The 55,045-nt window shown below is 66.3% G+C and carries 54 protein-coding genes and 1 tRNA gene (2 of these 55 cut by a window edge); 26 read left to right on the forward strand and 29 right to left on the reverse strand.

The window, feature by feature from the left end; all coding sequences use genetic code 11:
- On the forward strand, positions 1 to 409 hold the final stretch of the coding sequence (locus GGR33_RS04580; RefSeq protein ID WP_183502414.1) for a DUF4167 domain-containing protein. It extends 731 nt beyond the left edge of the window; only the last 409 of its 1,140 coding nucleotides appear in the window; its start codon lies off the left edge, out of view; it ends in the stop codon at positions 407 to 409.
- A gap of 79 nt (positions 410 to 488) precedes the next feature.
- Here the strand turns inward: GGR33_RS04580 and GGR33_RS04585 are convergent, their stop codons facing one another.
- From GGR33_RS04585 to GGR33_RS04595, 3 genes are all read right to left on the reverse strand, one after another.
- A complete protein-coding gene (locus GGR33_RS04585) occupies positions 489 to 2,285 on the reverse strand; it encodes a flagellin (RefSeq protein ID WP_183502416.1) in 1,797 nt (598 codons plus the stop codon).
- An 11-nt stretch (positions 2,286 to 2,296) separates the two neighbouring features.
- A complete protein-coding gene (gene flgK, locus GGR33_RS04590; protein ID WP_183502418.1) occupies positions 2,297 to 4,165 on the reverse strand; it encodes a flagellar hook-associated protein FlgK in 1,869 nt (622 codons plus the stop codon).
- A gap of 91 nt (positions 4,166 to 4,256) precedes the next feature.
- A complete protein-coding gene (locus GGR33_RS04595; RefSeq protein WP_183502420.1) occupies positions 4,257 to 5,648 on the reverse strand; it encodes a flagellar hook protein FlgE in 1,392 nt (463 codons plus the stop codon).
- 239 nt (positions 5,649 to 5,887) lie between these two features.
- Between GGR33_RS04595 and GGR33_RS04600 the strand changes: the two genes are divergently transcribed.
- From GGR33_RS04600 to GGR33_RS04610, 3 genes are all read left to right on the forward strand, one after another.
- The gene (locus GGR33_RS04600) at positions 5,888 to 6,358 is read left to right on the forward strand and encodes a BLUF domain-containing protein (RefSeq protein WP_183502422.1); all 471 of its coding nucleotides are present in this window, start codon (positions 5,888 to 5,890) and stop codon (positions 6,356 to 6,358) included.
- Between the two features lie 31 nt (positions 6,359 to 6,389).
- A complete protein-coding gene (locus GGR33_RS04605) occupies positions 6,390 to 6,842 on the forward strand; it encodes a response regulator (protein WP_147047440.1) in 453 nt (150 codons plus the stop codon).
- A 105-nt stretch (positions 6,843 to 6,947) separates the two neighbouring features.
- Entirely contained in the window at positions 6,948 to 7,460 is a 513-nt protein-coding gene (locus GGR33_RS04610; protein ID WP_183502423.1) for a DUF1697 domain-containing protein, read from the forward strand.
- Between the two features lie 92 nt (positions 7,461 to 7,552).
- Here the strand turns inward: GGR33_RS04610 and rpsI are convergent, their stop codons facing one another.
- On the reverse strand, positions 7,553 to 8,038 hold the full coding sequence (gene rpsI, locus GGR33_RS04615) for a 30S ribosomal protein S9 (RefSeq protein ID WP_183502425.1): 486 nt from the start codon (positions 8,036 to 8,038) through the stop codon (positions 7,553 to 7,555).
- A gap of 2 nt (positions 8,039 to 8,040) precedes the next feature.
- Positions 8,041 to 8,502 (reverse strand): 50S ribosomal protein L13, encoded by a 462-nt coding sequence (rplM, locus tag GGR33_RS04620; RefSeq protein WP_183502427.1) that lies wholly within the window; start codon positions 8,500 to 8,502, stop codon positions 8,041 to 8,043.
- 568 nt (positions 8,503 to 9,070) lie between these two features.
- Here rplM and GGR33_RS26200 point away from each other — a divergent pair.
- The 4 genes from GGR33_RS26200 to GGR33_RS04635 all read left to right on the forward strand — a co-directional run bounded on the left by GGR33_RS26200 (position 9,071) and on the right by GGR33_RS04635 (position 11,855).
- Positions 9,071 to 9,202, forward strand: a complete 132-nt coding sequence (locus tag GGR33_RS26200; RefSeq protein WP_281381103.1) for a hypothetical protein — start codon at positions 9,071 to 9,073, stop codon at positions 9,200 to 9,202.
- Between the two features lie 136 nt (positions 9,203 to 9,338).
- On the forward strand, positions 9,339 to 9,983 hold the full coding sequence (locus GGR33_RS04625; protein WP_183502429.1) for a hypothetical protein: 645 nt from the start codon (positions 9,339 to 9,341) through the stop codon (positions 9,981 to 9,983).
- A gap of 13 nt (positions 9,984 to 9,996) precedes the next feature.
- Positions 9,997 to 11,217 (forward strand): hypothetical protein, encoded by a 1,221-nt coding sequence (locus GGR33_RS04630; RefSeq protein ID WP_183502431.1) that lies wholly within the window; start codon positions 9,997 to 9,999, stop codon positions 11,215 to 11,217.
- Between the two features lie 35 nt (positions 11,218 to 11,252).
- On the forward strand, positions 11,253 to 11,855 hold the full coding sequence (locus GGR33_RS04635; protein WP_183502433.1) for a protein-S-isoprenylcysteine O-methyltransferase: 603 nt from the start codon (positions 11,253 to 11,255) through the stop codon (positions 11,853 to 11,855).
- On the opposite strand, the gene GGR33_RS04640 is transcribed toward GGR33_RS04635, so the two are convergent.
- Positions 11,856 to 12,278: a PaaI family thioesterase gene (locus GGR33_RS04640; protein ID WP_246412850.1), complete on the reverse strand. Its 423-nt coding sequence runs from the start codon at positions 12,276 to 12,278 to the stop codon at positions 11,856 to 11,858. It lies immediately after the preceding gene.
- Between the two features lie 40 nt (positions 12,279 to 12,318).
- On the opposite strand from GGR33_RS04640, the gene GGR33_RS04645 reads away from it, so the two are divergent.
- Positions 12,319 to 12,858 (forward strand): CoA-binding protein, encoded by a 540-nt coding sequence (locus GGR33_RS04645; RefSeq protein WP_183502435.1) that lies wholly within the window; start codon positions 12,319 to 12,321, stop codon positions 12,856 to 12,858.
- A gap of 16 nt (positions 12,859 to 12,874) precedes the next feature.
- Here GGR33_RS04645 and GGR33_RS04650 read toward each other — a convergent pair whose 3' ends face one another.
- A complete protein-coding gene (locus tag GGR33_RS04650) occupies positions 12,875 to 13,540 on the reverse strand; it encodes a hypothetical protein (RefSeq protein WP_183502436.1) in 666 nt (221 codons plus the stop codon).
- Between the two features lie 177 nt (positions 13,541 to 13,717).
- Entirely contained in the window at positions 13,718 to 14,980 is a 1,263-nt protein-coding gene (locus tag GGR33_RS04655; protein ID WP_183502438.1) for an MFS transporter, read from the reverse strand.
- 93 nt (positions 14,981 to 15,073) lie between these two features.
- Here GGR33_RS04655 and GGR33_RS04660 point away from each other — a divergent pair, with 93 nt between their 5' ends.
- From GGR33_RS04660 to GGR33_RS04675, 4 genes are all read left to right on the forward strand, one after another.
- Positions 15,074 to 16,354 carry an O-acetylhomoserine aminocarboxypropyltransferase gene (locus GGR33_RS04660; RefSeq protein ID WP_183502440.1) on the forward strand — a complete coding sequence of 427 codons (1,281 nt, stop codon included), beginning with the start codon at positions 15,074 to 15,076 and terminating at the stop codon, positions 16,352 to 16,354.
- A gap of 531 nt (positions 16,355 to 16,885) precedes the next feature.
- On the forward strand, positions 16,886 to 17,389 hold the full coding sequence (locus GGR33_RS04665) for a Ros/MucR family transcriptional regulator (protein ID WP_183502442.1): 504 nt from the start codon (positions 16,886 to 16,888) through the stop codon (positions 17,387 to 17,389).
- Positions 17,390 to 17,696: 307 nt separating this feature from the next.
- The gene (locus GGR33_RS04670) at positions 17,697 to 18,080 is read left to right on the forward strand and encodes a response regulator (protein ID WP_183502444.1); all 384 of its coding nucleotides are present in this window, start codon (positions 17,697 to 17,699) and stop codon (positions 18,078 to 18,080) included.
- 176 nt (positions 18,081 to 18,256) lie between these two features.
- Positions 18,257 to 18,802: a L,D-transpeptidase family protein gene (locus GGR33_RS04675; protein ID WP_183502446.1), complete on the forward strand. Its 546-nt coding sequence runs from the start codon at positions 18,257 to 18,259 to the stop codon at positions 18,800 to 18,802.
- 54 nt (positions 18,803 to 18,856) lie between these two features.
- Here GGR33_RS04675 and GGR33_RS04680 read toward each other — a convergent pair whose 3' ends face one another.
- Positions 18,857 to 19,708: a hypothetical protein gene (locus tag GGR33_RS04680; RefSeq protein WP_183502448.1), complete on the reverse strand. Its 852-nt coding sequence runs from the start codon at positions 19,706 to 19,708 to the stop codon at positions 18,857 to 18,859.
- Between the two features lie 234 nt (positions 19,709 to 19,942).
- Here GGR33_RS04680 and GGR33_RS04685 point away from each other — a divergent pair, with 234 nt between their 5' ends.
- Positions 19,943 to 20,956 carry a zinc-dependent alcohol dehydrogenase family protein gene (locus tag GGR33_RS04685; protein ID WP_183502451.1) on the forward strand — a complete coding sequence of 338 codons (1,014 nt, stop codon included), beginning with the start codon at positions 19,943 to 19,945 and terminating at the stop codon, positions 20,954 to 20,956.
- On the opposite strand, the gene GGR33_RS04690 is transcribed toward GGR33_RS04685, so the two are convergent.
- Positions 20,953 to 21,750, reverse strand: a complete 798-nt coding sequence (locus GGR33_RS04690; RefSeq protein ID WP_183502453.1) for an RNA methyltransferase — start codon at positions 21,748 to 21,750, stop codon at positions 20,953 to 20,955. The two genes, GGR33_RS04685 and GGR33_RS04690, sit on opposite strands and share 4 nt — an antisense overlap.
- A gap of 14 nt (positions 21,751 to 21,764) precedes the next feature.
- Here GGR33_RS04690 and GGR33_RS04695 point away from each other — a divergent pair, with 14 nt between their 5' ends.
- Positions 21,765 to 22,169 (forward strand): hypothetical protein, encoded by a 405-nt coding sequence (locus GGR33_RS04695; protein ID WP_183502455.1) that lies wholly within the window; start codon positions 21,765 to 21,767, stop codon positions 22,167 to 22,169.
- Between the two features lie 43 nt (positions 22,170 to 22,212).
- Here the strand turns inward: GGR33_RS04695 and GGR33_RS04700 are convergent, their stop codons facing one another.
- Entirely contained in the window at positions 22,213 to 22,761 is a 549-nt protein-coding gene (locus GGR33_RS04700; RefSeq protein ID WP_183502457.1) for a formaldehyde-activating enzyme, read from the reverse strand.
- A gap of 116 nt (positions 22,762 to 22,877) precedes the next feature.
- Between GGR33_RS04700 and GGR33_RS04705 the strand changes: the two genes are divergently transcribed.
- From GGR33_RS04705 to GGR33_RS04715, 3 genes are all read left to right on the forward strand, one after another.
- Positions 22,878 to 23,366, forward strand: a complete 489-nt coding sequence (locus tag GGR33_RS04705) for a hypothetical protein (RefSeq protein WP_183502458.1) — start codon at positions 22,878 to 22,880, stop codon at positions 23,364 to 23,366.
- 123 nt (positions 23,367 to 23,489) lie between these two features.
- Positions 23,490 to 24,704, forward strand: a complete 1,215-nt coding sequence (locus GGR33_RS04710) for an NADP-dependent isocitrate dehydrogenase (RefSeq protein ID WP_183502460.1) — start codon at positions 23,490 to 23,492, stop codon at positions 24,702 to 24,704.
- 250 nt (positions 24,705 to 24,954) lie between these two features.
- On the forward strand, positions 24,955 to 26,064 hold the full coding sequence (locus GGR33_RS04715) for a helix-turn-helix transcriptional regulator (protein WP_183502462.1): 1,110 nt from the start codon (positions 24,955 to 24,957) through the stop codon (positions 26,062 to 26,064).
- Positions 26,065 to 26,076: 12 nt separating this feature from the next.
- Here the strand turns inward: GGR33_RS04715 and GGR33_RS04720 are convergent, their stop codons facing one another.
- From GGR33_RS04720 to glgX, 3 genes are all read right to left on the reverse strand, one after another.
- On the reverse strand, positions 26,077 to 26,394 hold the full coding sequence (locus GGR33_RS04720; RefSeq protein ID WP_183502464.1) for a plasmid stabilization protein: 318 nt from the start codon (positions 26,392 to 26,394) through the stop codon (positions 26,077 to 26,079).
- A 32-nt stretch (positions 26,395 to 26,426) separates the two neighbouring features.
- Complete coding sequence (locus GGR33_RS04725; RefSeq protein ID WP_183502466.1) at positions 26,427 to 28,031, reverse strand: histidine kinase famiy protein; 1,605 nt, start codon at positions 28,029 to 28,031, stop codon at positions 26,427 to 26,429.
- A 150-nt stretch (positions 28,032 to 28,181) separates the two neighbouring features.
- On the reverse strand, positions 28,182 to 30,467 hold the full coding sequence (gene glgX, locus GGR33_RS04730) for a glycogen debranching protein GlgX (protein ID WP_183503502.1): 2,286 nt from the start codon (positions 30,465 to 30,467) through the stop codon (positions 28,182 to 28,184).
- A 341-nt stretch (positions 30,468 to 30,808) separates the two neighbouring features.
- Here glgX and GGR33_RS04735 point away from each other — a divergent pair, with 341 nt between their 5' ends.
- Positions 30,809 to 31,531 carry a hypothetical protein gene (locus GGR33_RS04735; RefSeq protein WP_183502468.1) on the forward strand — a complete coding sequence of 241 codons (723 nt, stop codon included), beginning with the start codon at positions 30,809 to 30,811 and terminating at the stop codon, positions 31,529 to 31,531.
- 28 nt (positions 31,532 to 31,559) lie between these two features.
- Complete coding sequence (locus GGR33_RS04740) at positions 31,560 to 32,627, forward strand: spore photoproduct lyase family protein (protein WP_183502470.1); 1,068 nt, start codon at positions 31,560 to 31,562, stop codon at positions 32,625 to 32,627.
- A 6-nt stretch (positions 32,628 to 32,633) separates the two neighbouring features.
- On the opposite strand, the gene GGR33_RS04745 is transcribed toward GGR33_RS04740, so the two are convergent.
- The 9 genes from GGR33_RS04745 to GGR33_RS04785 form a co-directional block, all read right to left on the reverse strand.
- Positions 32,634 to 32,945, reverse strand: a complete 312-nt coding sequence (locus GGR33_RS04745; RefSeq protein WP_183502472.1) for an ETC complex I subunit — start codon at positions 32,943 to 32,945, stop codon at positions 32,634 to 32,636.
- Between the two features lie 29 nt (positions 32,946 to 32,974).
- Positions 32,975 to 33,051, reverse strand: a tRNA-Pro gene (locus GGR33_RS04750).
- A 280-nt stretch (positions 33,052 to 33,331) separates the two neighbouring features.
- A complete protein-coding gene (minE, locus tag GGR33_RS04755; protein ID WP_183502473.1) occupies positions 33,332 to 33,601 on the reverse strand; it encodes a cell division topological specificity factor MinE in 270 nt (89 codons plus the stop codon).
- Positions 33,598 to 34,413 (reverse strand): septum site-determining protein MinD, encoded by an 816-nt coding sequence (minD, locus tag GGR33_RS04760; RefSeq protein WP_183502475.1) that lies wholly within the window; start codon positions 34,411 to 34,413, stop codon positions 33,598 to 33,600. The genes minE and minD overlap by 4 nt, the downstream gene beginning before the upstream one ends.
- Before the next feature lie 47 nt (positions 34,414 to 34,460).
- Positions 34,461 to 35,186 (reverse strand): septum site-determining protein MinC, encoded by a 726-nt coding sequence (gene minC, locus GGR33_RS04765; protein ID WP_183502477.1) that lies wholly within the window; start codon positions 35,184 to 35,186, stop codon positions 34,461 to 34,463.
- Between the two features lie 346 nt (positions 35,187 to 35,532).
- Positions 35,533 to 37,077: an exopolyphosphatase gene (gene ppx, locus GGR33_RS04770; protein WP_183502479.1), complete on the reverse strand. Its 1,545-nt coding sequence runs from the start codon at positions 37,075 to 37,077 to the stop codon at positions 35,533 to 35,535.
- An 11-nt stretch (positions 37,078 to 37,088) separates the two neighbouring features.
- The gene (locus GGR33_RS04775) at positions 37,089 to 39,458 is read right to left on the reverse strand and encodes an RNA degradosome polyphosphate kinase (RefSeq protein ID WP_183502480.1); all 2,370 of its coding nucleotides are present in this window, start codon (positions 39,456 to 39,458) and stop codon (positions 37,089 to 37,091) included.
- A gap of 108 nt (positions 39,459 to 39,566) precedes the next feature.
- Entirely contained in the window at positions 39,567 to 39,722 is a 156-nt protein-coding gene (locus GGR33_RS04780) for a hypothetical protein (protein ID WP_183502482.1), read from the reverse strand.
- 7 nt (positions 39,723 to 39,729) lie between these two features.
- Complete coding sequence (locus GGR33_RS04785; RefSeq protein ID WP_183502484.1) at positions 39,730 to 40,461, reverse strand: P-loop NTPase family protein; 732 nt, start codon at positions 40,459 to 40,461, stop codon at positions 39,730 to 39,732.
- A 235-nt stretch (positions 40,462 to 40,696) separates the two neighbouring features.
- Between GGR33_RS04785 and GGR33_RS04790 the strand changes: the two genes are divergently transcribed.
- The gene (locus GGR33_RS04790) at positions 40,697 to 42,220 is read left to right on the forward strand and encodes a hypothetical protein (RefSeq protein ID WP_183502486.1); all 1,524 of its coding nucleotides are present in this window, start codon (positions 40,697 to 40,699) and stop codon (positions 42,218 to 42,220) included.
- 27 nt (positions 42,221 to 42,247) lie between these two features.
- Here GGR33_RS04790 and GGR33_RS04795 read toward each other — a convergent pair whose 3' ends face one another.
- Positions 42,248 to 43,339 (reverse strand): AI-2E family transporter, encoded by a 1,092-nt coding sequence (locus GGR33_RS04795; RefSeq protein WP_183502488.1) that lies wholly within the window; start codon positions 43,337 to 43,339, stop codon positions 42,248 to 42,250.
- Positions 43,340 to 43,427: 88 nt separating this feature from the next.
- Here GGR33_RS04795 and GGR33_RS04800 point away from each other — a divergent pair, with 88 nt between their 5' ends.
- The 3 genes from GGR33_RS04800 to purN all read left to right on the forward strand — a co-directional run bounded on the left by GGR33_RS04800 (position 43,428) and on the right by purN (position 45,839).
- Positions 43,428 to 44,021, forward strand: a complete 594-nt coding sequence (locus tag GGR33_RS04800) for a DUF4865 family protein (protein ID WP_183502490.1) — start codon at positions 43,428 to 43,430, stop codon at positions 44,019 to 44,021.
- A gap of 100 nt (positions 44,022 to 44,121) precedes the next feature.
- A complete protein-coding gene (purM, locus tag GGR33_RS04805; protein ID WP_183502492.1) occupies positions 44,122 to 45,189 on the forward strand; it encodes a phosphoribosylformylglycinamidine cyclo-ligase in 1,068 nt (355 codons plus the stop codon).
- On the forward strand, positions 45,186 to 45,839 hold the full coding sequence (gene purN / locus GGR33_RS04810) for a phosphoribosylglycinamide formyltransferase (RefSeq protein WP_183502494.1): 654 nt from the start codon (positions 45,186 to 45,188) through the stop codon (positions 45,837 to 45,839). Before purM ends, purN begins: the two co-directional genes overlap by 4 nt.
- A gap of 42 nt (positions 45,840 to 45,881) precedes the next feature.
- On the opposite strand, the gene GGR33_RS04815 is transcribed toward purN, so the two are convergent.
- Positions 45,882 to 46,256 (reverse strand): hypothetical protein, encoded by a 375-nt coding sequence (locus tag GGR33_RS04815; RefSeq protein ID WP_183502495.1) that lies wholly within the window; start codon positions 46,254 to 46,256, stop codon positions 45,882 to 45,884.
- Between the two features lie 138 nt (positions 46,257 to 46,394).
- The gene (gene ndk, locus GGR33_RS04820) at positions 46,395 to 46,817 is read right to left on the reverse strand and encodes a nucleoside-diphosphate kinase (protein WP_183502497.1); all 423 of its coding nucleotides are present in this window, start codon (positions 46,815 to 46,817) and stop codon (positions 46,395 to 46,397) included.
- Positions 46,818 to 47,033: 216 nt separating this feature from the next.
- Here ndk and GGR33_RS04825 point away from each other — a divergent pair, with 216 nt between their 5' ends.
- Both GGR33_RS04825 and GGR33_RS04830 read left to right on the forward strand, forming a co-directional pair.
- Complete coding sequence (locus GGR33_RS04825) at positions 47,034 to 47,567, forward strand: DUF2147 domain-containing protein (RefSeq protein WP_183502499.1); 534 nt, start codon at positions 47,034 to 47,036, stop codon at positions 47,565 to 47,567.
- Between the two features lie 437 nt (positions 47,568 to 48,004).
- Positions 48,005 to 50,041 carry a carbohydrate porin gene (locus GGR33_RS04830; RefSeq protein WP_183503504.1) on the forward strand — a complete coding sequence of 679 codons (2,037 nt, stop codon included), beginning with the start codon at positions 48,005 to 48,007 and terminating at the stop codon, positions 50,039 to 50,041.
- Positions 50,042 to 50,146: 105 nt separating this feature from the next.
- On the opposite strand, the gene GGR33_RS04835 is transcribed toward GGR33_RS04830, so the two are convergent.
- The 3 genes from GGR33_RS04835 to GGR33_RS04845 all read right to left on the reverse strand — a co-directional run.
- Positions 50,147 to 50,626 (reverse strand): Ros/MucR family transcriptional regulator, encoded by a 480-nt coding sequence (locus GGR33_RS04835; protein WP_183502501.1) that lies wholly within the window; start codon positions 50,624 to 50,626, stop codon positions 50,147 to 50,149.
- A 381-nt stretch (positions 50,627 to 51,007) separates the two neighbouring features.
- Complete coding sequence (locus tag GGR33_RS04840) at positions 51,008 to 54,133, reverse strand: efflux RND transporter permease subunit (protein WP_284211020.1); 3,126 nt, start codon at positions 54,131 to 54,133, stop codon at positions 51,008 to 51,010.
- A 2-nt stretch (positions 54,134 to 54,135) separates the two neighbouring features.
- On the reverse strand, positions 54,136 to 55,045 hold the 3' portion of the coding sequence (locus GGR33_RS04845) for an efflux RND transporter periplasmic adaptor subunit (RefSeq protein ID WP_183502503.1). 197 nt of this gene lie beyond the right edge of the window; the window shows 910 of its 1,107 coding nt (coding positions 198–1,107); the start codon falls outside the window, past its right edge; the stop codon is at positions 54,136 to 54,138.

Consider the following 55,045-nt stretch of genomic DNA (forward strand, 5'->3'; position numbering starts at 1 on the left):
CGGCCGCCCCGAACGCAATCGCCAAGATGCGGGGCGCCAGGATGCAGGGCGCCAGGACGGACGTCAGGACGCGCCGCGTCAGGAGCAGAGCCGCGACGAGGCTCCGCCGCCCCGGAACGAGTCGCCGCGCCGCGAGCGTCACCGCGACGAAAGCCATCGCCCGGCCGCAGACGAGACGTCGGCTCTGCCCGCGTTCCTGATGACGGCGACGCGCAACCCTGCACCGGCTCCCGAGCCGACGGCCGAACCGACACGCTCTGCGCCGGAGCCCGTCGCGGCACCCCAGCACGAGGCGGTCTCGGATGAGGCGGCTCCCGCGCCGAAGCCCCGTCGCCGCCGGACGCGTTACAAGGCCGGCGAAGAGGGCGCAGCGCCCGAGAAGCCCGAAGTGGCCGACGCAGGCGAGTGATCGCCAACTCCCGACCGATGACAAAAGAGCCGCCCTCGCTGGGCGGCTCTTTTCGTTTCGGGCAATGCGGGCCGCGCGACTACGAGAGGTAGTTCACCAGCGAGAGCTTCGAGAGCATAGAGGTGACCTGGTAGCTGGCCTGGAGCTGGGTCTGCAGCGTCATGAGCTTGGCCGCCACCTCCTCGGTCGAGACCTGCTCGACGCCTTGGATCGAATCCAGCAGCGTGTTCTTGGTCGATTGCGCCTGCGTCTTGGCGTCGGCCATGGTGCTCGACGCGATCCCGAACTCGCCCACCATGTCGGCGACGCTGGTCTTGGTGTCGCCCGGCTCCACCAGCCCCTGTACCCGGCTGGCCGTCGCCTGGTAGCGTGCCGCGTCCTGCGTCCCCGTCGCATCCGTGAAGCTGTCAGCGGCAAGCACCGCGAAGCCGGCGAGCGTATCGCGCAAGGGCTGCTCGTTCGCCCTCGCGCCGATGGCGACGGTGCGGTCGGCACCGATCTGAACGCTGGTCGTGGCACGCGGATCGGTGGCCGCGTCGTCGCCCGTGTACCAGATCACCGTGCTCTTGCTGGCGGTCTCCGCATAGCCGTTGCCGTCCGCGGAGACGCGGCGCGGAGCGAGGCCGGCCGAGGATGAGCCGTCGAAGAAATTGTCGGCGGCGCGCACGGCGGAACTCGCCGAGAGCGCCGTCTTGCCAGTCTGTTGAAGCGCATTCGACAGCGCGGCCGAGACGTTTGCGGCGGTCTGTGCGGGCGTCGCACCGATGGTGAAGCTGCTCGTCGAGGTCGGGTCCGCCGTTGCGGCGGCAGTGAGGGTGATGCTTTGGGTCGTGCCGTCGCGCAGGCCTACCGTCAGAGTGATCGTATCACCGGCAGCCGGAGTGCCTGCCGAGAGCTGCAGCGAAGCGGGGCTGCCACCTGAGAAGGCGGCCGACACGCCGGGCGGGCTGGCGCTCTGCACGCTGGCGATCGATGCGCCGCCGAGAAGCGTCTTCAGGTTCGCGGCCGTGTCGGCCGGGGTCGCACCGATGGCGAAGCTGTCCGTCGAACCGGCCGCGACGCTGCTTCTCGCCGTCAGGTCGAGGATCTTCTGGCTTCCATCGGGCTGCAGCACGGCCACGCGCACGCGGTCGCCATCGCTCGGTTGACTGGCAAAGGACAGGTCGACCGCCGCCGCGGTGCCGGGGGTGAGGTTTGCCGCGATGCCGCTGGTGTTCGAGCTCGTGGCGGAGAGCAGCGAGAAACCGAAATTCGCCCGCGCCTCGGCGTTGGCATCTTCGGTGAGGCTCACCGTCGTGCCGCTCTGCGTCTGGGTCAGCCGGCCATTGTTGCCGGGGCCGAGGTCCGCTTTCCGCTGTTCGGCGATCAGATCCTTCAGGCCTGCAAGCCCGGAAAGGGAGTCGCCATTCAACATGAGGTCCGACGACACCACCGGCGGCTTGTCGGTCGTGCGTCCGCCGAAGATGTATTTGCCGGCCGCACTCTGGTTGAGCGCGTCGATCGCGCCGTCGAGACCCGACTTGGCCAGCGCCACGCTGGTGGTGATGCCGGTGCTGGTGCTCGACTGCAGATTGGTAGTCAGGCTGGTGCCCAGGGTGTCGGCGAGCTTCTTGACCTGCGTCAGGCTGGTCGCGGCCAGGTTCACCTGCGTCGACCCGCCGTTGATCGAGGCGACGTAACCGTCGAGCGCGCTGATCGTGGCATGCGCGCTGAGGCTGGCCGTGCGGGCCGAGCCGAGGCCCCCATAGGTGTCGGCGACCCGGCCGGTGGAGAGCTGGTTCGTCAGCCCGTCGAGGCGGCTCTTGAGCGTGAGCAGGCTGGCGGCGGTGCGGTCGGCGGCGTAGCTGCCGGCTGCGAAGGAGTTGATCGTCGTCATGGCGCGCCCCGTCAGATGCGCAGCAGCGCGTCGAGCATGTCGCGGGCGGCGGTGAGCACGCGCGCGTTGGCGGTGTAGGCGGTCTGAAGCTCGATGAGCTTCGACATCTCCTCGTCGATGTTCACGCCGGACTGGCTCGAGAACCGGCCCTGTGCCGTGGCGAGCGCGATGCCCTGGCCCTCGTCGAGATCCTGGGCGGAGGCCGCCGCCGCGCCCTGGGAGGCGATGACCGAACGGGCGAACCCGCTCACACTCGACGTCGTAGGCGCGTTGACGCCGCCGATTCCGCTCGCCGCCGAGAAGGTCCGCTGCGTGGTGTTCAGTGCGTTGTAGAGCGCCTGCGGCCGCGAGGAATCGCTGACCTCGGTGGAGGTCTGCGTCACCAGCATCGCGGTGTTGGTGACGACGGCCGGGTTGACGGCGATCCGCTGCGCGAAGCCGGTGAGTTGCGATCCGCCGTCGAACGAGCCGGTATAGAGCCCGTTCTTGTTGCCGGAATCGACGAAGAGCGCGAGCTGCGTGCCGGTGCCCTTGTCGGTCGGCGAGGCCGGCTGGGTCACGCTGGCATTGGCCGCGAGCAGGGTCGGTGTGCCGTTCGAGAGGATGCGCACCGTGCCCGAGGGTCCGCTCGCGCTCACGTCGTAGCTCGAACCGAGCTTGGCTGAGATCGCGGAGGCGATGTCGGAGGCACTGGGCGTCGCGGGCGGCGCCGGGATGGTGAACGGAACGACCGTCGCGTTGGGGTCGTCCGTCAGGGACGCATCGGGACTGGCCGGCGGCGTCGTGTAGGACGGCATCAGGATCAGGTTGCGCGTCCCCGAGCCGTCCTTAACGGTCAGGGTGATCGCATTGCCCGCCTTGAGATTCGACAGGTCGATGTCGAAGCCGGACTTTCCGCCCGCGGTCACGGCCGTGCCGACCGCCTGATTGTCCGACATCGAGCGCGACAGGCCGGCGGCGAGGTCGTCGAGCTGGCGCTGCGCCTGCGGCAGCACCGTGTCGCGCATCTCAAGCTCGGCCGCGATCGAGCCGGACCGAATCGCTCCGGCCGCGACGAGGTCGATCGTGGCGCCGCCGGGCGTCTTCGCCGTGATCGTGCCGACGCCGCGCTTCGAGGGATCGGTCGAGTACTGCGAGTCCGGCGAGAGCGTGCCGCGGGAATCGAAGGACAGGACGGTCGGATTGCCGCGGTCGACGAGGGTGACGCCCGTCGTGGTGATCAGCGAGACGGTGCCGTCGGATTGCGGGACGCTCTGAACGTCCATCAGCGCGGAGAGCGAGTTGACCGCCTGGTCGCGCTGGTCGAGCAGGTCGGCCTTGTTGGCGCCGTCGCTCGCCTGCGACACACGGGTGTTGAGGTCGGCGATCGACTTCAGCAGCCGGTTCGCCTGCGTGGTGTCCTGCGAGAGCTGCGACTCCATCGCGCTGCGCAGATCCTGCACGCTTCCCGCGATCCCACCGATCTGGGAGGCGAGGCTCGATGCGCTCGTCACCACGGCCGAGCGGGCCGCGGCCGAGGTCGGATCGGAGGCCAGGGTCTGCAGGGCCGAGGAGAAGCCGTTGACCAGGCCATCGAGCGAGGTCGAGGAGCCGGGGGTGCCGTAGAGCTTGTCGATCTGCGAGAGAACGCTCGACAGCACCGTCGTGTAACCGGCGCCGGAGGTCTCAAGCCGGAGTTGCTTCAGCGCGGCCGCGTCGAGGCTCCGGTTGATCGTGCCGCTCGCCACGCCGGAATTGCCCGGTCCCGTCGTGACGGGATCGAGCGTACGGCGGACGTAGCCCACCGTGCCGGCATTGGCGATGTTCTGGGAAACGATCCCGAGCTGCGCCTGCGTCAGCTTGAGACCGGCCGTCGACGTGTTCAGGGCATTGAGGGACACCTGACACCTCCTCTCGAACGGGCTGCGACGCGCCCGGCAGATCGTTTCGTTTCGGAGCGCGTCATCAGACCGATGCCAATCTCAGCCTCGTTCAGCGGATGATGTTGATCAGATCGGACATCATCGTCTGGGCGGTCGAGATGACGCGCGTATTCGCAGAATAGGCCTGTTGCGTTACGATCATCTTAGAGAACTCGCCGGCAATGTCGGTATTGGATTGCTCGACGTTGCCTCCGACGATGGTCGTGCCTTTGAGGCCGGTGATCGGCACACCCGAGTCCTGCGTCTGCTGGTAGTTCCCCAGGGAATCCGGCTTGAGCCCGTCGTCGTTGGTGAAGTGGACGACGTTGATGGTGGCGAGCGTCAGGGAGGCACCGTTCGAATAGGTGCCGGTGATCTTGCCGTCGTCGGAGACGTCCACCGAGTTCAGTGTGCCGGACGAATAACCGTTCTGCTGGAGGGCGTTCGTCGTGGCGCCGCCGGTGCTCGACGCATATTCGGTGAGCCCACCGGCGCCGTAGTCGAGGGTGACGTTACCGACCGTCGCGCCGTCGACGGTGAGGTTCGGGATGGTGATCGACGTCGTCGACGGTGAGGTGAGCTGACCGCTCGCATTGAAGCTGAAGGCCTGCCCGACATTGGTCCAGCCGGTATTGTTGCCCGTCGTGGACGTGCCGCTGGCATAGAACAAGTTCCAGGTGTCGGTGGTCGGCGGAGTCGCCGAAGCGTCGGCATTCGTAACCTTGGCCCAGCGCGTCGTGACCGCAACGGGCGATCCGGCGGCGGTATAGGCCGTCAGCTGCGGTCCCTGGATGCTGTTGTCGACGAAGCTCTGTGCGTTAGCGGACGACACCGTCGCCGTTCCGGTGCCGCTGGTGATGCGGGGGTCGGATCCGTCGGCGAAGGGTCCGAGCAACTCGGAGCCGGCGGTCGTCGTCGTCTTGGCGGTGGCCGGCGTCTTCGGCAGGTTCGCCGAATACGTGATCGTGGTCGTCGCCTTGGCCGGCAGCACGGTGTTCGAGATCTTGATCGGTCCGTTGGAGGTCGACTGCCCCGTCACCGGATCGAGCATGGTGCCCGTGAGGTAGGAGCCGGCCCCGTTCGCGAGGTAGCCGTCCTTGTCCGGCGCGAAGTCACCGCGGCGCGTGTAGAGGTTGCTGGCCGAGAAGGTTGTGTTGCCGCTCGCATCCGAGGTCTTCTTCTGGACGACGAAGAAGCCCTGACCGTTCAGCGCCATGTTGGTAGCGACGCCGGTCGAGGACAGATTCCCCTGGATGGTATTGGTGAGCTGCGAATAGGCCGCCACGCTGCCGGCGACCTCGCGGCGCGCCGTCTGTTCGGCGATCAGGTCGACGAAACTCGTATCGATGCGCTTGTAGCCCGTCGTCTGCGAGTTCGCGATGTTCCCGGAGATGTTGTCGAGGGCGTAAGACTGAGCCTTCAGTCCCGAGACCGCCGTCTGCATCGCGGTAAAAACGTCCATGGCCGGTACTCCTCCTGCCGCCTGGGCGGCTCCGCCCTCGCAACGGCCGGCGCAACGCTCATGCCAGGCCTAAGTACTTGATATTGCTTGGCGTGCCCGGCCGGCACGCGGCAGATTTCGGCACCGTGCGCGATAGTCCCGGCAAGTGTTGCCGAGTGCTTTCGTCGTTTACGCGACGTTATCGGCAAGCCCGCTAGGGTGCGGCTCCTGCGCTCGAAATGCGGGATCGGAATGAGTCTATGCGGCCTGCCAAGCGGACCAGCCTCGTCAACTTGATCTACTTCTCGCGGCTGAACCTCGCGGCCGACGCGCCCTCACGTGCGCGCCAGATCAGCGAGATCACCAAACATGCGCAGAAGAAGAACGAGTTCTCGGTGATCACGAGCTTCCTGATCGTGGAGGGCAGCTTCGCCGTCCAAATCATCGAGGGCGAGCGGATGTCCGTAAACGAGACGTTCCAGCGGATCGCGGCCGACACGCGCCATCGCGACGTCAAGATCGTCGAGTGGCGGGAGATCAACAAGCGCGCCTTCGTCACGTCCTTCACCACGGGCGTGCGCAGCGGAACCACCGAGATCCATTTCAACAAGGCCGGATTGTTGCCCATGCTCCAGCGCGGAACGCCCAAGAGCAGCACGATCCACAATCTCGCCACCACGCTCCAGCAAGACACGATGTCGAAGCAGGGCATCGATCATCTCTTCGTCTGATATCGTCATGCCGGACACTGCCGAGAGCGCAATGAGCGACGTCCCCGCCATCCTGATCGTCGACGATCAGCCGAAGCTACTTCGGCTGGTGATCGAACTGCTGACCCGGCTGGGCTTTCCGGAGGTCGAGGGCGTGTCGGATGCCTTCGAGGCGCTCGAGCGCATGCGCGCCCGTAAATACGCCCTGGTGATCTGCGACCTGAACCTCGAGCCGATGGACGGGCTGACCTTGCTGCGCGAGGTCCGCGCGGACAACGCGCTGATGAACACGCCCTTCATCCTGACCGAGGCGACCTTCGACTTCGAAGATGTGAATGTCGCCCACCTCGCCGGCGCCGACGCCTTCCTGCTGAAGCCCTTCGACATCGCGCTCTTGAAGACCAAGCTGAAGCAGGTCCTCAACCGTAAGCCGCGCCGTCGTGAGGCCCCGCTGCCGATGGAATCGACGCTCAGCCAGGAATTCCCGCTGCTCGGCAAGATTTGAGCGACGAACACGGGCTGATCCTCAGCCTGCCGTCGAGGCTGGAACCGCACGGCTTCGGCAGCGGCCGCCCCGTGGTGGTTGTCACCCCGTCGGAGTGAGCAAACCGTGACACGCTTCGTCGCCCTTCTGCGCGCCGTGAACGTCGGCGGCACGGGCAAGCTCGCCATGGCGGATCTCGCGCGGTTCTGCGAGGAGGCGGGCCTCGAGGAGGTCCGCACTTACATCGCCAGCGGCAACGTCGTCTTCTCTAGCGACAAGAGCGCGGCGGAGGTCAAACTCGCGCTCGAAGAGCGTCTGCTGAGCCATTTCGGCAAGCGCGTCGGCGTCGTCGTGCGGGACGCGGCCGAGATGGCCGAGGTGCTCGCGCGAAATCCCTTCCCGGATCATCCGGCCAGCCGCGTCATCGCGATCTTCCTCGACGAGGCGACCCACCCCGATATGCTGTCTCGCGTTTCCGGGCTGGCCGACGAGGAGATCCGCCTTGGCCGGCGTGAGATCTACGTGCGCTACTTGATCGCCGGCATGGGGCAATCGAAGCTCCGCATCCCGGCAGCGGCAAATGGCACGGCGCGGAACATGAACACGGTCGCCAAGCTCGCAGCCATGGCCACCGAGTAATCTGTCCGTCACGAGCCACTTCGTCAGATCAAACCACAAACGAAAAAGGCGGATCCTTTCGGACCCGCCCTTCGCAACTCGATTTCGAAAGATCAGCGCTTCGAGAACTGGAAGCTACGGCGAGCCTTCTTGCGGCCGTACTTCTTACGCTCGACGACGCGCGGATCGCGGGTCAGGAAGCCTTCGCGCTTGAGCGGCGAGCGCAGCTCGGGCTCGTAGTAGGTGAGCGCCTTCGAGAGGCCGTGGCGCACGGCGCCGGCCTGACCGGAGAGACCACCACCCTTCACCGTGACGGTGATGTCGTACTGGTCGACGCGGCTGACGATCTCGAGCGGCTGGCGCAGGATCATGCGCAGCACCGGGCGAGCGAAGTAGGACTCGATGGTGCGGCCGTTGACGACCACGGTGCCGTTGCCGGGCTTGATCCAGACGCGGGCGACCGCGTCCTTGCGCTTGCCGGTGGCGTAGGCGCGACCCTGCTTGTCGATCTTCTGGACGTGGACCGGAGCCTGCTGCTCGGGGTTCGTCGTGTCGGTGTTCGACCGGTTGAGGTCGGAGAGGGACTGAAGCGTCGCCATGATCAAGCGCTCACGTTCTTGCGGTTGAGGGCGCCGACGTCGAGCGCCTGCGGCTGCTGGGCTTCGTGGGGATGCTCGGCGCCCTTGTAGACGCGCAGGTTGCCCATGATCTGGCGGAAGAGCGGGCCACGCGGCAGCATGCGCTCCACGGCCTTCTCGACAACACGCTCGGGGAAGCGACCCTCGAGGATGTACTTGGCCGAGCGCTCCTTGATGCCACCCGGATAGCCGGTGTGGTGGTAGTAGTTCTTCTGCACGTATTTGCGGCCGGTGAACTTCACCTTCTCCGCGTTGATGACGATGACGTTGTCGCCGCAATCGACGTGAGGGGTATAGGCAGGCTTGTGCTTGCCGCGCAGACGCATGGCGACGATCGAGGCCAGACGGCCGACGACGAGGCCCTCCGCATCGATCACGAGCCACTTCTTGTCGACGTCGGCGGGCTTCAGCGAGGTGGTCTTCATGGCTGATCCGTACCGGGTTTCGGAATAAAAGGCGCCGCCGCGTCGGAGAGACGCAGCGGCGTTCGGGCGGTCCATACGGGCCGAATCGCAGCACGTCAAGTTCGCTCCGACGCTTTTTCAACTAACGCCATAATATCAGTGATTTAGCAATTACGGTATCATAGTACCCCATTGTCATACGCGTCCTTTGAAAGGTGCGATGTGCGCGCCGATTGGGCAAAACGCCAAGCTCTTGTGCAGTATTGAGAACGCTTCCAGGTCGCGCCAGCGTATCTCCTCAAATGAGAGCGGGCCGCACCATGACATTCGCGCCACATTCCGGTCTCGCCAACGCTTGCGGAAGGCCTGGCAGAGAGCGCTTCCCTGTGGCCGCACAACGCGGAGACCGCGCGAATCCACAACCGTTAACAAACGGTTAGCGGGAATGGTTGAATTTGCGAGACCGGCGAACGGATGGTCCTGGCCCAAAATGGGGCGATGCAAACGCACTGTGCTTTTTCAGCACTATTGCTAGCTTAGCCATACCGTAAGCTGAGGTGGTTCATTCGGAACTGAGTCGGAGACTACGATGATCACCTCCACCACCAAGCGCGTCGTTCTGCTCGCCTTCGCCGCCGTCGTTGCCCTCAACGCTTCCGCTTGCATCGGCAAGGGCAAGGCTCCCCCGCCGGCCCCGGCTCCGGTCATCTCCAAGTACTGATCTCTGAAGACCAGTATTTAATCGACCGGTCTCCGAACCAGACGGCCCAGGGGCTCGCCAAGAGCGAGCCCCTACTCGTTTCCGCCGTCGCTCGGAAGACACGCACAGACACAACGACGCTGCTGGAGCCTGGCCCATGGCCGACATTCGCGATTTGCCTGGACGCGTCCGGACGACGCGGACCTGGAGCCGGCTCCCTCTCCTTGCTTTGACCGCAGGTCTCCTCGCCATCGGGCTGGCCGGCCAGCGCGCCGACGCCGCCCGCGGTGGCCCCGAAGCCGCGCAGACCAGCATTCGCGGCAAGCAGCTCTACGCCATCGAATTCCGCTCGCGCTACGCGCTGAGCTACGGCCACACCTTCATCATGTACGGGCGCCTCAACGCGAAGGGCCAGCTCGTCGACCGCGTGGTGGCCGGCCTGCATCCGGCGGGCGACAGCCCGCAGCCCTGGATGATCGGGCACATCGTCCCCGTGAAGTCGGAGACCGGCCCCAGCGACGGCGATCTCGAAGACAAGTATGTCTCCGCCCGCTACCGGGTCACCGTCGAGGAGCCCGAGTTCCGCCGGATCGTCGCCTACATCAAGAACAAGCAGGCCAATTCCGGCACCTGGCACGCAATCTTCAACAATTGCAGCGGCTGGGTCGCGGATGTCGGCCGCTACATGGGCCTGAGCGCGCCGAACTCCCTGGTGATGCCGGAAGAGTTCATCAACGGCATGAAGAAGATGAACGAAGGCAACGACCGCCGCACGGCCCAGTCGCTCGCCGCCGCCCAGTGATGCGGCCGGCCGTATGACGGCCCCGTCGGGACGGGTCGTCCGCAGCAGGCTCGTCGTTCACATCCACGGTTACCAACTGACGGCGCCCGAGCGGTTCCACCGGCGCTTCGGGCGCGACCTCGCGACCTTTGGCCAGACCTGGTCGGCCAGGACCGAGACCGGCGCGATCGAGGTGCTGCCGCGACAGGGGCGCTGGCCGGCCGAGGCCGCCGGACCGGACTGGCAGACGCAGACCGACTACCGGATCATCCGGGTCGACGACCTGATCGAGCAGGGGCACCGCCGGCCGCCAATGCGCCGCGTCGCGCTCGGCATTCGCGGATTGTTCGACTTCCTGCTCGACCCGGCGATCCTCGGCTATTTCCGCTACGGCTGGCGCTACGCCATCTTCACCCTGGCGCCGCTGGCGATGATGCTGGCCGCCGTGATGGCCGGCATTCTCGTCGGGAGGTGGCTCTCTGCGCCGCTCGGATCGCTGCTCGCGACCCTCGCCGGGATCGCGGTCTTCGCCGCGGCGATCGCGGTCTTCTCGAAAAAACTTTTCCTGTTCATCCTGCTGGAGGATTGGGCCTTCGCCAGCGTGCTGGCGCGCCGGCTCGAACCGGAGCTCGCCGGACGCCTAGACGAGGGCCGCCGCGAGGTGCATGCGGCGGTCGAGGCCGGCACCTACGATGAAGTCCTGCTCATCGGTCACAGCCTCGGCGCCGTCATGATCCTGCATCTCGCCGAGATGCTGCTCGCCGGCCTGCCGCCAGCCGCCGGATCTAGCCGTACGCGGATCGCGCTCCTGACCATCGGCTCGTCCGTTCTCAAGATCGGCCTGCACAGCGCCGCCGAACCGTTGCGCCGGGCGACCGCTGCGGTGACCGCGTCGTCGCGGCTGATCTGGGCCGATTACTGGTCCCAGCACGACGTGATGAACTTCCCCTATGTCGACCCGGCGGTGGCCATGGGCCTCACGCCGGTGCACCCCACGATCAGCCGCAAGGCTACGTTCCGGCACATGATCTCGCCGGAGGCCCTGCGCGCCCTGCGCTTCGATTTCTTCCGCAAGCACAACCTGTTCTTCCACGCGGCAACGCGCCGGAGCGAGTACGACTACTTCCTGTTCGTCTGCGGGCCATTCTTCTGCGAAGACCTCGCGCGCTCGCCGGACGGGGCCATTGCCTGGCTCGACGCGAGCGGCGCGCTCACGGACAGCGCGCCGGGCGCGAGATCGCCGCGCGGCGCCTGATTGCGCCCCGGCCTGATCGCCCCTATCGCCGCCCGATGACGACGCCGCTTCTCTGCAAGATCGCCTTCCTCGCCCTGGTTGTGGGCTGGTACGCGATCCGCATCCCGCACAAGCGGCGGGCTCGGCGCACGCCCGTGGCGAGCTCGCACTGGGACCTGCGCGAGAACATCCTGCTGTCGATCTCGGCGACCGGCATCGGCCTGATTCCCACGATCTACTGCCTGTTCGGGTTCGCGCGGATCGGAGAGCGCGCCACCAATCCTGGCCTGGTCGCGCTCGGCATCCTCGTCGCCGCCCTCTCCCTGTGGATGTTCGACAAGAGCCACCGCGGCCTCGGGCGCGAATGGTCCTTCAGCCTCGAACTGCGCGACGGACATCGGCTCAAGACCGACGGCGTCTACGCCTGGGTCCGCCATCCGATGTACAGCGCCTTCTGGCTCTGGGCGCTGGCCCAGGCGATCCTGCTGCCGAACTGGATCGCCGGCCTCTCCGGCCTCGTCGGGTTCGGGTGCCTCTATTTTTTCCGCGTCCCGCGGGAGGAGCAGATGATGCAGGAGCGTTTCGGCGACGAATGGCTGGCCTATGCCGCCGTGACGCCGCGCGTGGTACCGTGGAAGGCGCTGACGGCGAAGCGCTGATCAGCGCGGCGGGATCGAGTAGGTCCCCGTCGCATGGCAGACGAGGTCGTCGCTGCCTCTCGTCGTGATCCGCACGTCACCCACCGCGAGCCGCCGTCCGAGCTTCATCAGGCTGCATTCGGCGATCAGCCCTTCCATGCCGGGCTTGCGCAGGAAGTTGAAGTTCAGAGACGTCGTCACCGCGAGCGCAACCGGGCCGAGATTGGCGAGGATCGCTGCATAGAGCGCGTAATCGGCCAGCGCCATCATGGCCGGCCCCGAAATGGTGCCACCCGGCCGCAGGAATCGCTCGTGATGGTCGAGCCGCATCCGTGCGGTGAGCGGGCCGACCGCCTCCAGATGATAGGACCGGCCGCCGTCGTTCATCTGCGGGAACTCGCGATCGAGGAAGTCGCGGGTCTCGTCCATGCTCATCACGCTCATGGCGTCTTGCAGCACGGCATGCGCTGACCCACAAGACGGCATGGACGTCGCCCTCGCTCACCACGATCACTATCCGGACGCTCGGATCCGCGCGCTGCTCAAGCAGACGCGCACGATCGCGCTGGTCGGCGCCTCGGCGAACCCGGCCCGGCCAAGCTACATCGTGCTGAAATACCTGTCCGAGCGCGGCTACACGGTGACGCCGGTCAATCCCGGGCTCGCCGGCCAAAGCATCCTCGGCATGCCGGTGATCGGCCGCCTCGCGGAGCTGCCCGGCCCGGTCGACATGGTCGAGATCTTCCGCAATTCGATCGCCGCGGACGGCCTCGTGGACGAGGCCCTGGCGCTTCCGGAATTGCCGAAGATCATCTGGATGCAGCTCAGCGTGCGCAACGATGAGGCGGCGGCGCGGGCCGAGGCGCGCGGCGTCACCGTCATCATGAACCGCTGCCCGAAGATCGAGTACGGCCGTCTCTCTGGCGAGATCGGCTGGACCGGCGTGAACACGCGGATCATCAGCGCCAAGAAGCCGGTGCTCGACAAGCGCGGCGTGCAGCGGCTGACGATCGACGAACGGTAGTCCGAAAGGCCGGCGATCAGGCGCTTGTCGCCCGCTGCTCCTGGCTCGGTACGAGAGCCGGTTCGACGAGATGCGGAGCGGCAGGGTTCTGCGCGAGGTCGGCGAGGACACCGTTCACGTGGGACGCGGTCATTCCCATCGCCGCGCCGATCTCGCCGACGAGGCGGCCGACCTCGGGCGTGAGCGGGATCGCGCCGACGGATTTCACGAGAACGATCTCCTGGCCCTTTGCGGTCAACAAGCCGGCATGCTCGCGCACGAGGTCGAGCATCGCGTTCTTGTCCATCGGGACCGCATAGGTCTCCTCGGCCTGGGGCGACAGCGTCTCGAGCCCGAGGACGTCCTTGATCGTCATCGTAATGGAGGGAGCTGACAGCTCCGTCTTCTGCGCGTGCGCCACGTGGATCATGATCTGACCGATCAGGGCCGAGAGGTTCGTCTCGGCCGCTGCCTTGTCGCGGCGCGGGTCATGGTCGAGAACCTGCTCGTTGTAGGTCTTCTTGCAGGTCTGGCACTCGATATAGGAATCGTACTTGTCCATCGGGATCAGCGGAATCCAGTAGAGGTGACCCCAGCGCCTTGGGAGTTTGTGAATGAAGCTTCGAGGATTCGAGCAATGCGGGCAGTAGAATTCGCCCGTCTTGAGCTCCTTGTTCATCACATAGCTGCCCCAAATAATCATGGCGCTGTCCTTCTGCGATATGCCTCGAATTTAGACGACGAACGATCTTGGACTGATCGATGAACCATCCTTGAACTGATTTGGTAATGCAACTCGGGGCGTGATCTCTGCGGTGCGCGCCGTCACGCGGCAGCCGCCACTACGGGCGCTCAGCGATCGCCCTATCCGCCGAGCTTTTCAGGCGGCTCGCGGACGTGTCTCGGCCATGAGCAGGACGGCGACGAAGCTGATCGCGGCGGCGGCGGCCAGATACACGCCGACCGAGCCGATCCCGCCCCACCCGGCGAGCCATTGCGCGGCGAAGGGCGCCATCGACGCCCCGAGGATGCCAGCGAGGTTGTACGTCACCGAGGCGCCCGTGTAGCGCACCCGCACGGGAAACAGTTCGGGCAAGGCTGCGCCCATCGGCCCGAAGATCCAGCCCATGGCGAAGAGGCCGAGGCAGAGGAAGGCGAGCACCAGCACGCCCTCCCCGCTGCCGAGTAGCGGCCCGAACAAGGCGCCGAAGCCGGCCGTGGCCAGGAGTCCGGAGAGCAGGACCGGCCGGCGCCCGAACCGGTCCGCGGCCGCACCGGCGAGCGGGATCGACAGCGCCAAGAACAGGATCGCCGCGCATTCGAACAGCAGGAAGGTTGTCTTGGGATAGCCGAGCGCGCCGGTGCCCCAGCTCAGCGCGAAGACCGTGCAGAGGTAGAACAGGGCGTAGGGCGCCACCATCGAAAGCGTGCCGAGCAGTGTCGCCCGCCAATGGCGCGTGACGATGGTGGCGAGCGGCACGCGCTCCGGAGCGGTCTTGGCCGAGGCCTCGGCGAAGGCCGGCGTCTCGGTGAGCTTCAACCGCACATAGAGCCCGAGGCCGACGAGCACGGCCGAGGCCAGGAAGAGCAGCCGCCAGCCCCAGGACGCGAAGGCCTCGGGTGTCAGGCCGAAGTTCAGGCCGAGGAACAGCAGGTTCGCCGCCAGGAACCCCACCGGGGCGCCGAGCTGCGGGGCGATACCGTAGAGCGCCCGCCGGCCGGGCGGCGCGTTCTCGACCGCGAGCAGGGCCGCACCGCCCCATTCGCCGCCAAAGCCGATGCCCTGCCCGACCCGGAACAGGCAGAGGAGAGCCGGCGCTGGCCAGCCGATGCTCGCGTAGGAGGGTAGGCAGCCGATCGCGACGGTCGACAGCCCCATGATCATCAGCGAGGCGACGAGCGTGGCCTTGCGCCCGACCCGATCACCGAAATGCCCGAACAAAGCCGCCCCCACCGGCCGTGCCAGGAAGGCGATGGCGAAGGTCGCGAAGGCCTGGAGCGTCTGCGCCGCCGGCTCGCCGGGCGGGAAGAAGATCGGCCCGATCACCAGGGCCGCCGCCGTGGCGTATATATAGAAGTCGTAGAACTCGATCGCCGTGCCGACGAAGCTGGCGAGCAGGATACGAGTGGGAGAGATCTGCATGGCGGCGGCTGTATAGCCGAGTTTCCTCCGCGCAATGCATCGGCTTGCCTCGATTGGAACTGCGGGCGTACACGACTGCGCGAGGAGTACCCCATGAGCGACCGCGAGCCCGGCTTCAACACCTTGGCGATCCACGCCGGAGCGACGCCGGACCCGGCGACCGGCGCCCGCGCGACGCCGATCTACCAGACCACGTCATTCGTCTTCGACGACGTGGATCACGCCGCCTCGCTGTTCGGGCTGCAGGCCTTCGGCAACATCTATTCGCGGATTACCAACCCGACCAACGCCGTGCTCGAAGAGCGCATCGCGGCGCTCGAAGGCGGCACGGCGGCGCTCGCCGTCGCCTCGGGGCACGCCGCGCAGTTCCTGACCATGCATGCCCTGATGCAGCCGGGCGACGAGTTCGTTGCGGCCAACAAGCTCTATGGCGGCTCGATCAACCAGTTCAATCACAGCTACAAGAACTTCGGCTGGAACGTGGTCTGGGCCGATACCGACGACCCGGCCACCTTCGAGGCCGCGATCACCTCGCGCACCAAGGCGATCTTCTGCGAGTCGATCGCCAATCCCGGCGGCGTCATCACCGACATCGCGGCGCTCTCGGCGATCGCACGGCGGCACAACATTCCGCTGGTCGTCGACAACACCATGGCGACGCCGTACCTGATCAAGCCGTTCGAGCACGGCGCCGACATCGTCGTCCATTCGGCGACGAAGTTCCTGGGCGGACACGGCAACTCCATCGGCGGCCTGATCGTCGACGGGGGCTCCTTCCGCTGGGAGGGCGACGAGCGCTACCCGATGCTCTCGAAGCCCCGGCCGGAATATGCCGGCATGGTGCTCTCCGAGACCTTCGGGAATTTTGGCTTCGCCATCGCCGTCAGGGTCCTGAGCCTGCGCGACCTCGGCCCGGCTCTGTCGCCGTTCAATGCCTTCATGATCCTCAACGGCATCGAGACGCTGCCGCTGCGCATGCAGCGGCATTCCGACAACGCGCTACAGGTCGCGACATTCCTGCAGAAGCATCCGGCGGTGGCCTGGGTGAGCTATCCGGGGCTCGAGACCGACCGCTACCACGCGCTCGCCAAGCGCTACACGCCGAAGGGCGCCGGCGCGGTCTTCACCTTCGGACTGAAGGACGGCTACGAGGCCGGAGTGAAGCTCGTCTCGAACCTTCAGCTCTTCAGCCACCTGGCCAATATCGGCGACACCCGCTCGCTGGTGATCCACCCGGCCTCGACCACGCACCGCCAGCTCACCGACGACCAGAAGCGCTCGGCCGGCGCCGGCCCGGAAGTGGTGCGGCTTTCGGTCGGTATCGAAGATGCGCTCGACCTCATCGACGACCTCGACGCGGCTCTTAACTCCTGAGTTTCCGTGCGAGCCGCCGCGCTCGCCCATCAGCCCCCGGGAGAAGCGCGAACCGCGTCCTCGCGGACGCGCGCTGCGGCCATGGCCGTCTTCGCTTCGGTGCCTCGGCAGCTCGCATCCGGCTGCGATGGCGCCAAGAACTCGTCAGTATCGCCATAGTCGAAAACAATACGGGCATCGCAGCCTCGGCCTGCGCTCTTCGGTCGCTCCCGCGGCACGGATCGTCGTTTAATCCCTGTCACGGCAGACGAGTCGGCCGTCGATTCGAAACGAGCCTCGCGAATCGCCTTCCGACCTCAGATCAAACCGTGATCCGACGCGGTCTCGCGAGTGGTTCCACGCCGCCAGAACTCGTTCTCCTTTACCTCACAACAGGCTCGGACGGGACCTAAAGGCCACTGACCATGGTCACTGAAGGACTTTTGTACCTGAAATCGCACCAAACCTGGGCGATCATTGAAAAAAACGCTTGAATCTTTTTACGATCCGCATAGGTCACAAATGGTGTCAGCCAAACACAGGAAGCCAGGAATGTCGGACAGTACTGAAACCCTACAACTCGACCGTGTCGAACTCGCCGCCGATCTGGTATCGGCCTATGTCTCCAACAATTCCCTGCCTGCCGCTGATCTTCCGGGGCTGATCTCGCAGGTTCACGCCGCGCTGGCCAACCTGTCCGCTCCAGCAGCCGCACCGGATGAGTCCGTCGAGAAGGCTTCCACGAGCCAAATCAAGAAGTCGATCACGCCGGACGCGCTGATCTCCTTCATTGACGGCAAGCCCTATAAGACGCTGAAGCGCCACCTCTCGACGCATGGGCTCGACTTCGAGACCTACCGCGCCCGCTACGGCCTGCCGGCCGATTATCCGACCGTCTCCGCCAACTACTCGGCTGCCCGCTCGGCGCTCGCCAAGGACCTTGGCCTCGGCCAGCAGCGTCGCAAGCCCGCCACCAAGGCCGCCGAGACGACCGAAGCCGTCAGCGAAGCCCCCAAGAAGGCCCGCGGCCGCAAGAAGGCCGTCGAAGCAGCCTGAGATCAGCGAGCCTCGATATCTTGCACGGCCCCGGAGACCATGATCGTCCCGGGGCCGCATTCACATCGAGGCCCGGCATCGCGCGAAAACGCCGAGACCGGCGTGTCGGCCGCGCGATAGTTCGCCGTCGAAGGACCGTTCACGTTTTTGTGCGATCCGCCGATCCGCCGAAGCCGCGTGATGGATCAAGGCCATGGATGGCCGGCGCACATTGCGCCGCACAACCAAGCACTCGCCAATCCTTGACCTCACGGCGCACCGCCTTTACGGCGCAAGAAACCGCCTCGTGGAAGCGTAACCATCGCTGATGACAGACGACCCCTCCGAGAATCCTGTCGTCCTGCTCGTCGAAGACGATGGGCTTCTCCTGATGGAGGCCTCCGATACTCTGGCGGAAGCAGGCTTCACCGTCATCGAAGCACCCCATGCTGACAAAGCCTTGACCCTGCTCGAAGGGCGAGACGACGTCGGCGTGCTGATGACCGACGTGGATATGCCGCAGGGCTCGATGGACGGTTTCGCGCTGGCCCGCCTCGTTTCCCGGCGCTGGCCGGAAATTCCGGTGCTCGTCGTCTCCGGCATGGGCTTTCCCGGCCCACACGACATGCCGGAAGGCGCGCGCTTCATCTCCAAGCCCTACCAGCCCTCGGCGCTGGTCCGGACGCTTCGCGCGGTCGTCAGCGCCGCCTGAGCGCTGCGACGGCAGAGATCGCTCCCGAACGCGTCGCAACAAGGCAGCCTCGGCCTCTCGTCACCGCATGGCTGGAATTCGACGGTCTGTCGCCGAAGGGGCCGGTGCGACCGCAAAGCGCCATGATCGCTGATCATCCTGGAGCATCGAGGCCGAGAGCGGGCAGGCATTTCCAAATGCGCGTCGTGTGGACGATCGGATCGCTGTTCGGCATCGCGGTTCTGGTCGCGACCGGCATCGCAGCCGCAGATTACTTACAGATCTTCCGCACCGAACCCGCGCTCCTGCCCGAACCCGAGCGTGCCGACCTCATCCTCGTCGAGAAGGGCGCCCGGAAGCTGACGCTGCTGCGGGACGGGAAGGTGCTCGCAACCTATCCCGTCTCGCTCGGCTTCACCCCCGTCGGCCACAAGCAGCGGGAAGGTGACGGGCGCACGCCCGAGGGCCAATACAAGATCGAGTACAAGAACCCGGGCAGCGTCGCGCATCTCTCGCTCAAGGTGTCCTACCCGAACCCGGCCGACGAAGCCGCGGCGGCATCGGGCGGCTATTCGCCCGGCGGCGACATCATGGTCCACGGCATCATGAATGGGTTCGGCTGGCTCGGCACGCTGCACCGCTTCACCGACTGGACCAGCGGCTGCGTCGGCGTGACCAACGCCGAGATGGAGGCGATTTATGCGCGTGTCGACGTCGACACGCCGATCGAGATCCGGCCTTAGGACGGCCCCTGGCCCATTTCGGGCGCGACTCTGGTGAGCGCAGAGTCCATCCGATCAGAAGTGCGTGCCGATCCTGAGACGCGCCTGATGCCGATCGAAGTTCGCGAGATCGCGCTCGTGACCCTCGCCACTCTCGCGGCCTGCGATCTGGACGCCCCAGGCGAAGGAGATCCAGATCGATTCCGTCAGCTCCCGATAGAGCGTCGGCCCAACATAGAGGGCATCGCCGCTGAAGCGATCGAGCGACGTTCCCGCATAGGCCCGCGCGTAGCGGGTCTCGACGCCGAGGAAGAGACCGGGGGCAAACCGTGCCGCGAAGGCCGCCGACACTTCGAGCCCCGAAGCACGCTGCAGGGCATCGATCCCGTCCACCCGTGACTGGCCGAGCGCGTAGACGAGGTTGAGGCCGGCCACGACTTGGCCCGGCACGATCTCGCGGTCGATCAGCAGGCCCATCTCCCCCGAGAGCCCGCTTGCTCCGAGCCCCGTCGCCGGATCGATCCGGTTCGAGCCGATCACGGTGTTGAGTGTCAGACCGAACGGTGCCTCGTCCCGTGTGAGCAGCCGCATCCGACCTTCGACGAAAGCGCCCCCGAGCGTCATCGGATTTCGCTCGCCGAGGCTTGGCACGCCGACGTCGTAGAGCGCGAAGCTCAGGCCCGGCGCGATTCGAAAGCGGTCGCTCAGCGGCAGCTTCAGGACCAGAGCGGAATCCGCAGCCTGATAGCGGCCGCCGCGCTTGCCGAGACGCGCCGTCGTCTCGGATTCGAGTTCGCGCTCGTCGGGACCGCCGATATCGGAGCCTTCGGTAAAACCGAACAGGTGCTCCGTATCGATCTCGTGAACCGTATCCGCCTCGACGTTCGAAAGCCCGAGCGCGAGAAGCAGGCTGCCGACGAGAGCCATTCCAACTGCTTTGCGAAGAGAGCCGAGGATTCTCAAGGAGATGCTCACTTATATAGCTTGTGCTATACCAATTAGCCAAGGCATGTTGCCTCGGTCAAGCCCGGCTGGAATAAGGGCTAGGGCATGCACGTCTTAGGGAAAGATGGCCCAAAGTAGGGGTGTCATCCTGGGCAGCCCTTCGACCACCATCCGGCAAGGCCGCAGCGAACGGCGAAACGGGAGGGGCAACTGCGCATGCGCGCCTACGAAATGTCGTCCGCAGACGGCCTCGATTCCTGGAAACTCGCAGAGCGGGCGCCGCCCGAGGCCGGACGCGGGCAGGTCCTGGTGCGGATGCGCGCCGCCTCGCTGAACTATCGCGACCTGCTGATCGCCAACGGGTCCTATCCCTTCGCGGTGAACCTCGACCGACTGATCCCCGTCTCGGACGGTGCCGGCGAGATCGTGGCCGTCGGCCCCGGGGGGCGGCGGTTCAAAGGCGGCGAGCGCGTCGCCGGCATCTTCTCGCAGAGCTGGCTCGGCGGCGCGCAGGTCGCCGACATGTGGCAGACCGCTCTGGGTGGGGCCATCGACGGAGTGCTCACCGAGTTCCAGGTTTTCGACGAGGACGGGCTTGTCGTGCTGCCCGAGCATCTTTCGTTCGAGGAGGGCGCCACTCTCCCCTGCGCCGCCGTCACCGCCTGGAACGCCCTCTACGGCCTCAAGCCACTCAAGGCCGGCGAGACCGTGCTGACGCTGGGCACCGGCGGCGTCTCTGTCTTCGCGATCCAACTCGCCCACGCGGCCGGCGCCCGGGTGATCGCGACCTCGTCGAGCGACGCAAAACTGGAGAAGGCGCGCGGGTTCGGAGCGAACGAGACCATCAACTACCGCACCCATCCCGAATGGCAGGACGAGGTCCGGCGGCTGACGGGCGGCACCGGCGTCGACCACGTCGTCGAGGTCGGCGGCACTGGGACGCTGCCCCGCTCCATCGCCTCGACCAGGCCCGGCGGCCATATCGGCCTCGTCGGCCTGCTCGCACAGGGCGAGCCGATCGACCCGCTCGCCATCCTCGCCGGAAGCTGCACGGTGCGCGGCGTGGCCGTGGGCTCGCGAGAGATGTTCGAGGACATGAACCGCGTGCTGACACTGCACGCCATCAAGCCGGCGATCGACGAGATTTTCGGGTTCGAGGAAGCCGGACGAGCGCTCGCTCATCTCGGCAAGGCCGGCCATGTCGGAAAAGTCGTGATCCGGATCGCTTAGGAGGCTTCGTCTTCGGATGGGGCGGTGGGCATGGCCTCGGGCTGCTCGCGATCATCCGTGCGCAGTTGCTTAGGCGCCCGCGTCAGCGCCCTGAGCGCCCCGCGAAACGTCCTGACGTCCTGATCGGTGAGCGCCATGCGGTGCAGCCGGTCGCGCATGTTGCGGATGATGCCGACACGCTTGTGCGGCGGATAGAAGCCGACCGCGCCGAGCGCGGTCTCCAGGCTCTCGAACAGCGACAGGATGGCCTCGCGGCTTGCCGGCGCGGAGGTCATCCCACCGTCGAAGCGCTGACGGGCGAGACCGGCGGCCCGGCGCCATTCATAGGAAACGAGCAGGACGGCCTGAGCGAGGTTCAACGAGGGGAATTCCTCGGTGACAGGGAAGGTGACGATGGCATCCGCCAGCGAGACCTCGTCGTTGGAAAGCCCAACGCGCTCGCGCCCGAACAGGATGCCGACGCGCTGGCCGGCATCGCTGCGCGTGGCGACCTCGGTCATGGCAGCGTCGGGCGCGTAGACCCGCTTCATCTGCCCGCGCTCGCGCGCCGTGGTGGCGAGGACGAAGTTCAGGTCGGCAATGGCCTCTTGCGGCGTCGCGTAGAGCTGCGCGCCGTCAAGGATGTGGGAGGCGCCCGAGGCCGCCTCGCGCACGCCCTTCTTCGGCCAGCCGTTCTTGGGCGCGACGAGGCGCAATTCGGAGAGACCGAAATTCGCCATGGCACGGGCGGTCATGCCGATATTCTCGGCGAGTTGCGGCTCGACCAGGATGACGACGGGGGTGACGGTGCTCATGCCGGCCCTGTGGCATGGACGGCAAGAAGACGCCAAGCCCGTCCAGCATTGTTGATTGTTGGTCCAACGCAGCGGCTGCGCATCACCAAAAGCAATTGCTCTGCTCGCAGAATCGCAAGTGCAGAGGGATGATCGCTCGACACGCCGATTGCGGCACGAAGGTAGGCGAGGATGCGATGATCTCGGCTGTTCTCAAGCACGGGGCAGCGGTCGCGGTGCTCGGCCTCTCGGTCTTTGCGGCGAGCGGTTCGACAGCGGTCGCGAAGGAATTCCGACGGACAGCCAAGCGACCCTACTATTGCCCGGCGAGCTACTTTCCCGTCTGCGGCGCGATTGGCCGCTCCCATCGGTTCTACTCCAACGAGTGCCGCGCACGGTCAGCCGGCGCGCGGATCATCGACAGCGACGACTGCCGTTAGGGGGCCGCGGCGGAAGATCATTCCGAGCCGCGGCCCATTCGGCTCAGATCTTACCGTCGAGGCCCATCTGGTAGTATTTGTGGATGATCTTGTCCTGGTTCTCCAGGAGCCAGTCGATCGACGGTTCGTTGGTCATGGCCTTGCGGATCGCCTCGGTCATGCCCTTGCGCTGGATGTCGAACAGCGCCTTGTGGTCGACCGTCTCGGCCTCGATCACGCCGGGGCTGAGCCAGACCGAGCAGATGATGCCGAGATCGTTGGCCTTCTCCTTGGGGATGTAGCCGGCGCGGACCGCGTCGAGCACGCCGTTGGCGATGGCAAACTGCACCGTGCCCATCAGGATCGAGGTGTACTTGCTCTCGGTCACGCTGACCTTGGAGACGCAGAGCGTCACTGGGCGCACCATGATGTCGGTGTTGAGAAGCGCGAAGACCCGGCTATGGCCGACGACCTGATCGCCGGTGAGGGTGGCGAGCGCGGTGCCCACCGGCCCGTCGAGCTCGCCGATGATCACCTCAGGCTCGGCGGCCGTGTTCGGCGGTCCGCCCGCGACGAGGGCCTCGCCGGCGCGCAGGACGATGCGGTTGCTCATGGTATCTCCTTCAGGTTGCGGGGTCGGTCCCGAAACTGTCGCGCTCATGCCGGATATCCAGAGTCAGCGCCATGCGGGTGGTGCGCAGGAGATGCGTCCGCTAAATCCTCGCAGCCATGACCGAACAGACGCAGTTGGGCCACGGCCTGCGCTACACCGTGGCCCTGATCGAGATCTGGGGTGGCTTGAACGGCCTCTGGGGGCTGGCCCACGACATCGAGACGACCGCTTCGAAAATCCCGGTCACGCTGATGCCGGGCATCGCGATCATCGCACTGGTGATGGTTGCGAGCATCGTCGCGGGCGTAGCCCTCTGGCACGATCGGCGCTGGGGCTACACGCTCTCGGTCCCGGTCCAGCTCTTCCAGGTCGTCTGGTTCGTGAGCGCCGGTTTGACCTTCCGCATCGCTGCCAGCGGCTGGATGCTCGCCGACGTGCTCCTGCGCTACGCCGGAGAGAACCTGGTCCTCGCCTGGCAACTCGACCTGATCCACAAGGGCGCCTACGCGCTCTCCCTGGCGCCACGCGAGGAGTTCACCGTTGCGGTGAACCTGATCGCCCTCGCGATCCTGGTCTGGCTCGGCCTGCGGCTCCGCCGGCGCTGAGCATGGCCGATGACGGAATCCGAACTTCGTAACCTTGCCCCTTTGTACCCTTGTTGCAGCGCGTTATAGCGAGCCCCGACTTGGCCCTGGAAGTGCTCCGCGGGCCGCCAGCGGGAACAAGACATGGCGAAGATCAAGGTAGCGAATCCGGTCGTCGAGCTCGACGGCGACGAGATGACCCGGATCATCTGGGCGGAGATCAAGAACAAGCTCATCCACCCCTACCTCGACCTCGACCTCGAATATTACGACCTGGGTGTCGAGTACCGCGACCAGACCAACGACCAGGTCACCATCGATGCGGCCGAGGCGATCAAGCGCCATGGCGTCGGCGTGAAATGCGCCACCATCACCCCCGACGAGCAGCGCGTCGAAGAGTTCAAGCTCAAGGAGATGTGGAAGTCGCCGAACGGCACGATCCGCAACATCCTCGGCGGCGTGATCTTCCGCGAGCCGATCATCTGCAAGAACGTGCCGCGTCTCGTCCCCGGCTGGACCCAGCCGATCGTCATCGGCCGCCACGCCTACGGCGACCAGTACCGCTGCACGAACTTCAAGGTGCCGGGCAAGGGCCGCCTGACCATCAAGTTTGAGGGCGATGACGGCACCGTGATCGAGCAGGAGGTGTTCAAGTTCCCGGACGCCGGCGTGGCCATGGCCATGTACAACCTCGACGAGTCGATCCGCGACTTCGCCCGCGCCTCGCTGAATTATGGCCTGAACCGCAAGTACCCGGTCTACCTCTCGACTAAGAACACCATCCTCAAGGCCTATGACGGGCGCTTCAAGGACATCTTCCAGCAGGTCTACGACGAGGAGTTCAAGTCGCGCTTCCAGGCGCTCGGGATCTCCTACGAGCACCGCCTGATCGACGACATGGTCGCGGCCGCGCTGAAGTGGTCAGGCGGCTATGTCTGGGCCTGCAAGAACTACGACGGCGACGTGCAGTCCGACACGGTGGCCCAGGGCTTCGGCTCGCTCGGCCTGATGACCTCGGTGCTGCTGACGCCCGACGGCCAGACCGTCGAGGCCGAGGCCGCGCACGGCACGGTGACCCGCCATTACCGCGAGCACCAGAAGGGCAAGGAGACCTCGACCAACTCCATCGCCTCGATCTTCGCCTGGACCCGTGGACTCGCGCACCGTGCGAAGCTCGACGGCAATACGGACCTCGCCAATTTCGCCACGACCCTGGAGACGGTCTGCGTCGACACGGTCGAAGCCGGCTACATGACGAAGGATCTCGCCCTGCTCGTCGGCTCCGACCAGAAGTGGCTCTCGACCACAGGTTTTCTCGACAAGGTCGACAGCAACCTGAAGACCGCGATGGGCGCGTAAAGCTCTCGACGGGCGTCATCGTGTATTCGATCGATGACGCCCGTGGCGGAGGCGGCCTCTCCATCCCGAGCAGGCGATCGACGAGCTGCATGGATATCAGCCGCATCGGGTTCGACTTCGGCCGATCTAAAAAATTATCGAGCGCTTTTCGAAGACAATCACTTCGTCGCCTGTGGCTCTAGCAGGCTACAATCGCTAACCTAGTCCAGTTCGGTGGCGCCACCCGCCACTACAGCCTGAGTTTGCGAGCATGGCGCGCGGAACGGGTCGCTTCGACATCGAGGCGATGACCGACAAGATCTACGAGGCGTCGGTCGTCCCCGAAGCGTGGACGCCGGTACTCGATTCGATGACGGAGATCGCCGGCGGCGTCGGAACGATCCTGCTCGCTGCCGACACGACGGACTTTCGCTTCATCAGCACGAATGGCCTCGCCGGCTTCGTCGAAAGCTTCGTGGAGCAGGGCTGGCCCGACAAGAACACGCGCACGCCGGCCGTGCTCAAGGCGCGCCATGCAGGCTTCATCGTCGAATCCGACGTCTACACGCCAGAGCAGATCGAGAGCGATCCGCTCATCAACCAGTTTCTGCGGCCACAGGGCCTCGGCTGGGCAACCGCTACCGCGTTTCCGATGACCACGGGCGATACGCTGGTGTTCAGCATCGAGCGCGCCTTCCGCGACGGGCCGGTGCCTCCGGAGGCGGTCTCGATCCTCGACAGCGTGCGTCCGCATCTCGGGCGCGCAGCGCTGATCTCCGGCCGGCTGCGCCTCGAGCGCGCCCGCGCCGCGGTCGAGACCCTTGCGCTGCTCGGGCTGCCGGCCGGAATCATCCGTCGGGATTCCCGACTTCAGGCAGCGAACACCCTTCTCGATGCGCTAATCCCGCGGACCGTCCGCGACGGAGGAACGCGCGTAGCTTTCGCCGATGGCGACGCCGACGACCTTCTGGCCGCCGCTCTCAACGCCGCGAGTCGGCAGGTGCCGCGCTCGATTCCGATCCCGGCGCGCGACAACAATCCCGCCATGGTCGCGCATCTCGTGCCCGTGCGGGGCGTCGCCCGCGACCTGTTCACCGGTAGCGCCTTCATCCTGGTCCTGACGCCCGTTGAGATGAACGCCCAGGCACCGGACGCCGACCTGCTCCAGGGATTGTTCGACCTGACGGCCGCAGAAGCCCGCGTGGCACGTGCGATCGTCGCCGGAGAGACGGTCGAGACGATCATATTGCGCCAGGGCGTGAGCGAGAGCACCGTTCGTACTCAGCTCAAATCGGTCTTCGCCAAGACCGGGATGAAGGGCCAGCTTGATCTGGTCCGGCTCGGCTCGGGTCTCAACCTGGTGCGGTCGGACGACATCTGACCGCAACCTGGCTCAGGACGCCTTCGCGGCCGCGTTGCGCTTGCGGGTCGCAGCCGCCTTCTTCGCGGAGGCCGAGCGCTGTTCCGCTGTCCGGTCTGCAGAGGCCGCGCCGCCTTTGCGGCCACCCTTGTGAGCGGCGGGTTGGCCAGTGGCCTTGCCGCGCCCCGAGCCGCCGGGATGCTTGCCGCCGCCGTCGTCCTTGTTGACCGTCGCCCAGGCCCGCGACTCGGCCTCCTTCTCCGGCACGCCGCGCTTCTCGTAGGATTCGGTGATCGCGTCCGCCTTGCGGATCTGCTTGTCGGTGTATTTCGATTTGTCGCCGCGAGGCATGTCCGTCTCCATCCTTGCGCGGCGACGGGTGGTCAGCCGTCGCTCGTCGCGTCGAGCGTGCTCCTGACTCGCCGCACCAGATCGGCCCGGCGGTAGGGCTTGTTCAGGATATCGAACTCCGATCCCCCGACGTCGGTTCTCTCCAGACTGGCCTCGGCGTAGCCCGTCGTGAGAAGGACCTTCAGCTCGGGCCTGCGGTCGCGGGCAGTGCGCGCGAGCGTCAGGCCGTTCATGCCGCCGGGCATGATCAGGTCCGAGAACAGCAGCGCGATGTCCGAGCGTGACTCCAGGATCTGCAGTGCCTCGCGGCCGTTGGCGGCGGTCAGGGTGGTGTAGCCGTAGTCGCGCAGGATGGTCCGGGCGAGATCGGCCACATCCTCGCGGTCGTCGACGATCAACACCGTCTCGGTACCCGTTCGGCCGGCCTCCCTCGGGACCCTCTGCACGTCTGGGCGGTCCTCGCCGCTGGTAGCGGGAAAGGACAGGCGCACGGTGGTCCCCTCGCCGACCACGGAGGAGACCTGCGCCGTCCCGCCCGATTGCTTGGCGAAGCCGTAGACCATTGAGAGGCCAAGGCCGGTGCCCCTGCCCTCCTCCTTGGTGGTGAAGAACGGGTCCATCACGCGCGCCAGCATCTCGGGCGGGATGCCGCAGCCCGTATCGGTGATCGACACGCTGACGAAGCGTCTGCCCCCGGCACCGATGCCGTCCTCGGGCCGCCGGTTCTCGGTGGTGATCGTGAGCCGCCCCCCCTCCGGCATGGCATCGCGCGCATTGATCAGGATGTTGAGCAGCGCCACCTCGGCCTGCGTCGGGTCGATGCGGCAAGCCCAGAGATCCGAGGCGAGCCGGGTCTCGACCTCGACCTGCTCGCCGAGCGTACGCCCGGCCAGTTCGCCCATGCTCTCGACGAGGTGGTTGAGGTTCACCGAACGGCCTTCGAGCCGCTGCTTGCGCGCGAAGGACAGGAGCTGTCCCGTCAGCGTCGCCGCGCGCTCGGCGGCGGTGCGGATATTGTCGGCGGCGCGGCCGAGGCGAGCGCGATCGGCATCCGGCTTGTCGAGCCCGGCCGCGACGATATCGACATAGCCGAGGATGACCTGAAGCAGGTTGTTGAAATCATGGGCGATGCCGCCAGTGAGCTGGCCCAGCGCCTCCATCTTCTGGGCTTGGCCCAGCGCATCCTCTGCGTCGCGGCGCCGCGAAACGTCGAGCTGCGAGGCGAAGAAGTAGATGGCCTCGCCCGCCGCATTGAAAACCGGCGAGATGAACAGCGCGTTCCAGAAGGTCGAGCCGTCCTTGCGGTAGTTCAGGATCTCGACGGACACCTCGCGGCGGTCGGCCAACGCGTGGCGGATCTCCGTCACGGCCTCCCGATCCGTGCCCGGCCCCTGCAGGAAACGGCAATTGCGCCCGATGACCTCTTCCTTCGCGTAGCCGGTCATCGCGAGGAAGGCGGCGTTGACGAAGACGATGGGCATGTCGGGCTGCCGCGGGTCGGCGATGACCATCGGCATGCGCGACATCTCGACGGCCGAGAAGAAGACGTTGTCTTCGGGTCGCCCGCTGCCTGGTCCCGCGGCCTCGACGACGGCGCCGTATGCGGAATCCGTCGGCTTATCGGAAGACGCGACCATGGCCACTCACTCGCTACCGCGCGGGGCGAGGCGTGCCTCGGCCCCGCCGGCCAACGCCAAAGTCGTAATCGGAACCTTGACGGCTGTCGATCAGCCGGCCGCCGGGATGAACAGGCATGACCTCGCCGGAAAGCCCGGCGGCGATAGCGCCTACTCTTCCTCGTCGAGCCCGAAGCGCACGCGTTCGCCATGCGTCCGCTCGAAGGCCTGCAGCACGTGTTGATAGGAGCGTTCCATGTCGGACGCTGCCTTGCCTGGGCTGGCCTCGGGCTTGAGCACGAACATCAGCATCGAGCGGCCGGTCACCGTGTAGTTCTCGCCGACGTCGAAACTGGTCAATTCCTGGCTGTCGTGCAGGTTCGTGTCGAGAAGCCGCGTCCAGGCGACGCCGCCGGGCGTCTCGGGCAGCGTGAAGCCGACACCCTCGTGATAGGAGTTGTAGAATAGGAGGACGGTCGCATCGCCGCCACGGCGGTGGATGCCGGAGGCCTGCGCCCGGCCGTCGAGCAGCACGGCGAGCGAACGGGAATTGCCGTCGTTCCAGTTCTCAGACGTCATCTCGGTGCCGCCCGGCGTCAGCCAGGTCACGTCCTTGACGCCGAATTCTTCGTCGACGCCACCGGTCACGAAGCGCCCGCGCGACAGCATCGGCAGAGCGTTGCGGAGATGGATCAGGCGACGCGCGAACTCGGCGAGGTCGCGCTCCTCCGGCCCGATCGCCTGCCAATCCATCCAGGAGACCTCGTTGTCCTGGCAATAAGCGTTGTTGTTGCCCTGCTGGGTGCGAGCGAACTCGTCGCCGGCGAGCAGCATCGGCGTGCCCTTGGAGAGGAACAGGGTGGCCAGCATGTTGCGCATCTGGCGCAGCCGCGTCGCCTTGATCTCGGGATCGTCAGTCGGACCCTCGACGCCGAAATTGTAGGAGAGGTTGTGGCCGTGCCCGTCGCGGTTGCCCTCGCCGTTCGCCTCGTTGTGCTTGTCGTTGTACGAGACCGTGTCGGCGAGCGTGAAGCCATCATGCGCCGAGATGAAGTTCACCGAGGCCCAGGGCCGGCGGCCGCGCTTGTTGAACTTGTCGGCCGAGCCGGTGATGCGCGAGGCGAGCGACGGCAGCAGGCCCTCATCGCCCTTCCAGTAGCCGCGTACGTCGTCGCGAAACCGGTCGTTCCACTCGGCCCAGCCGGGCGGGAAGCCGCCGACCTGATAGCCGCCCGGGCCGCAATCCCAGGGCTCCGCGATGAGCTTGACGGAATTCAGCACCGGGTCCTGGCGACAGGTGTCCAGGAATCCGCCGCCCTCGTCGAAGCCGTAGGGCTCGCGGCCCAGGATTGTCGCGAGATCGAAGCGGAAGCCGTCGACCCGCATCTCCGTCGCCCAGTAGCGGAGGCTGTCGGTGACGAGCTGCAGCACGCGCGGATGCGACAGGTTGAAGGTGTTCCCGGTGCCGGTGTCGTTGATGTAGTAGCGCGGCTCCTTCGGCATCAGCCGGTAATAGGAAGCGTTGTCGATGCCCTTGAAGGAGAGCGTCGGCCCCTTCTCGTTGCCCTCGGCCGTGTGGTTGTAGACCACGTCGAGGATCACCTCGAGGCCGGCGCCGTGCATGCGCGCCACCATCTCCTTGAACTCGGAGAAGGCGAAGTCCGGCACCGCCGCATAGCGCCGCGCGGGCGTGAAGAACGAGATGGTGTTGTAGCCCCAGTAATTGGTGAGGCCCTTCTCCTGCAGGTAATCGTCCTGCACGAAGGCATGGACTGGCAGCAGCTCGACGGAGGTGACGCCGAGGCTCTTGATGTAGTCGAGCACGGCCGGGTTCCCGAGGCCGGCATAGGTGCCGCGCAGCTTTTCGGGGACCGCCGGATGGAGCTTGGTGAAGCCCTTCACGTGCGTCTCGTAGAAGATCGTCTTCTCCCACGGTACGTTCGGCTTGACGTCGCGGCCCCAGGTGAAGGCCGGGTCGATAACCTGGCAGCGGCGTGTGAAGGGGCCGCTGTCGCGATCGTCGAAGGTCAGGTCGTCCCCTGTCTCCATCTTGTAACCGAACAGGGCGGGGTTCCAGGTGATGGAGCCGAGCAGGCCCTTGGCGTAAGGGTCGATCAGGAGCTTGTTGTGGTTGAAGCGGTGGCCGGCCGCCGGCTCGTAGGGGCCGTGCACGCGATAGCCGTAGATCGTGCCGGGGCGCGCGTCGGGCAGATAGCCGTGCCAAACCTCGTCCGTGTACTCGGGCAGCGCGATCCGCTCGATCTCCCGCTCGCCGGCATCATCGAACAGGCAGACCTCGACCTTGGTGGCGTGTGCCGAGAAGACGGCGAAGTTGACACCCTGGCCGTCCCAGGTCGCACCCCGCGGATGCGGTGAACCCTCGCGGATGCGCGAGCGCGAGATCGGCGGCCTTCCGAGTTCGGGAGTCGGCTTCACGGATTTGCTGTCTGCGGACATCTTTTCGGCGATGTCGGTCTTGGCGTCGGCCATGGTCGCTCCGCTGATCGGCGCCGCGTTGGGCACCCCTCTCGTTGCAGTCTGAACGCCGCTCGCAGCACGAAGCTCCGCCGTTTCGCGGAAATTTCGGCACATCGCCGAAGGTGTCGCATGGTTGCCTGCTGCGCTGCGGGAAGCCCTGACCGGACCATGCGTTTTTCGGACGCGATCGCGGGATGCCGCCCTAAGCGTTGATTCACTTCGAACCGCTATCGTGCTGCGGAGTTGTGTCCTGCAGGCTGGAGTCGTTTGCGGTGGAGCTGGTTGCGTTGGGAAGCGTGCAAGGACGTCTTTGCGGCGAGTTGGCAGCGGCCATTGCCCGCTACCTAACCCGAGGCGAGACGGAAGCCGAGCCCGGCTCCGAGGGCTCAACCTACTATCACGAGTCCGAGCCCGCCTTCGAGGACGCGACGCGCATGCTCAAGGACCTCGGCCTGGTGCAGCCGATCCCGCGCGCCGACAAGCCCGACGAGAGCTGGTACTGCCGCCACGCGTTGACGGTGCCGTGCGAAGCGATGCCCGCGCTCCTCGCCTGCTCGATCTCGGACGACGACGGACGCATCGACGCGCTGCTCTCCGCCTTCCTCGCCATCGCCTGCCAGCATGACGGCCTGTCTTCGGAACGGGCCCCTTTCACGCCGCCAGCCGACTATCGGGCGGCTTTGCGCGCCCTCGCCCGCGCCGGCTACGCGCAATCCGTCGGCAGCGCCTATCGCTGGACCGACAAGGCCGGTCGCGCCATGGAGCGGATCGAGGCCTGGGACCAGCACGGGCGCTCGCTCGCCACCCTGCGCGAAGAAGACCGGCTGGCACAGGCCGACGCGGCTTGGCGCACCATGCCCGAGACGATCCGCCGAGCGCATTTCGGCAAGCAGCCGGTGCGGATCGTACCCGTGGTCGAGGCCCTGACCATGAGCTGGCGCGACGGCGCTTGGCATCCGGTGACCCGCGAGGCCTCGGCGGCGTCGGACGGCCAGATCGCCTTGGCGCGCCGCCTGATCGATCTGGCCCAGGGGCGAGGCTGAGCGGCCGTCTGCTCGGGCGTTCGATCCCATGAGCGCCGAGCGAGACCTCGTCGACGTCACCCGCATCTTTCACGAACCGGCCGTGGTCGATTTTCCGCGCGGCCGCGAGATCCTGGCGCGCTTTCCCGATGCCGAGCGCATCGCGGTGCCCTCTCATTGGAACATCCCCTCGCTTCACGGCAACGAGGGTTCCGTCGAGGACTGGGTGCGCATCAAGCGCTCGACACTGGTGCTCGGCGTCAAGAAGGGGCTCGCGATGCGCCCGAATGGACGCAGCGCCCATTTCATCGCGCCCTCGACTTCGAATGGCTGCACCATGGCCTGCGCCTATTGCTATGTGCCGCGCCGCAAGGGTTTCGCGAACCCGATCTCGCTGTTCGTGAACACCGAGGCGATCGGCGACGCGATCCGCCGCCACGCCGGGAAACAGGGACAGCTGCCCGAGCCGGACCAAGTCGACCCCTCGCTCTGGGTCTACGATCTTGGCGAGAATGGCGACCTCTCGGTGGACGCTATGCTTTGTGACACGGTGCGCGACCTGGTCGCGCTGTTTCGCGACATCCCCAACGCCAAGGGCTCCTTCGCCACCAAGGCGGTGAACCGCAATCTGCTCGGCTACGACCCGCAGGGCAAGACTCGCATCCGGTTCTCGTTGATGCCGGCGCGGATCGCACGGATCGTCGATGTGCGCACCACGCCGATCGCCGAGCGCATCGCCGCGATCGACGACTTTTTACGCGCGGGCTACGAGGTTCATGTCAATTTCTCGCCAGTGATCCTCTACGAGGGCTGGGAGAGCGACTGGCAGGCGCTGTTCGACGAGATCGACGGCACGATCTCGGACGCCGCCAAGGCCCAGCTCAAAGCCGAGATCATCATGCTAACCCACAATGCGGGTCTGCACGCGGTCAATCTCGGCTGGCATCCGAAGGCCGAGAGCTTGCTGTGGCGGCCGGACATTCAGGAAGCCAAGCGCTCCGAGGGCGGCGGCGACAACCTTCGCTATCGCACCGGCTGGAAAGGCCGCTGGCTCGCCCGCTTCACCAAGCTGCTGGCTGAACGGATGCCCTATTGCGCAGTGCGCTACGCTTTCTGACGCCGCTCAGTGCGTCCAGGGCGCAGTGCGATTGAACTTGAAGTTGTCCGAGTACGACAACCCCCTGCGCACCACCTGCGGGCGGGGCTTCTCGACACGGTAGGCGATACCCTCGCGCTTGGCGTAGGCAATGGCCTCTTCCTCGGTGTCGAATTCCAGCCGGACCTGCTGCAGCATGTCCGAAGAGCTGGTCCAACCCATCAGAGGGTCCTTCTCACGGGGGCTCGTCCGATCGAATTCCAGCAGCCATTGCTTGGTGCGGGCGAGGCCCGACTGCGAAGCATCCTTCGAGGGGCGGAAGATGCGAGCGCTCGACATCGACGGAACGGCCTCCGGCCAGAAACGAATGGTCGGGGCGATAGGATTCGAACCTACGACCCTCTGGTCCCAAACCAGATGCGCTACCAGACTGCGCTACACCCCGACACGCTCACGCGCCCTCGGGGAATAGGGTTTCAGCCCCTCTTGAGCAAGGCCTCGACGGCTCATTGAGCGAACGGAGTGCCGTGCAAAGGCAGGCTTCGGAACGCTCCCTCTGGAGAATCCCGAAAGGCCTCACTCCACCGCGTGCACTTCCCAATCACACGCCGACCACCAGCAGCGCCGCCGGCGGCCGCCCGATGAGGTCGAGGCCCCAAGTCTCCGAGCGGCTCCTCGGGATGCAGGACGGCGACGGATCTCCGGAGAAAGCCCCCGGAGTCAGATCAGGCGCTGGCCCGCATCGGAGCGACGTCGACGGGAATCTCGATATCCACGCCGAGCGTCGAGACGCCCTTGCCACGCTCGAGCTTGATCTGCACCTTGTCGGCGTCGACCTTCACATGCTTGGCGATCACCGCGAGGATCTCTTCCCGCAGCGTAATCACCAGGTCCGGACGGCCGTTCTCCGACCGTTCGTGCGCGATGATGAGCTGAAGGCGTTCGCGCGCGGCCGAAGCCGAGCCGCGAGGCTTGAGAAACGTCAGGACACTCATGCTGCCCTCCGTGTGAACAGCTTGTTGATCAGGGACTTGCGATCGGACGGGATCGCCATCGCAACGGTTTCGCCCTTCAGGCGGCGCACGGCGTCGATGTAGGCACGCGACGGGGCGCAGAGCGGGTTGTTCAGCGTTACCGGGCAGCCGACGTTCGAGGCGCGGAGCACTTCGAGGCTTTCCGGGATGATCGCGAGCAGCGGGATCGAGAGAATCTCGAGCACGTCGTCGACCTTGAGCATGTCGCCGCGATCAGCGCGGGCGGGGTCGAAGCGGGTGAGGACCAGGTGCTTCTCGATGGTCTCGCCCTTTTCGGCGCGGACCGTCTTCGAGTCGAGCAGGCCGATGATCCGGTCCGAGTCGCGCACCGACGAGACCTCGGGGTTCGTCACGACGACGGCGACGTCGGCATGGCGCATGGCGAGCTGGGCGCCGCGCTCGATGCCGGCCGGGCTGTCGCAAACGATCCAGTCGAACTTTTCGCGCAGCTCGGCGATGACGCGCTCGACGCCGGCATCCGTCAGGGCGTCCTTGTCGCGGGTCTGCGAGGCCGGCAGCAGGGCGAGGTTCTCGAGCCGCTTGTCGCGGATCAGGGCCTGATTCAGCTTGGCGTCGCCGTTGGTGACGTTGATGAGGTCATAGACCACGCGGCGCTCGGCGCCCATGATCAGGTCGAGGTTGCGCAGGCCGACGTCGAAATCGACGACGCAGACCTTCTCGCCGGCCTGGGCCAGAGCCGCACCGAGAGCGGCGGTGGTGGTTGTCTTGCCGACACCACCCTTTCCGGATGTCACACAGAGAACCTTGGCCATCTGATCGTTTCCCTTGAAGCCAAATCGTTGGTGTCGTGGCGCGGCGCTCAGACGAGCGCCGCAATCTTGATCGCGCCGCCGTCGAGCCAGACCTGCGCCGCCTGGCCGCGCAGGTGGTTGCCCATGTCCTCGGCGGTGCGGACGAGGCGGTCGATGCCGAGGAGTTCGGGTTCGAACTTGCGGCAATAGATGCGGGCGCGCGGGTTCTTGGCGGCGCCGGCAATGACCCGGCCGCGCAGTGCGCCGTAGACGTGGACGGAACCGCCGGCGAGAATCTCGGCTCCGGACGAGACGGAGCCCATCACGGTCACGTCGCCCTCGTGGTGGACGATGGTCTGGCCGGAGCGCACCGAGCCCTCGATGGTGAGCGAGGTCATCGGAGGCTTCTCCTCCTCGATGACGACCTCGACCGAGTCTGCGGCCGGGCGGCCACCGATGAGGAAGGGCGGCAGGCCGGCAGCCTCGCAGGCCGCGCCCTCGATGCCGAGGATGCGGATATGGCGGCTCGACAGCTCCGTGATCAGGCCTTCGAGCTCGGCCGCCTCGGAGCCGAGGCCGGCCGCGTCGAGGATCACGCCCTTGCCGTCGAAGAGGCTCGGCGAGCGCTTGAGCGCGGCGTCGAGGAGGGCGAGCCAGTCGGCGACTGGAGCCTGGGGCGCCAGGGCGAGCGCGCGGAAGACGCGGCCGCGGCAGGCGAAGATGGGGAGTGTAGGAGCAGGGCTCGTCACGGGCGTGAACTTTTCCTTACCGACGCGCCCATTCAGCGCCGGCATGGTTACTGCGCGGTTAATTTTCGCGGCGGCTCGGCAAGATTTGCCGGGTTCGAACAGCAAAGCCACAGCTGCAGCCCGACGCCAGGCACTGCAATATCAACGGCTTACGCCGATACGTAGCCGGGATACGCTCGTTAAGAAATCTGGAGAAGGAGACCGAGGATCGCCCGATCCTGTGATCGGACGAATCAGGGAGGCGTCTTGGCGAGGGTCAGGTTGATTGCGTCGCGCACCTTGCCGTCATTGCGAGCGCAGCGAAGCAATCCAGGGCCAATGGGCTGACGGTGCGGGTGCGATCCTGGATTGCTTCGGCTTCGCTTCGCAATGACAGCGCGCAGGCGTGGGCTCAGCCCACCTCGACCCGGCCGTCGACGCCGATGATGCGAGCGAGACCGCGCACCCTGTTCAGCAGGCGTTCGCCGTCGAGGGGACGCAGCTCTGCCGGTAGCCTGAGCACGACCTTGCCGCCGTCGATGACGAGCGGCGTCCGTTTCAGTACGCCCTCCATGCCCGCCGTGATCGGGAAGGCCACCCGCAGCAGCCCGGCGATCAGCCGGGCGCGGTCGAGCAGGCGCGGGCCGGCGAGGTCGCGCAACGTCTGGCTCGCCTTCTCCGGGGCGATGCCCTCGTGGCGGAAGTAGCCGGTGAGCGCGAGATAGGCGCGGCCGGGATGATCGATGCCCGTGAAGGAGGCATTCGCGATCACGTTGAGGCCCTGCTCGCCCCGATAGTCGGGATGCGCGCGCCAATTGATGTCGGACATCAGGCAGGCGGCATGGCGCAGCCGGCGCTCGTCGGCGGTCTCGGGGCCGTCGAGGGTCGCAACGAAGCGGTCGGTCCAGCCGCGAAGCTCCTCGCCATGGCCCGGCGAGCGGGCGCGCTGGTCGTTCAAGACCTGGGCCGCCGCGATCAGCGGATCGAGGGCGCGAGTCTCGCGATCGAGCTGCTCGAACAGCAGTCCCTCGCGCACGCCGAGGGCCGAAATCGCGACCTCACGCGGGCGGCCGATGGTGATGATTTCTTCGAGCACGACGGCGCCGTAAGCGAGGAGCGGTCGACGCGCCTCGGAGACCAGCACCTCGACATCCGGCAGCGCGTTCGCCTCGCTCTTCTCGACCATGTCGAGGAAAGCGAGCGTATCCTGGGGCTCGACCTTGTAGCCGTGCATCACGTGGAGGTCGTAGTTACGCGACGCCATGTGCAACTTGGCCAGCGCCCGCCAGGTGCCTCCGACAGCATAGAAGGTCCGCCCGCGCATGGTCTCGAGCTGCGGCTCGGCCTTCTTGAGGTGTTCGCGGGCGATCTTGCGGGCCTTCTTGGCGGAATCCCCGGAGAGATCCTGGAGAGCGAGACCGCCGAGCGGCATGGTCACGCCCTGCCCCACCGTCGATCCGCGCACGTCGACCAGTTCGAGCGAGCCGCCGCCGAGATCGCCGACCACGCCGTCCGGCCCATGGAAACCAGAGACGATCCCGAGCGCCGAGAGCTCGGCCTCGCGCCGGCCGGACAGCAGCTCGATGCCCTGGCCGAGAATCTCCTCGGCTGCCTTGATGAACGCCGGCCCGTTCTCGGCATCGCGCGCGGCGGCGGTGGCGAGCACGAAGATGCGCCCGACCTTGATCGTATCGCAGAGCACCCGGAACCGCCCGAGCGCATGCAGCGCGCGGCGGACCGCGTCGTCGCTCAGACGCTTGGTCGAGAACACGCCGCGGCCGAGCCCGCAGAGCACCTTCTCGTTGTAGAGCGGCGTCGGAGCGCGGGTCAGGCCGTCATAGGCGACGAGCCGGACCGAATTCGATCCGATGTCGATGATGGCGACGGGTTTGAGCCGATCGGGCATGGGCAGGTCGGCGGAATGCGCCAGCGTCAGGTGAGAACGGATCGGACCCATGCGTCACCTTCTCAGGAGCGCTGAGCCCTGCGGCTCAGTGAGCGAGGGCTGGATTTCTTCGACGACTTGCCGCGCCCCGAGAGGCTCGGATTCGTCATGAAATACTTGTGGGCGTTGAACGGCTCTTCGCCCTCGGCGGGTTGGATCCGTTCGCTCGCGCCGGATGCCAGTACACGCCAGCTCTGCCGGTTGTCGAGGAGGTTCGCCAGCATGATCTGGTCGAGCACCTGCTGGTGCACGGTCGGATTGGTGATCGGCAACAAGGCCTCGACGCGACGGTCGAGGTTGCGCTGCATCAGATCCGCCGAGGAGATGTAGACGATGGCATTCGGGTGCGGCAGGCCCGCGCCGTTGCCGAAGGCGTAGATCCGCCCGTGCTCCAGGAAGCGGCCGACGATCGATTTGACGCGGATCGTCTCCGACAAACCGGGCACACCCGGCCGCAGGCAGCAGATGCCGCGCACCACGCAATCGACCTGCACGCCTTCGGCGGAGGCGTCGTAGAGCGCATCGATGATCTGCGGGTCGACCAGCGAGTTGCACTTGATCCAGATCGCCGCCGGGCGCCCGGCCTTGGCATGGGCGATCTCTTCCTCGATGTGCTGGAGCAGGCGCGGCTTCAGGGTCAGCGGCGAGACCGCCATGCGCTCCAGCTCGGCCGGCTCGGCATAGCCGGTAATGAAGTTGAACATTCGGCTGACGTCACGCGCGATGGCCGGATCCGCCGTGAAGAAGGACAGGTCGGTGTAGATGCGCGCCGTGATCGGGTGATAATTGCCGGTGCCGACATGGCAGTAGGTCACCAGCCGGTCGCCCTCGCGCCGCACCACCATCGACAGCTTGGCGTGGGTCTTCAGCTCGACGAAGCCGAACACCACCTGAGCGCCGGCCTTTTCGAGGTTCTTGGCCCAGCGGATATTGGCCTCTTCGTCGAAGCGGGCCTTCAACTCGACGAGGGCCGTCACCGACTTTCCCGCCTCGGCGGCTTCCGCGAGAGCGGCGACGATCGGTGAGTTCGACGAGGTGCGGTAGAGCGTCTGCTTGATCGCGACGACGTTCGGATCGCGGGCAGCCTGGGCCAGGAACTGCACCACCGAGTCGAAGGTCTCGTAGGGGTGGTGGACGATGAAGTCCTTCTGGCGGATCGCCGCGAAGACGTCGCCGCCCGACTCGCGGATGCGCTCGGGGAAGCGCGCGTTGTAGGGCTTGAACTTCAGGTCCGGCCGGTCGATGCCGACGATCTGCGAGAGCTCGTTCAACGCCAGCATGCCCTCAACGACGAAGACCTCGTCCTGGGCTATCTCCAGTTCGTCGACGACGAAGGTGCGCAGGTCCTCCGCCATGCCTTCCTCGATCTCGAGGCGGATGACGACGCCGCGGCGGCGCTGCTTGAGCGCGCTCTCGAAGTGGAGGACGAGATCCTCGGCCTCCTCCTCGATTTCGAGATCGGAGTCGCGGACCACGCGGAAGGCGCCCTGGCCCTTGACGGTGTAGCCGGGGAAGAGCCGGTTCGTGAACTTCACGATGACCTGCTCGATGGCGATGAAGCGCGCCGTCGAGTCACCGAGCGCATCGGGCAGGCGCACGAAGCGATCGATCATCGACGGCAAGCGGATCAGAGCGCGCAGGGTCCGGCCGTCGCGCGGCCGCACCAGCATCAGCGCGATGGTCGAGCCGAGATTCGGGATGAACGGGAACGGGTGCGCCGGATCGACCGCGAGCGGCGTCAGCACCGGCAGGACGTGCTGCAGGAAGTAGTCGTCGAGCCAGGCGATGTGCTCTTCCGACAGGCCGGCGGGCTCGATCAGCTCGATCCCGACCTCCAGCAATTCGCCGCGCAGGGCGCGCCAGCGATCCTGCTGGTCGAGGGCCAGCCGCGAGACCTCGGCACCGATGCGCGAGAGCTGCTCCGAGGGGGACAACCCATCCTGCGATGGTGAGGTGATGCCGGCGCGAACCTGATCGTACAGGCCCGCGACGCGGACCATGAAGAACTCGTCGAGGTTGTTGGCCGAAATTGACAGGAAGCGCAGTTGCTCCAGCAGCGGATGGTTCTTGTTGGACGCCTCTTCCAGGACGCGCCGGTTGAACTGCAGCCAGGATAATTCACGGTTCACGAAGCGCTCGGCCGAGTGGCGCAGATGGCGGCCGGCCTCCAAGATCGGCTCCCGGGCCGCCTCGTCGACCTTGCCGGTGGTCTTCTGGCCACTCGGGCCGGCCTCCGGCTCGGCAGCCTTCTCCGCGGCGAGGATGCGGGCCGCACGGGCCGTGCGGGCGCGGGCGGTCTCGCTCCGGACGCCACGCTCGGTGGACAAAGTGGTCTCTTCGACCTCGACCACCTCGCCGTCCTGCACCGGGGCGTCCGACTCCATCTCCGGCAAAGGCTGGCCTCCTTCGTTGCGCGCGGGGCGCTGCCCTAGCACGGGCTGGGCGATGTCATATGACAGTTCCGTGACACCAATCGCACGGGGCTGCGCGTATCGGGCGAGCTACTCCGCCGGCTTCGCCTCTTCCGCGAAGATCGTCATGTTCGGCCCGAGATTGGGGGCGGGTTCGCGCGGCGTGTTCACGAGGCCGAGCAGCAGAAGCGATTCGCCCATCACCGCCTTGAAGCCAGGCGAGACAGGGTCGCCGCGAGACTGCACGCTCGGCTCATCCAGCCTCCTCGTCCAATTCGTCGGCTCCCTCTCCCGTCTCCGCCATCCCGAGCCGGTCCAGCACCGCCAGCGCCAGTGGCTTGGTGATGCGGCGGCCGCGCCCGAGGGCGTCGCGGTCGAGCTCGCCTACCACGTCGCGGGCGCGGGCGAGCGAGCGGTCGATGCGCAAGGCCACGGCCTCGACCACGGCAAGGTCGACCACGATCTGGCGATCGACGAAGAGCTTGACGATCACAGCACGCAGCAAGGCGTCGTCGGGCGGCAGGATCTCGATGCTCGGCGCGAGGCGCAGCCGGGAGCGCAGATCCGCGACCTTGAGCCCGAAGCCGTCGACCCCACTGGCGGCGGTGATCATCACCGGGCTGCGGCGCTCGCGCGCGAGGTTGAGCAGGTGGAACAGGGCGGCCTCTTCACGGCCGGGCACCTTGTCGACATCCTCGATGACGAGTGCGCCGTTCGAGACGAGATGCGTGACCTGATCGTCCTTCAGCGCGCCGGCGGACACCGTCCAGGCATGAGCGCGGGTCGCCCAGATCGAGGCGAGATGGCTCTTGCCGCTGCCGGGCGGCCCCTGCAGCAGCAGCACCGTGTCCGGCCAGTCGGGCCAAGCCTCGACGAGACCGTAGGCCGCCTCGTTGGCCGGACCGACCAGAAAATCCTCGCGCCCGTAGCGGGGGTCGAGGGGCAGATCGAAGGTGAGTTGCTTCGGCGGAGCTTTGTCTCGCATGGGCCGGATCTATACACTGGATTCCCTACCGTTTCCGCAGGCTGCGATCATGACGAGGCCGAAGGCGTGGCCACCAGAGCGGGCCGGCGAAACGCGGCCGTTCACCAACCAAGGCGATAACCGCACGGCATTTGCGAAAACTGAATTCAGAAAAATCAAACCAAAATATATCCAAATAATATTCAAGATTTAATGCCGGAGATTTTAGGTCGACCCCGATGGTCAGGGGAACGACATGACGAGTCTGAAACGCAAGATCCTGTTGGCTGCGCAAGCGCTTGCGGTCCTCGCCGTCGGCGTGTCCAGCGCGGCCGCCACATCCGACGAAGTCAGAAACAAGCTTGCTCGCAAAGACTGCGTCCGCGGAAAATTCGCGAACTACTATCTGGAGGGCAAAGGAGGCGATCCGTCGGCCGATTATCGGGGCCGCGTGTTCAAGCTCAGTCAGAATTTCCCCGACCAGCTCCCTCCGGCAGAAAAGCTTCCGTGGCAGGCGATCGATTTCAAGGACGGCGCGCCCGTCGATCCGCGGGCCTATCTGCAGGCACTTCTCGAGTACGGCCTCGAAGGCAACGTCCCGGTCGACTTCTACGTCGAAGATAACACGGTCCGGAAATGGTACGGCATGCCGTGGATGGACTGGAACACCGAGGTCGCGTCCGACTGGCCCGGCACGGATGGCCGTGAGTTCGTCCACGGCTTCACGCACGAGTTCGATTCATCGGGCAACACGCTGAGTACGCTGCAGCGCGACTTCGTCGATACCTGGTCGGGCGCCTACTACAACGACCGCGCCGCCTTCGGAATCGGGCAGGTCTATTGCAACCCGGACGACCCGAAGCCGGGCGCGCTGAATCCCGACCCGACGGCCCTCAACACCTTCCCGGACGGCGCCTTCATCATCAAGCTGCTTTTTTCGACGGTGACGGAAGAGCAGCTTCCGAGCGTCAAGAACGCGCTGGAATGGAAGGCCCACGTCTTCGCCAACGACGATCCGCGTTGGCGCAATGCCGGCCCGCTCTCCCGGTTCAAGCGCGAGATCAGTACGATCCGCATGATCCAGATCGACGTGTCGGTGCGCGACGAGAGGAGCACGACCGGCTGGCTGCTCGGCACCTTCGGTTACGACGGCAACGCCCCGGGCGACACGCCGTGGAAGCGCATGGTGCCGCTCGGTCTGCAGTGGGGTAATTCGCCGAGGGCCACTTTCGCCGAGACCTGCAAGGGCCCGAACGGCCCCTGCGACCAGTCGAAGCTGACCGAGCAGTGGATCAATCCGCAGGCGCTGAAGGACCTCAACACCGCGCCGTTGAACTTCAACCATCTCGGCTATGGCGGCCGTCTCGCCGGCCCCGTCGACAATGCCAAGGCGTCCTGCATGGGATGCCACCAGACAGCCGGCTTCCCCGTCGTGCCGATCCTCCCGGAATTCTCGGCCAATGGCAGCGTGCTCGGCCTCGACGCCGAGCGGCAGCCGCAGACCGAGCAGAGCCTTCGGATGATGTACCAGGGCAACGTCGCCTCGGGCGTGGTCTTCAGCGACACGCAGCTCTACTCGTCCGATTCCTCGCTGCAGCTATCGATGAGCCTGCAGAATTTCGTTTCGATGCGTTGCAGCGCTGGGTCCCCGCCAGATGCGCCTTCACTCTGTAAGCAGCTCGCGCGCTGGCAGGGCCTGCAGCGCAAGTCGATCGATGCGGTGCTCACCTTCGGCAAGCCTGGGCCGGATGGCGGGCCGCTTCCTTCCAATCCGGATTGACCGGAAGGGCCGCCGAATGCCGGCGGATCAGTCGTCGGCGTCGGCCAGCAGAACCGGCTCTTCCGCCAGGTAGAGCCGGCTCTGCAGATAGCGCTCGACGCCGAAGCGCACGATCACGCCGATCGAAGCCGCGACCGGCACCGCGAGCAGCAGCCCTAAGAAGCCGAACAGCGTGCCAAAGGCGAGCAGAGCGAACATCAGCCAGACCGGATGCAGGCCGACGGAATCGCCGACGAGCTTGGGCGAAATCACGTTGCCTTCGAGAAACTGCCCGACCAGGAAGACGCCGACCGTCAGCCCGATATGCAGCCAGTCGCCCGTCGGCCACCACTGCACCAGCGCGACGCCGACCGAGAGAAGGAAGCCGGTCAGGCTGCCGACGAAGGGGATGAAGGTCAGGAAGCCCGAGATCAGCCCGATCAGCACACCGAAGTTCAAACCGACGCAGAACAGGCCGAGCGCGTAGAAGGTGCCGAGGATCAGGCAGACCAGCGACTGCCCGCGCACGAAGCCGGTAACGGCCTGATCAATCTCGCGGGCGAGCCGGCGCGTGGTCTCGCGATGGCGGGCCGGCACCCAGCGGTCGAGGGCGGCGATCATCCGGTCCCAGTCGTGCAGCAGGTAGAAGGCCACGACCGGAGTGATGACGAGAAGCGAGGCGATCGAGATCAGTGCCTGGCTGCCGGACCAGATCGAGCCGAGGAATGCGAGAAACCACTGTCCGCCCTGCCCCACCAGCGAGCCGACCGAGTTCTGCAGCTCGTTCACCACATCTTGACCGCCGACTTTTTCGATTAGCGGGCCGGCTCTCTCGACGATGATGCCCTGGAGCTTCGAGATCATCCCCGGCAGCGCGTTGACCAGCGAGGCGACCTGGCCCGCCGCGAGCGGGACCACGATGATCAGGAGCACGATCAGACCGACCACGAAGCCGGCGAGGATGATGAGCGTCGCCGCAAGCCGGCCGAGTCCGAGCCGCTCCAGCCGATCGGCGAGTGGATCGAGCAGGTAGGCGAGCGCCAGCCCCGCCACGAAGGGAAGCATCACTTCGCGCAGCGCGTACAGCAGGAAGACCAGCACCCCGAGAACCAGCAGACCGATGATTGCCCTGGTTCGCATCCGGCCCCTCGCGTTAGACTCGTCGACGCAACGAGAGTGGGAAGCGTCGCCCATACGGTCAAGGCAGGCCGGAGGCGGGAGATCCGAGATGATCCTCAAGCAATACGTCATCGACCTCCCAGCCGATTACGACATGCAGATCATCCGCGATCGCGTGGCGCGCGCCGCCGATTCCTTCGATCGGTTTCCTGGGCTCGGCCTCAAAGCCTTCCTGGTCCGTGAAAAGGGCCGGCACGGCGCCGATTCCAATCAATACGCGCCGGTCTATCTGTGGCCGGAGATCGAGGCGCTTTGGGGCTTCGTTGCCGGAAGCGGGTTCGACGGCGTGGCTCAGAGTTTCGGGCGCCCCTCGATCCAGACGTGGCTCGGCTTCGCCCTCGCACGGTCCGAGTCCGGTCGCGACCCGACCCGGTTTCGCAGCCTCGTGCGCGAGGACCTCACAATCGAGCGCGGTATCGATCTCGCGGCTCTGAGAACCCACGAAACGCGCAACGCCCACACGGCCGTCACCGAAGCACCGGGGCTCTGCCTCCGCGCGGTCGGGCTCAACATCGAGACTTGGCGGCTGGTCCGCTTCGACTTCTGGGATCGACCGCAGGACGCCCTGCCGGCGAGATCACGCAGCTTCGAGATCCTTCACACATCGGCACCCCGCGTGGAGGATCTCGATTTTCAGGACTGACCGAGGAGCGTTGTCGACAGCGATCTCGGCGGTTGCGCAGGCGATGGGGTGGCACTGGCGCAAAATCGGCTAAAGAGGCGCGAAACAGGACGGGGTGCCGATGACGGCCGCAGATCAAGACGGGCTGACCTACGCGCAGGCGGGTGTCGACATCGACGCCGGCAACGAGTTGGTCGAGACGATCAAGCCGCTGGTGCGCGCCACGCGCCGGCCGGGCGCTGATGCCGAGATCGGCGGCTTCGGCGGACTGTTCGACCTCAAGGCGGCCGGCTTCAAGGATGCGATCCTGGTCGCGGCCAATGACGGCGTCGGCACCAAGGTGAAGATCGCCATCGAGACCGGGCGGCACGACACGATCGGTATCGATCTCGTCGCGATGTGCGTGAACGACATCGTCGTGCAGGGTGCCGAGCCACTGTTCTTCCTCGACTACTACGCCACCGGGAAGCTGGTGCCGGGCGTCGGTGCCGACATCGTGCGCGGCATCTCCGAGGGCTGTCGTCTGGCCGGCTGCGCGCTGATCGGCGGCGAGACCGCCGAGATGCCCGGCCTCTACGCCAACGAGGATTACGACCTCGCCGGCTTCGCCGTGGGCGCGGCCGAGCGCGGCACGCTGCTGCCGCGGCCCGGCATCCAGCCGGGCGACGCAGTGCTCGGGCTCGCCTCCTCCGGCGTCCACTCGAACGGGTTCTCGCTGGTGCGGCGCATCGTGGAGCGGAGCGGGCTCGGCTGGGACGCGCCCGCGCCATTCGCTGAGGGCAAGACGCTCGGCGAGGCGCTGCTCAAGCCGACGCGGATCTACGTGAAGGCTCTGCTTTCCGCGATGAAACATGCCGGCGGCGTTCGAGCGCTCGCCCACATCACCGGCGGCGGCTTCCCCGACAACCTGCCTCGCGTGCTGCCGGACGGCGTCGGCATCGAGATCGATCTCCCCGCGATCCGCGTACCGCCGGTCTTCGGCTGGCTGGCGAAGGAGGGCGGCGTCGCCCAGGCCGAGATGCTGCGCACCTTCAACTGCGGCATCGGCATGGTGGTCGTGGTCGCGGCCGATGCGGTCGAAGCCGTCGAGAGCGCCCTCGCCCAAGCCGGCGAGCCTGCGGTGCGGCTCGGCCGGATCACCGAGCGCGGCCCCGAGCCGGTGACCTTCACGGGCGCGCTCGCACTGTGAGCCTTCCGAAGAAGACGCGGGTCGCGATCCTGGTCTCGGGGCGCGGCTCGAACATGGTCTCGGTGATCGAGGCGGCGAAGGCCCCGGACTACCCGGCCGAGATCGTGCTGGTGCTCTCGAACCGTCCCGATGCCGGCGGGCTCGCGCGGGCGGCCGCGGCCGGCATTCCGGCAAAGGCCATCGACCACAAACAGTTTGCGACCCGCGAGAGTTTCGATGCGGCGCTCGAGGCGGCTTTGCGCGAGGCGGGAATTGAACTCGTCTGCCTCGCCGGCTTTATGCGGATCTTTTCGGCCGGCTTCGTCGAGGCCTGGGCCGGGCGGATGATCAACATCCACCCATCACTGCTCCCGCTGTTTCGCGGCACGCATACCCATGAGCAGGCGCTTGAGGCCGGCGTTCGGCTGCATGGCTGCACGGTGCATTACGTCGTGCCGGAACTCGATGCCGGGCCGATCATCGCCCAGGCCGCCGTTCCGGTCCTGCCGGGCGACGATGCCGACAGCCTCGCTGATCGGGTGATCGTGCAGGAGCACCGGCTCTACCCGAAGGCGCTGGCGCTCGTCGCGTCGGGGCAAGCACCGCTGAAAGACGGGCGCGTCGTCTTCGCTGCGGGACAAGGCGCCAAGGGCGCCCTGCATTCCCTGTAGAGGTCGCCGAAGAGCTGGCCCTTCGGCGATTAGACGCTTGCCTTAGACCGGACGCGGCAGCTTGCAGCTGTCGAGCGCGTTCAGGGCCTTCGCCTTGGCGCTGTCGTTGAAGTAGCCGGTCGCGCGGTAAGACTGAATCTCGCCGCTATCCAGCGACTTCAGCGTCTGATCCGCATAGCAGCCGCAGGGCTTCGCGACGGCCGTTTCCTCGACCTTCTGCAGCTTGGACTGCGTCACGACGCAGGCATGGCTGACGCGACCCTTGAGGTTGCTCTTGGAAGCGGTCTTCAGCGCCGGATCGGGCGTGTAGGCCTCGAGAGATGCGACCTGCGTGCGCCCGCTCTGGCAGGCGGCGAGCAGGGAGGCGAGGCCGGCCGCGATGAGCAGCTTGCTGGCGCGCGAGGAAACGAGGCGCATCGATTTTTGTCCGGGCGAGAGATTCGTCAACGCGATCCTTCTCGTCCCGGCCGGCCTCGCGCCGCTAGGGCAGCGAGGCCACACCGTCTCAGTAATGCGACCCCAAGGTTAGGCGCCGGGGCGCATCGCCCGTCACCTTCAGGCGGCGATGTCGGAGTCCTGGAAGAACTGCGCGATCTCGAGCTTGGCGTTCTCGGCACTGTCCGAACCGTGCACCGTGTTCTCGCCGACCGACTCGGAGAAGGTCTTGCGGATGGTGCCCTCGGCGGCCTGAGCCGGGTTCGTTGCGCCCATGACTTCGCGATACTTGGCGATGGCGTTGTCACCCTCGAGCACCTGCACGACCACGGGGCCCGAGGTCATGAACTCGACGAGCTCGCCGAAGAACGGGCGCGCGCTGTGAACTTCGTAGAACTTTTCGGCCTGGGCCTTGCTCATCTGGATGCGGCGCTGGCCGACGATGCGCAGCCCCGCCTTCTCGATCACGGCATTCACCGCGCCGGTGATGTTCCGCTTCGTCGCGTCGGGCTTCAGAATGGAGAAGGTGCGCTCGGTGGCCATGATCAGACTTTTTTCGTGAGAGGTCGGTGAGGCCGAAAACGGCCGTCGCGGCAGGCTTATAGCGACGGGAGTCCGCGCCCTCAACCGAGCGTGCCGGCCTCGCTGTCATGGCGAAATCGCCACAGTGCCGGAAAATCGCCCCATTGCGACGCTTTGCTCCGGTGAAGACGCGGCGCCCGCACGGACGTCGCCAGGCAGACACCAAGGAGACCGCTGATGCGCATCGCCCTTCGCTCCGCCCTCGTCCTCGCGGCCCTCGGCGCCGCCTCCGCGGCTTCCGCCGCGCCGAAGGACCCGACCGGCACATGGCTCACCGAGGACGGACGCGCCAAGGTGAAGATCGATCGCTGCGGCCCGGGCGCCTCGAACATCTGCGGCAAGGTGGTCTGGCTGAAGTCTCCAACCGGCCCCACCGGCGGTCCTCGCACCGATCTCAAGAATCCCGATCCGAAGAAGCGCTCCCGTCCGGTGATCGGCCTGACGCTCCTCGACAACCTCAAGCCTGAAGAGGCGAAGTTCTCCGGCGAGATCTACAACGCCGAGGAAGGCAAGATGTACTCAGTGAGCCTGGAGCGCGAGAGCGCGTCCGAGCTGAGCATCTCCGGCTGCCTGCTCAAAGTGCTGTGCGGATCGCAGACCTGGAACCGCGTGCCGGACGTGAACCAGCAGGCCGCCATCACTCCGGCCGACGCCAAGACCGCGGCAAAGCCGGCCGCGAAGCCGCAGCCCGAAGCTGAACCGGAAGATTGATAGCCGGCCAGGCTGCCTGACATCAGTCGCACAAAAGAAGAAGGGCGCACCGGAGACGGGGCGCCCTAAGTTTTTGCCTATCCTGATGGGGGTCTAGGCAGGATCCGATTACGACACTTTCCGGTCGTGGCGATGACGTGAACTCTATGGGGGCGGCTCTGTCCCCCGATTTCGATCCGGCGACACGTCACCGGTGCAGTCACATCACTGTCACTGTCGGGACTGACAACCTGAGCATCCCCAAGGTGTAGCTTCTCCGCAACGGCTCCCGATCCTCGACTTTCGGGCAATTGCAGCAATTATAGCAATTGCTATACCTCGATGGCGGCTGAGGTTGGGAGCGGGCGGTGGCGGGTCGAAAGGTCATAGGAAAGCGAAGCGGAGGCGGTCGGGCTTTGACCCGCGCGGCGCTGCTGCTTGCCGCCGTCGGCTCGCCCATGGCGCGCTCATCGGCCGCCGACCTCGCCCCAGCAGGCACGACACAAGGACATGTCGACTGGTCCGGCGGCTATCTCGGCCTTCAGGGCAGCGCCGGCGCCTCCTTCGGAAACTACGAGTTCGGCCCGACGACGATCGGCAACCGCCGCATCGGGACGTTCGAAACGGGAGACGCGACCGGCCGAAACAATCTTGGCCGTGATGCGACGACGGCCCTCGGTGGCGGTTTCGCGGGCTGGAACTGGCAGAGCGGAGCCTTCGTCTACGGGATCGAAGCCGACCTCGTCGGCGCGAATCTAAGGCGCCCCGCTCCGTCCAACGCACCGGGTCTCGGCTATGAAGCGATCGACCCGCCATTCGGCGTGATCCGCGAGACGACTGACCTGATCGGCACCGGCCGCGTGCGACTCGGCTACGCCTTCGACAGCAATCTCGTCTATGCGAGCTTCGGCCTGGCCGGCGCGAACGGACGCGTGCACGCGACCTACCCGGACCTCGCCACGGGCGGCGTAAACACTGCGCGCCGCGACGTGTCCTATCTCGGCTTCACGCTCGGCGCCGGCGTCCAGTATGCGATCTCGCCGAATTTCTCGCTGGGCCTCGATTATCGCTACATCGATTTCGGCCAGAGCAGCCGGTTCGACCTCGCCGTCCTCCCCGGCATCAATGGCGGCCCGGTCTCCACGCGCAGTGCCTTCATCTCAAACGAGATGATGGTCCGCCTGTACTGGCATCCCGAAGGCCTGAAGCTCCCGGCCGAGAGCGAAGAACAGAAGTCGAGCGAGCCGAGCAGGTTCTCGTTTCACGGCCAGACCACCTTCATCAACCAGGCGGTCAGCGGCTTCCATGCGCCCTATGCCGGAGGTCAGAGCCTCGTACCGAATCAGGCGCAGGCGACCACCACCGCGACGGCCTATCTCGGCTTCAAACTCTTCGAGGGAACCGAACTCTACTACAATCCCGAGTTCAGTCAGGGTTTCGGCCTCTCACGCACGCTCGGCGTCGCAGGCTTCGTCAATGGCGAGGCGCAGAAGGCAGGAGCACCGTTCCCGAAGCTTCGCTCCAACCGCTACTTCATCAAACAGACCTTCGGACTCGGTGGCGAGACCGAGGAGGTGCCGGACGGGCCGAATGCGATCGCCGGCACCCGCGACGTCGAGCGGGTCACGGTGGTCGTCGGCAAGTTCGCACTCGGCGACTACTTCGACAACAACGCCTACGCGCACGATCCCCGCGTCGATTTCTTCAACTGGGGGCTCTGGGGATCGGCTGCCTGGGACTTCCCGGCCAACCTGCCCGGTTTCACGCAAGGCCTGATGGTCGAATACAACCGGGCCGAGTTCGCCCTGCGCGCAGCTTACACGCAGGTGCCGAAGCAACCTTCCAGCGACGTCTTCGATTCCCGCGTGCTCGACCGGCAGGGCATCACGGCGGAAATCGAGGAGCGGCACACGCTGCCGTGGCTCGAGCAGCCCGGCAAGCTGCGACTCGGTTTCTTCTCCAACGTCGGCAATACGGCGAATTATCGCGAGGCGATAACGCTGACCCAACTCGGCGCCTTCACCGACGTCAACGATGCGGCGTCCGCAACTCGCACGGCGCGCCGCAAGACCGGCTTCTACGTGAACCTGGAACAGGCCGTGACGAGCGATCTCGGCGTCTTCGCCAGGGCAAGCGCCGGCGATGGCCGCAACGAGAACCTATCTTTCACCGATGTCGACCGCTCGTTCTCCGGCGGCCTCTCGTTGAAGGGAACCAGCTGGGGTCGGGCCGCCGACACGGTCGGGATCGGTACGTCGATGAACCAGCTCTCACCCTCGCACCGCGCATTCTTCGCCGCGGGCGGACTCGGTCTGCTGATCGGCGACGGCCAGCTCAACTATGCGCCCGAACGGGCCATCGAGGCGTATTACGCGATGAGCCTGACCAAATCGGTCACGCTGTCCTTCGACTATCAGCACGTCGAGAACCCCGCCTATAACCGTGACCGCGGGCCGGCCGACTTCTTCGCGACCAGGCTGCACGCGGAATTCTGACGCCGGCGCCCACAACCCAAAGAAAGAGCCGCATCCAAGGTCATCGGATACGGCTCGGATCTTCTGTCTGCCACCCCTGCGGACGACCAATATTGGTCCAACGCGTCAGGCGACCTTGCGGCGGCCGCGGGCCTTGGGCTCTTCGACGACTTCTTCCTCCGGAAGACGGCCGCCCGGACGGCCGAGGCCGATCGACTTGGCGAGCGCGGAGCGCTGGGCGGCATAATTCGGGGCGACCATCGGATAGTCGCTCGGCAGGCCGTAGCGCTGGCGGTAGGAATGCGGATCGAGCCCATGCGTGCCGAGATGGCGCTTCATGGTCTTGTAGGCCTTGCCGTCGATGAAGCTGATGATCGCGTCGGGCGTGATCGACTTGCGGACCTGAGCCGAAGACGGCTTCTCGACGCTCTCGGCTACGGGCGCAGCCTCGACGCTGCCGGACAGCCCGACCAGAGCTGCGTGGACGCTGCCGATGAGTGCCGGGAGATCGGCAGCTGGCAGCGAGTTCTTCGATACGTAGGCCGAAACGATGTCACCTGCGAGCGTGACGAAGTCTGAGTTTGCCGTCTGTTGTTCTTCTGCCATGTCCATGGTCCGCTTGATTGCCCCTCGGCGGGAAGATCATACAAATGATGTCGAGAATCAAGCGAGTATCGTTAAAGTCCATAACAAGTCCAGCAACTCTACGAAATGCAACGTAGAACACAGCTCGTTTGGGGCGGAAACGACCTGAAGTCTGCCGGATTTTTCTGAATGGATAGAGCGATCTGCACGTTGCGTCTGCACAAGGTTAATATCGCTGATCAATTCAATGTGATCGACCTTGCATACGAATTAAAAGTCTTTTCGGCGGATCGCCACCCGATCTGAAGGCCTTCTGCAACTTGGCGATGAAAATGAACCGAAATAAGTGGCGATCGGCAGGTACCGTTTCAGCGTTTTCGGCCGCAGCCCGTTCCAGCGGATTCAGCAAAGAGATGTCGTGAATCGGCCGAAGCGCAATGAAAGCGACGGCAAGATCAGCAGATTGAGAATCGTCGAACTCGCCAAACCTCCGAGAATCACGATCGCCATCGGGCCCTCGATTTCGCGGCCAGGTTCGCCCGCTCCGAGTGCCAGCGGAAGCAGGCCGAGTCCCGTGACGAGCGAGGTCATCAGAATCGGCACGAGCCGGTCCGCAGCACCCTCCACGCAGGTCGCGCGATCCCAAATCCGGCCCTCCACGGCGATGAGATGCTCGTAATGGGCAATCATCATGATGCTGTTGCGCAGGCTGATGCCGAACAAGGTCACGAACCCGACGATCGAGCCGAGCGAGACCACGCCGCCCGTCAGTCCGACCATGAGGACGCCGCCGACGAAGGCGAAGGGCATGTTGGCCAGCACGATGGCGAGGTTGCGCCAAGAGCCGGTGACGACGGCAAGCAGCAGCAGGATGCCGAGCGCGGCAAGCCCAGAATACAGGATCAGATCCTGGCGAGCCCTCGCCTGCGCCTCGGCAGCGCCCTCGAAGCCGACATAGACGCCCGGCGGCAGTTTCACCGAGCGGGCGATCTTGCGCTTGGCCGCCGCGACGAAGGAGGCGACGTCGCGGCCCTCGACATTCGCGGTGACCGTGCGGACGCGCTGAGCGCCGGCATGCTGCACGGCGTAACGGCCCGAGGTTTCGTAGACGTCGGCGGCCTGGGCGAGACGAATGTAGCTGCCGCTCGGCGTTTTCAGCGGAAGGTCGCCGACGGTCGCGAGCTTCGTACGTACGGCACGCTCGAGAATGACGATGACGTTGAAGACCGCGTTCCCCTCATAGGCTTGGCCGACCGTGTCGCCCTGATAGGCCGTGCGGACGATTTCCAGGACTTCGATGGCGTCCAGCCCCCAATGGCGCAGGTCGTTCGGACGCAAGCCGACATTGATCTGGGGCAGACCGGCGGGCGAGCGCTGCTGGACGTCGGCCGCACCGTGAACCTCGGCGAGTTCGCGGGCCACATCACGCGAGGCCGCCTCGATCTTGTCGAGATCGCTGCCGTAGACCTGCACGACCACCGGTGCGGTGAACCCGGAGACCGTCTCTTCGATGCGCTCCGTCAGGAAGGTCTTGAGCGAGAAGCTGGCGCCCGGCGTCGCCGCCATCAGGGCGCGGATGCCGGCCTGGGCGCGATCCTGCGCCGCCCCGTCCAATCCAGGCCGCAGGTCGATGTGAATCTCGCTGTCCTGCGGGCCGCCGACGTCGTAGCCGGCCTCGGCCCGGCCGATCTGCTGTGCGACGGCGCGCACTCCCGGCACCGCTTTCAGGCCTGCCGTGATGTGTGAGCCGAGACGAAGCGATTCCTGCAGCGAGGTTCCGGGCGCCGCGGCCATGTGCAGGATGAGATGCCCCTCCTTCAGGTCGGGCAGGAAGGCACCTCCGAAGAACGGAACGGCCGCCGCTCCGACGAGCGTCGTCAGCAGCGCGCCCGCGAACATGATTCGCGGATACCGATCGAGCCGCAGCAACAGCCGCGTGTAGACGGCGCGGGCGCCGCGCATCACGGGGGGATCGCGGGTCGGCAGGTTCTTGCGGCCGGCGAGCAGAAGTCGGGAGAGGGCCGGCGTCACCGTCAGCGCCGTCGCGAGCGAGGCCAGCACCGCAAGGATGTAGGCGATGGCGAGCGGGCCGAAGAGCCGGCCGGGCACGCCGGTCAGCGCCAAGACCGGCAGGAAGACGAGGAGCACCGCGAAGGTGGCGTAGGCCACCGAGACGCGCACTTCGAGGATCGCGTCGAGGATCACCCGCGGCTCAGCTGTTGGCATACCGGATCGCCGGTTCTCGCGCAGCCGGCGCACCACGTTCTCGACGCCGATCACCGCGTCGTCCACCACCTCGCCGATGGCGATGGCGAGGCCGCCGAGTGTCATAGTGTTCAGGCTCTCGCCGAGAAGCTGCAGCACCAGCACCGCGCTGATCAGCGAGAGCGGGATCGCCACGGCGCTGATCAAGGCCGTGCGCCAGTCGAGCAGGAAGACGAACAGCACGATCACGACGAGGCCGCCGCCGAGCGCCAGCGCCTGCACGACGTTCTCGGTGGCTACCGAGACGAAGTTGGCCGGGCGGAACAGGTCGGCGCGCAGGGTGATGCCGTCGCGCTCTAGGGCGGGACGCAGCTCGGCGAGCGCGGCCTCGACCTTCTCGGTGACGTCGAGCGTGTTGGCCCCGACCTGCGCGCCCACCATCAGGAGCACGCCGGGCTTGCCATCGACCGAGGCCGCGCTGATCGCGGGCTCCGGCGCCGCGACCACGTCGGCGACGTCGCCGAGTACCACGCTGGCACCACCCTCGTTAACTAGCACCGTGCGCGCCACCTCGTCCGGCGTGAGCGATTGCCCCTCGGTCTGCAGGGTGATGCGCTGGTTGATCGTGTCGACGAAGCCGGCGCCGCGCACGCCCGTCGCCTTGCGGGCCGCCGCCAGCACGTCGTTCATGCCGATGCGGAAGCGAATCAGATCCCGCGGCCTGACCTGGACCTGGAACGAGCGCACGTCCCCGCCATAGACCAGCACTTCGCCGACGCCGGGCGCAGCGAGCAGCCGCAGCCGCACCCGCCAGTCGGCGACGGTGCGCAAGTCGATGAGCGAGCGCTTCTCCGCGGTCAGGCCGACGAGGAGCACCGAACTCGTCGAGGAGGTCAGCGCGGTCATGGCCGGCGTCAGCACGCCCTGCGGCAGGCGGCCGGCGAGCGTCGCGAGTCGCTCCGTCACGAGCTGGCGCACCCGGTAGATGTCGCTGCGCCCGCCAAAGGTCACGGTGATCACCGAGAGACCCTGGATCGAGTTGGAGCGCATGGTGGCGAGCCCCGGCAGACCGCTCAGCGCGACCTCGACCGATTGCGTCACCAATACCTCGACCTGCTCTGGGTTGAGCCCGGGCGCCTCGGTCTGCACCGTCACGGTAGGCGGCGCGAATTCCGGAAATACGTCGAACTTCGCCTGTTTCAGCCCGAGGAACCCGTAGACGGCGAGCGCCAGAGCCAACGCCAAGACGATGCCGGGCCGGCGTACGGCAAAGGCGACGAGGGCGGCCTGTGGGCCGTGATGATCGCGGGTCACGGGGGGCACGCTCAATCGTCGTCGGCGTCGCCGCTCGCCTGGCTCTGCGTCTTCACTTCCTCCGACAGCACGGCCTGCGGACCGGTCACGACGATCTCCGTCGGCGTGTCGATGTCACCGACGACGTAGGCATCGTCGGCCATCGGGGTATCCGTCTTCAGAGCGTGGCGCGCGAAGGTGTCGTCGCCGACGGCACGGTAGATCCAGGCGCCGCCCTGCCAGTGCACGACGGCGCTCTCGGGCACGGCGATGCCTTTCGCAGTCTTGTCTGAGGTCAGGAAGGCGAGCGTGCTCATGCCCGGCAGCAGGCCGCTGTCGCCGGACACCACGTAGAAGTAGCTCAGGCCCTGGATGCGCTGGTCGGTGCGGGTGGCCGGAGAGACGTAGCGCAAAGCCACGCGCTCGCTCTGCGGCGGCACTTCGGCGAAGGCAGCGCCCGGCTCGCCCTTCAAGGTCTCACCCGGCGGCAGGGTCACCTGCACCAGGAAGTCCGCACGCTCGATGAGCCGCGTCACGGCCGGCGTGCGCTCGACGATCGCCTTGCCGAGCACCGCGCCCCATTCCTGCTGCGCCGTCGCGGCCAGCGTGCGCACCTGCGACTGGGCCGCCGTCAGCGCCGCCTCGTCGGTGCGGAAGGTGCCCTCCGAGGTCTCGACCTGCACCTGCGTCGCATATTGCCCGAGGCTCTTCGCCCGCGTGTAGGCGCTCCGCGAGACCTCGGCCCGGGCCTGGGCTGTCTGCAACGACGCCCTGGCGCTAGCGTAGGAATTGGTGAGGTCGGTGATGCGCGCGATGTCGAGCACGCTGCCATAGGCCTGGATCTCGGTGCGGTGCGCGGCGGGCGACAGTCGCTCCGTCTTCACGCCCATGCGCCCGCGCTCCTCGTCGGAGAGCTTCACCACGACGCGCCCGCCTTCGATG

It is taken from the genome of Methylobacterium brachythecii (assembly GCF_014196345.1).
GTDB lineage: Bacteria > Pseudomonadota > Alphaproteobacteria > Rhizobiales > Beijerinckiaceae > Methylobacterium > Methylobacterium brachythecii.

What these genes read in the sequence shown, in the direction of transcription:
- minD (WP_183502475.1), bottom strand. Translation starts at nt 34,413, where the DNA reads ATGGCCAAGGTTCTCTGTGTGACATCCGGAAAGGGTGGTGTCGGCAAG.
- GGR33_RS04630 (WP_183502431.1), top strand. Translation starts at nt 9,997, where the DNA reads ATGACGGCCCCGTCGGGACGGGTCGTCCGCAGCAGGCTCGTCGTTCAC.
- GGR33_RS04675 (WP_183502446.1), top strand. Translation starts at nt 18,257, where the DNA reads ATGCGCGTCGTGTGGACGATCGGATCGCTGTTCGGCATCGCGGTTCTG.
- GGR33_RS04685 (WP_183502451.1), top strand. Translation starts at nt 19,943, where the DNA reads ATGCGCGCCTACGAAATGTCGTCCGCAGACGGCCTCGATTCCTGGAAA.
- GGR33_RS04745 (WP_183502472.1), bottom strand. Translation starts at nt 32,945, where the DNA reads ATGTCGAGCGCTCGCATCTTCCGCCCCTCGAAGGATGCTTCGCAGTCG.
- GGR33_RS04725 (WP_183502466.1), bottom strand. Translation starts at nt 28,031, where the DNA reads ATGGTCGCGTCTTCCGATAAGCCGACGGATTCCGCATACGGCGCCGTC.
- GGR33_RS04705 (WP_183502458.1), top strand. Translation starts at nt 22,878, where the DNA reads ATGACCGAACAGACGCAGTTGGGCCACGGCCTGCGCTACACCGTGGCC.
- GGR33_RS04790 (WP_183502486.1), top strand. Translation starts at nt 40,697, where the DNA reads ATGACGAGTCTGAAACGCAAGATCCTGTTGGCTGCGCAAGCGCTTGCG.
- GGR33_RS04785 (WP_183502484.1), bottom strand. Translation starts at nt 40,461, where the DNA reads ATGCGAGACAAAGCTCCGCCGAAGCAACTCACCTTCGATCTGCCCCTC.
- GGR33_RS04645 (WP_183502435.1), top strand. Translation starts at nt 12,319, where the DNA reads ATGGACGTCGCCCTCGCTCACCACGATCACTATCCGGACGCTCGGATC.
- GGR33_RS04815 (WP_183502495.1), bottom strand. Translation starts at nt 46,256, where the DNA reads ATGCGCCTCGTTTCCTCGCGCGCCAGCAAGCTGCTCATCGCGGCCGGC.
- GGR33_RS04830 (WP_183503504.1), top strand. Translation starts at nt 48,005, where the DNA reads ATGGCGCGCTCATCGGCCGCCGACCTCGCCCCAGCAGGCACGACACAA.
- GGR33_RS04660 (WP_183502440.1), top strand. Translation starts at nt 15,074, where the DNA reads ATGAGCGACCGCGAGCCCGGCTTCAACACCTTGGCGATCCACGCCGGA.
- GGR33_RS04835 (WP_183502501.1), bottom strand. Translation starts at nt 50,626, where the DNA reads ATGGCAGAAGAACAACAGACGGCAAACTCAGACTTCGTCACGCTCGCA.
- GGR33_RS04825 (WP_183502499.1), top strand. Translation starts at nt 47,034, where the DNA reads ATGCGCATCGCCCTTCGCTCCGCCCTCGTCCTCGCGGCCCTCGGCGCC.
- GGR33_RS04605 (WP_147047440.1), top strand. Translation starts at nt 6,390, where the DNA reads ATGAGCGACGTCCCCGCCATCCTGATCGTCGACGATCAGCCGAAGCTA.
- GGR33_RS04715 (WP_183502462.1), top strand. Translation starts at nt 24,955, where the DNA reads ATGGCGCGCGGAACGGGTCGCTTCGACATCGAGGCGATGACCGACAAG.
- GGR33_RS04595 (WP_183502420.1), bottom strand. Translation starts at nt 5,648, where the DNA reads ATGGACGTTTTTACCGCGATGCAGACGGCGGTCTCGGGACTGAAGGCT.
- GGR33_RS04740 (WP_183502470.1), top strand. Translation starts at nt 31,560, where the DNA reads ATGAGCGCCGAGCGAGACCTCGTCGACGTCACCCGCATCTTTCACGAA.
- glgX (WP_183503502.1), bottom strand. Translation starts at nt 30,467, where the DNA reads ATGTCCGCAGACAGCAAATCCGTGAAGCCGACTCCCGAACTCGGAAGG.
- GGR33_RS04650 (WP_183502436.1), bottom strand. Translation starts at nt 13,540, where the DNA reads ATGATTATTTGGGGCAGCTATGTGATGAACAAGGAGCTCAAGACGGGC.
- GGR33_RS04635 (WP_183502433.1), top strand. Translation starts at nt 11,253, where the DNA reads ATGACGACGCCGCTTCTCTGCAAGATCGCCTTCCTCGCCCTGGTTGTG.
- GGR33_RS04600 (WP_183502422.1), top strand. Translation starts at nt 5,888, where the DNA reads ATGCGGCCTGCCAAGCGGACCAGCCTCGTCAACTTGATCTACTTCTCG.
- GGR33_RS04695 (WP_183502455.1), top strand. Translation starts at nt 21,765, where the DNA reads ATGGACGGCAAGAAGACGCCAAGCCCGTCCAGCATTGTTGATTGTTGG.
- GGR33_RS04665 (WP_183502442.1), top strand. Translation starts at nt 16,886, where the DNA reads ATGTCGGACAGTACTGAAACCCTACAACTCGACCGTGTCGAACTCGCC.
- rplM (WP_183502427.1), bottom strand. Translation starts at nt 8,502, where the DNA reads ATGAAGACCACCTCGCTGAAGCCCGCCGACGTCGACAAGAAGTGGCTC.
- GGR33_RS04670 (WP_183502444.1), top strand. Translation starts at nt 17,697, where the DNA reads ATGACAGACGACCCCTCCGAGAATCCTGTCGTCCTGCTCGTCGAAGAC.
- GGR33_RS04625 (WP_183502429.1), top strand. Translation starts at nt 9,339, where the DNA reads ATGGCCGACATTCGCGATTTGCCTGGACGCGTCCGGACGACGCGGACC.
- ppx (WP_183502479.1), bottom strand. Translation starts at nt 37,077, where the DNA reads ATGGGTCCGATCCGTTCTCACCTGACGCTGGCGCATTCCGCCGACCTG.
- GGR33_RS04585 (WP_183502416.1), bottom strand. Translation starts at nt 2,285, where the DNA reads ATGACGACGATCAACTCCTTCGCAGCCGGCAGCTACGCCGCCGACCGC.
- minE (WP_183502473.1), bottom strand. Translation starts at nt 33,601, where the DNA reads ATGAGTGTCCTGACGTTTCTCAAGCCTCGCGGCTCGGCTTCGGCCGCG.
- ndk (WP_183502497.1), bottom strand. Translation starts at nt 46,817, where the DNA reads ATGGCCACCGAGCGCACCTTCTCCATTCTGAAGCCCGACGCGACGAAG.
- GGR33_RS04655 (WP_183502438.1), bottom strand. Translation starts at nt 14,980, where the DNA reads ATGCAGATCTCTCCCACTCGTATCCTGCTCGCCAGCTTCGTCGGCACG.
- rpsI (WP_183502425.1), bottom strand. Translation starts at nt 8,038, where the DNA reads ATGGCGACGCTTCAGTCCCTCTCCGACCTCAACCGGTCGAACACCGAC.
- GGR33_RS04690 (WP_183502453.1), bottom strand. Translation starts at nt 21,750, where the DNA reads ATGAGCACCGTCACCCCCGTCGTCATCCTGGTCGAGCCGCAACTCGCC.
- minC (WP_183502477.1), bottom strand. Translation starts at nt 35,186, where the DNA reads ATGCCGGCGCTGAATGGGCGCGTCGGTAAGGAAAAGTTCACGCCCGTG.
- GGR33_RS04640 (WP_246412850.1), bottom strand. Translation starts at nt 12,278, where the DNA reads ATGAGCGTGATGAGCATGGACGAGACCCGCGACTTCCTCGATCGCGAG.
- GGR33_RS04720 (WP_183502464.1), bottom strand. Translation starts at nt 26,394, where the DNA reads ATGCCTCGCGGCGACAAATCGAAATACACCGACAAGCAGATCCGCAAG.
- GGR33_RS04680 (WP_183502448.1), bottom strand. Translation starts at nt 19,708, where the DNA reads ATGGCTCTCGTCGGCAGCCTGCTTCTCGCGCTCGGGCTTTCGAACGTC.
- purM (WP_183502492.1), top strand. Translation starts at nt 44,122, where the DNA reads ATGACGGCCGCAGATCAAGACGGGCTGACCTACGCGCAGGCGGGTGTC.
- GGR33_RS04710 (WP_183502460.1), top strand. Translation starts at nt 23,490, where the DNA reads ATGGCGAAGATCAAGGTAGCGAATCCGGTCGTCGAGCTCGACGGCGAC.
- GGR33_RS04700 (WP_183502457.1), bottom strand. Translation starts at nt 22,761, where the DNA reads ATGAGCAACCGCATCGTCCTGCGCGCCGGCGAGGCCCTCGTCGCGGGC.
- GGR33_RS26200 (WP_281381103.1), top strand. Translation starts at nt 9,071, where the DNA reads ATGATCACCTCCACCACCAAGCGCGTCGTTCTGCTCGCCTTCGCCGCC.
- GGR33_RS04800 (WP_183502490.1), top strand. Translation starts at nt 43,428, where the DNA reads ATGATCCTCAAGCAATACGTCATCGACCTCCCAGCCGATTACGACATG.
- GGR33_RS04795 (WP_183502488.1), bottom strand. Translation starts at nt 43,339, where the DNA reads ATGCGAACCAGGGCAATCATCGGTCTGCTGGTTCTCGGGGTGCTGGTC.